Here is a 54,812-nt window from a genome sequence, read left to right as displayed (position 1 = left end):
GGCGGTTCGTGTGGGTCGTCGACGCCCCGCTGTTCGAGCCCACCGACGACGCCACCGCGTCGGGCGACGTCGCCGTCGGCGGGGGAGCGTGGACCGCGGTGCACCACGCGTTCACCTCGCCCAAGCCCGAGAGCCTCGACTCGCTCGAGGCCGACCCCGGCAGCGCGCTCGCGTACGCCTACGACATCGTCTGCAACGGCAACGAGATCGGCGGCGGGTCCATCCGTATCCACCGCGAGGACGTGCAGCGTCGCGTGTTCGCGATCATGGGGCTGGACGAGGCCGAGGCGCAGGAGAAGTTCGGCTTCCTGCTGGAGGCCTTCTCCTACGGCGCCCCGCCGCACGGCGGGATCGCGTTCGGCTGGGACCGGATCTGCGCGCTGCTGACGGCGTCGGACTCGATCCGCGACGTCATCGCCTTCCCGAAGGCGTCCTCGGGGTGGGACCCGATGACAGGAGCACCTGCGGCCATCTCGCCCGCCCAGCGCAAGGAAGCCGGTGTCGACGCCCGCAAGGCGGACGACACGCGCGCGTAACACCGGCCCCAAGCGTGTCCCAATCGTGACCGCGCCTGTCTCGATTCGTTGCAAGGTGACGTCTATCGTCGCTTGCGGCGCACCGAGACCCGGCTGTGCACGAAAGGGTGGGACGTGTCGATCTCGTCTGCAGGTCTGGAGAACCCGGCCGACTCGCTGGAGCCGGACCCGGCTGCCGACACCGCGCTCGAGAAGGCGGTGGCCGGACGCTCGCCGGTGCAGCAGGCGATGGAGCAGCTCCGTCGCGACAAGGTCGCCGTCGTCTGCGCCGTCGTCATCGTCGTGTTCCTGGTGCTGGCGCTCCTCGCGCCCGTGATCTGCTGGCTGTGGGGCGTCACCTGGAAGACCCCCGCCCCGAACGTCGTGCTCGACAGCACCGACTTCGACGGCCTGCCGATCATCGGCCCGCCGAAGGGTGACTTCACCTGGGCGCACCCGCTCGGCCTGTCGCCGAGCCTGGCGCGCGACAACCTGGCGCTGTGGCTCTACGGCGCGCGCACCTCGATCGGCGTCGCGCTGGTGGCCACGATCGCCAGCACGGTCATCGGCATCGTCGTCGGCCTCGTCGGCGGCTTCGCCCGCGGCTGGCTCGAGACGGTCGTCAACTGGGTGATCAACTTCTTCCTGTCGCTGCCGTTCATCCTGGTGGCGCTGATCCTCGCCCCGATCGTCATCGGCTACTACGGCTCGCAGCCCGGCAAGCTGACGGTGGCGCAGTTCGCCTCGCTGCTGTTCGTGCTGTCGGTGTTCGGCTGGATGCCGCTCGCCCGCCTGATCCGCGGCGAGGTGCTGTCGCTGCGCGAGCGCGAGTTCGTCCAGGCCGCCCGGGTCATCGGGGTCCCCACGCGCACGATCCTGCGACGCGAGCTGCTGCCGAACCTGGTGGCCCCGATCATCGTGTTCTTCTCCCTCAGCATGCCCACGTTCGTCTCGGCCGAGGCCGGCCTGGCGTACCTCGGCATCGGCGTGACCGGCTACCCCTCCTGGGGGCAGACCATCAACGACGCGATGAACGCCAACGCGTTCAACACCTACCCCCTGTACCTCTGGGCGCCGATCCTCGGCGTCCTGGCCCTCGTCGTCGCGTTGAACCTGCTCGGCGACGCCGTGCGTGACGCGTTCGACCCCAAGACTCGTCGCTGACATGCGTCAGGGCGACCGGCATCGACCCATGAAAGGTGGCATTGACTCGATGCGACTCAAGAAGACAGCAACCGCGCTGGCCGCAGCCTCCCTCCTCGCCGTGGCCGCGTGCGGCGGCGGTGGCGGGAGCGACGACCCCAGCGGCCGGGAGACCCTCGGCGAGGGCGGCAACGCCGGCTCGGGCCAGGACGCCGAGGCCTCGGCCCCCGCGGCCGACGTCGAGGGCGCGACCGCGGGCGGAACCGTCACGGTCAACGCCAACGTCGCCCCCGAGACGCTCGACCCGACGCGCTCGTACTACACCGACTCGACGGCGATCATGTCCGACCTGGTCACGCGCTCGTTGACCCAGTACAAGTACGACCCCGACACCAAGCAGATGACGCTGGTCCCCGACCTCGCCACCGACCTCGGTCAGGTCAGCGACGACGGAAAGACCTGGACGTTCACGCTGCGCGAGGGCCTGAAGTACGAGGACGGCACCGCGGTCAAGGCCGAGGACATCGCCTACGCGGTCAAGCGCTCGTTCGCGGTGGAGGAGCTGCCCGACGGCCCGACCTACAACCAGACGTTCTTCCTCGACGGCGACAAGTACAAGGGTCCCTTCAAGGACGGCGACGACTACGCGGGCGTCGAGACCGACGGCAACAAGGTCATCCTGAAGATGCGTCGCCCCTTCGGCGACATGCCGTACTACGCCTCCTTCCCGTCCTTCACTCCAATCCCCGAGGCCAAGGACACCAACCCCGACGCGTACGGCAACAAGCCGCTCGCCACCGGGCCGTACAAGTTCGAGACGTACAACAAGGGCCAGAGCCTGACCCTGGTCAAGAACGACCAGTGGGACCCGGCGACGGACACCACGCGTCACCAGTACGCCGACACGTACCAGTTCAACTTCAGCCAGGACCAGACCAAGATCGACAACGTCGTCCTGGACGACCAGGGCGTCGGCCAGAGCACGATCAACTACACGGAGATCTCGCCGTCGGTCTACGACCGCGCGCGTGAGTCCAAGCGCCTGGCGATCGGCACCCAGCCGTGCACGTTCATGTGGTACCTCGACAACACCAAGATCACCGACGTCAAGGTCCGCGAGGCGCTGGCCTGGGCCTACCCGTACCGCGCCGCGTGGCGCGCCGGTGGCTACATCGAGGGCGTCACCCGTGCGCCGTCCACGTCGATCCTTCCCCCGGGCACCGCGGGTCGCAAGAAGTTCGAGGCCATCGACGGCCAGGACGGTCAGACGACCGACCCGGCCAAGGCCAAGGCGCTGCTCAAGGAGGCCGGCGCCGAGGGCTTCGAGATCAAGTGGCCGTACCAGACCGACGCCCCTGAGTCGGTCAAGGCCAAGGACGTCGTCGCGCAGGCGCTGACCGAGGCCGGCTTCAAGGCCACCCCGGTCGCCACCACCACCGACACCAACCGCGCCGCGCAGTCCGACGCCTCGGCGGACCTCAACGTCCGCACGTCGGGCTGGTGCTCGGACTGGCCCTCGGGTGGCTCGTGGTTCCCCGCGATCCTCGCCGGCGGTCTGGTCGGCCAGGAGGGCATGCCCAACAAGGCCCAGTTCAAGCAGTCCGACGCCGACAAGCAGCAGGACAAGATCCTGGACACGCTGAGCGGCACCGAGGCCAACGACGCCTGGGGCGACTTCGACGAGTTCATCTCGAAGAAGTACCACCCGGTCGTCACCATCGGCTACGGCGGCGTGGCGATCGTCCACGGGTCCAAGGTGGGCGGCGTCGGCATCGACAACGTCCGCGGCATGCCGGTCCTGTCGGACCTGTACATCAAGAAGTGATCCACCGGCGCTAGCCGACTGCATCACCTGTTTCACCTGAGCTGCTGTGGGGGTGGGGTCTCCCCGCCCCCACAGCGACGCCCAGGACCCCCGTCACCCAGGAAGGCCACTCGTGTTCGGATATCTGCTCCGGCGGGTCATCTCCGGCGTCCTCGTCCTGCTCGCGGTCAGCTTCGTGCTGTTCACGATCTTCGCCAAGGGACCCGCGCAGCCGGCGCTCGCGTACTGCTCCAAGGGCGTCTGCACCGCCGAGCAGCTCGACATCATCGAGCGGAACCTCGGGCTCGACGACCCCCTGCTCGTGCAGTACGGCACCTACGTCAAGGGCGTCGTCGCGGGGCGTGACATCCAGTCCGGGTCGCAGACGCTCGAGTGCCACGCGCCCTGCCTGGGCTACTCGTTCAAGAAGTTCGAGATGGTCACGCCGTACCTGTGGTCGCGGTTCCCGGCCACGCTGTCGATCGCGCTGGGCGCGTCGGTCGTCTTCCTCACCGTCGGCGTCGCGGTGGGGGTGATCTCCGCACGCAACCGGGGCAAGCCCCTCGACCGCGGGCTGCAGGGGTTCACCATGCTCGCGACGGCCGTCCCGTACTACCTGGTGGCGCTGCTCGCCTTCCTGTTCCTGGTGAGCAGGTGGGGCCTGTTCCCCGAGACCAAGTACGTCGCGCCGTTCGCCGACAGCCTCGGCGGGTGGTTCAAGGGGATGCTGCTGGCCTGGCTGGTGCTCGGCCTGTTCTACACGACCGCCTACGTCCGCTACTCCCGCGGATCGATGGTCGAGGCCCTGAACGAGGACTACGTGCGCACGGCGCGAGCCAAGGGGCTGACCGACCGGCGGGTCGCGCTCAAGCACGCCCTGAGGGCCGCGCTCGTGCCCATCGTCACGATCTTCGGGCTCGACTTCGCGACGATCCTGGCCGGCACGATCTTCACCGAGCGGATCTTCAACATCCAGGGCATCGGGCTGGAGGCGCTGCAGTCCATCGGCCAGCAGGACCTGCCCGTCATCTCGGCGACCGTGCTGATCGCCGCGGCCTTCGTCGTCATCTCCAACATCGTCGTCGACGTCGCCTACGCGGCCCTCGACCCGAGAGTGCGGCTCTGAAACCATGACCGAGACCACGGACTCCCTGCGCACCCCTGCCTTCCTCGAGGTCGAGGACCTCACGGTGCGCTTCCCCACCCGCGACGGCGTCGTCCAGGCCGTGACCGGCCTGTCGTACTCCGTCGAGCTCGGCAAGACGCTGGGCATCGTCGGCGAGAGCGGCTCGGGCAAGAGCGTGTCGTCGCTGGCCGTGATGGGCCTGCACGACCTCGAGCGCACCGACATCACCGGCTCGATCAAGGTCGACGGCCAGGAGGTCGTCGGGCTCGCCGAGAGCCGCATGCGGCGCCTGCGCGGAAACGCGGTGTCGATGATCTTCCAGGACCCGCTGACGGCCCTGCACCCGTTCTTCACCATCGGCGACCAGATCGTCGAGGGGTACAAGGCGCACCACGACCACGTGTCCAAGAAGGCCGCCCGCGCGAAGGCCGTCGAGATGCTCGAGCGCGTCGGCATCCCGCAGCCGAATCGTCGCGTCGACGACTTCCCGCACCAGTTCTCCGGCGGCATGCGCCAGCGCGCGATGATCGCGATGTCGCTCGTGAACGACCCGCGGCTGATCATCGCCGACGAGCCCACCACCGCGCTCGACGTCACGGTGCAGGCCCAGATCCTGGACCTGCTGCAGGAGCTGCAGCGCGACTTCGGCTCGGCGATCGTCATCATCACGCACGACCTCGGCGTCGTGGCCGAGATGGCCGACGAGGTGCTCGTCATGTACGGCGGGCGCTGCGTCGAGCTCGGCGGGGGCAAGGAGGTGCTGACGCACCCCGAGATGCCCTACACCGCCGGCCTGCTGTCCAGCGTGCCCGACCTGGTGGGCGACCCGCGCGAGCGGCTGCACCCGATCCCCGGCACGCCGCCGAGCCTGCTCAGCCCGCCGCGGGGTTGCGCGTTCAACCCGCGCTGCGGCTACACCCACCTCGTGCCGGGCGACATGTGCACGCGCGAGCTGCCGCCGCTCGAGTCGGGCGGACGCGGCGGCGGCCACCTCAAGCGCTGCCACCTCGAGGACTCCGGAACCGTCCTGTTCGAGCAGGTGCCGGTCTACGCCGAGGGCGAGACCCACGTCGGCGAGCCGGACGGCCCCACGGCCGACGGCGCCGACGACTCCACCACCCCCACCCAGGCGAAGGAGGAGTCCGGTGAGTGAGCCGCTCCTGGAGGTCACCGACCTCGTCAAGCACTTCCCGGTCAAGTCGAGCGGCTTCGTGCGGCGCACGATCGGCCAGGTCCAGGCCATCGACGGCATCTCGTTCTCGATCGACAAGGGCGAGTCGCTCGGTCTCGTCGGCGAGTCGGGCTGCGGCAAGTCCACCACCGGGCGGGTGCTCACCAAGCTCTACGAGCCCACCAGCGGCACGATGAAGTTCGACGGCGTCGACCTCGCGCCGCTGTCGCAGAAGCAGATGCTCCCGCACCGCAAGGACATCCAGCTGATCTTCCAGGACCCCTACTCGTCGTTGAACCCGCGGCACACCGTCGGCTCGATCGTGGCGACGCCATTGCGCACCCACCAGGTCGTGCCCGAGGACAAGACGATGGACCGGGTCAAGGAGCTGCTGGAGGTGGTCGGCCTCAACCCCGAGCACTACAACCGGTACCCCTCGGACTTCTCCGGCGGCCAGCGTCAGCGCATCGGCATCGCCCGGGCCCTGGCCCTGCAGCCCAAGCTGATGATCGCCGACGAGCCCGTCTCGGCGCTCGACGTGTCGATCCAGGCGCAGGTCATCAACCTGCTGCAGGACCTGCAGCGCGAGTTCGGCATCGCGTTCCTGTTCATCGCCCACGACCTGGCGATCGTGCGGCACTTCTGCCCGCGGATCGCGGTGATGTACCTCGGCAAGATCGTCGAGATCGGCGACCGCGACACGATCTACGAGCGCCCGCACCACCCGTACACCCAGGCCCTGCTGTCGGCGGTGCCCGACGTCAAGCAGGCGCAGGTGGGCGGTCGCCGCGACCGGATCCGGCTCACCGGCGACGTCCCGAGCCCGATCAACCCGCCGTCGGGCTGCCGCTTCCGCACCCGCTGCTGGAAGGCCCAGGACATCTGCGCCACCGAGGAGCCCCCGCTCCTGCAGATCGGCCGCGGCCCCTCGGCCGGCACCGGCCACCAGGTCGCCTGCCACTTCGCCGAGCCCAACACCTCGATCGTCGCCCCCGTCTCCGCCTAGCCGCGATCCGTCGATCGGCGCGCATCGATCCGCCGGTGCGCGTCACGGCAACCGGCGGATCGATGCGCGGGGATCGGCGGACGGCGGGATGTCTAGGGTGGGACGGTGAGCGAGACCGGGTCGGCCGACGGGCTGTTCGACATCCCCGCGTCGCCGGTGGCGGCACCGGCGACCGGTGGCGGCAGCCTGTCCGACACCTCGTTCGCGTCGGCACCGCTCGCGGTGCGGATGCGTCCCCGGACGATCGACGAGCTCGTCGGGCAGCAGCACCTGCTGGCCGCGGGCTCGCCGCTGCGACGGATGGTCGCCGGCGACGCCCCCATGACGATCCTGCTCTGGGGCCCTCCGGGCACGGGCAAGACCACGATCGCCTCCCTGGTCAGCCACCAGACCAACCGGCGCTTCGTCGAGGTGTCAGCGGTGTCGGCGGGGGTCAAGGAGGTGCGCGAGACGATCGCGGGCGCGCGCCGCGCGCTGGCCCAGGGCGGCTCGGAGACGGTCCTGTTCGTCGACGAGGTGCACCGCTTCAGCAAGGCCCAGCAGGACGCGCTGCTGCCCGGCGTCGAGAACCGCTGGGTCTCGCTCGTGGCCGCGACCACCGAGAACCCGCACTTCAGCGTCATCTCGCCGCTGCTGTCCCGCTCGCTGCTCCTCACCCTGGAGTCGCTCACCGACGACGACGTCGGCGAGCTGCTCGACCGCGCGATCGCCGACGAGCGCGGCCTGGACGGCGCGGTCACGATCACCGACGACGCCCGCGACCACCTCGTCCGGCTGGCCGGGGGAGACGCGCGTCGCGTGCTGACGTACCTCGAAGCCGCCGCGGGCGCCGCCGCGTCGCGGGAGTCCACCGAGATCGACGTCGAGACCGCGTCGCTCGCCGTCGACCGCGCGGCCGTGCGCTACGACCGCCAGGGCGACCAGCACTACGACGTGACCAGCGCGCTGATCAAGTCCATCCGGGGCTCGGACGTCGACGCGGCCCTGCACTACCTGGCCCGCATGGTCGAGGCGGGGGAGGACCCCAAGTTCATCGCCCGCCGCCTGATGATCCTCGCCAGCGAGGACATCGGCATGGCCGACCCGACCGCCCTGCCCACCGCCGTCGCCGCCGCCCAGGCCGTCGCGATGATCGGGTTCCCCGAGGCGCAGCTGACGCTCGCGCAGGCCGTCGTCGCGCTCGCCCTGGCACCCAAGTCGAACGCGATCACGACGGCCATCGGCGCGGCGCTCGGCGACGTCCGGGCCGGCAAGATCGGCCCCGTGCCGCCGTCCCTGCGCGACGCCCACTACTCCGGCGCGAAGAAGCTCGGGCACGGCCACGACTACCGCTACGCCCACGACGACCCGCGTGGCGTGGCACCGCAGCAGCACGCCCCCGACGTCGTCGCCGACGCCCGCTACTACCAGCCGACGCGACGCGGCGCCGAGGCCGGCTACGCCGACCGGCTGGCCCGGATCCGCGAGGTGCTGGACGAGCGCTGACGTCGCCGCGGCGCCGCCAACCGTCGTGACCGGCACCTGCACCCGCGGGTAGGGTCGTGCCCATGCAGGGCCAGGAGGTGTGGACGGTCGTGGCCGCGGTGCTCGCCGTGGCCGCGCTCCTCGGTGCCGCCGTGCTCGCGCGTCGCATGTCGCGCATGGCCCACGAGCTGCAGCGGCTGCGCGAGGCCACGCCCGCGCCGGCTCGCGTGAAGCCCCCCGAGCCCGTGGTCGACCAGACGCCCGACGACGAGCCGCTGCACGTCGTCACCAGCCTGCCCGAGCGGCGTCCCGACGCCGCGCCGCAGCCCGTCGACCATCAGCCCGTCGACGACCTCCCGGTCGAGGACCAGGTGGTGGTCACCACCCGCGACGGGCGCACCGTGGTGCTTCCCACCCACGCCGAGGTCGTCGACGCCACGATGGGACGCCCCCTGGTGCGCACCGCCGTGGTCGGCGCCGGGGTCTGGCACGCGCTGCGCCCCGAGAGCCGCGACCGCATCCGCGGCATCGTCCGACGAGAGTTCCGCCGCCGCAAGCGCCTGCGCCAGGCGGCCGGACGTCGCGCCGCCCGCACCGCCCCCGTCGACCTCGCGACCTCGCAGGCCTGGCTGGGCTCGGGCACGCCCCGGACCGACGAGGCCGAGCGGTGAGGGCCCGGGTGGCCTGGTTCGTCGCCGGCACCACGGCCGGCATCTACACGACCGTCAAGGCCCGCAGGATCGCCTACCGGCTGACGCCCTCGGGCATCAGCGACCAGGCCGGTGCCCTCGGCGAGGGCCTCAAGGCCTTCGGGCACGAGGTCCGAGCCGGGATGGCCGAGCGCGAAGCGCAGATCGCGGACGAGCTCGGCCTGACAGCACCCGCCCTCGAACAGACCCCCCGGCAGGGCGAGACGCCCGCCGGAACCGAAGACAAGGACCGTCCCTGATGGACACCGCGGAGATCCGCCGTCGATTCCTCCAGCACTTCGAGGACGCCGGCCACCAGGTCGTGCCCTCGGCCTCGCTCATCGCCCACGACCCGACGCTGCTGTTCGTCGCCGCCGGGATGGTGCCGTTCAAGCCGTACTTCCTCGGCGACGAGCAGCCCCCGGGGCCGCGCGCGACGAGCGTGCAGAAGTGCGTCCGCACCCCCGACATCGAGGACGTCGGCCGCACCACGCGGCACGGCACGTTCTTCGAGATGTGCGGCAACTTCTCGTTCGGCGACTACTTCAAGCAGGGCGCCATCGAGCTCGCCTGGGACCTGGTCACCAAGCCGCTGGCCGACGGTGGCTGGGGCCTGGAGGAGAGCAGGCTGTACCCGAGCGTGTACGAGGACGACGCCGAGGCGGTCGAGCTCTGGCGCAAGGTCACCGGCCTGCCCGACGACCGCGTCATCCGCCTGGGCAAGTCCGAGAACTACTGGTCGATGGGCGTGCCGGGCCCCGGCGGCCCGTGCTCGGAGATCCTCTACGACCGCGGGCCGGCGTACGGCGCCGACGGCGACTTCGGCGCCGAGGACCGCTACCTGGAGCTGTGGAACCTGGTGTTCATGCAGGACGAGCTCAGCGCGGTGCGCAGCAAGTCCGACTTCGACATCTCCGGCTCGTTGCCGAAGAAGAACATCGACACCGGCATGGGCCTGGAGCGGGTCGCCTTCCTGCTCCAGGGCAAGGACAACATGTACGAGATCGACGTCATGTACCCCGTGATCGAGAAGGCCGAGGAGCTCACCGGCAAGCGCTACGGCGCCGACCCCGAGGACGACGTGCGCCTGCGCGTCGTGGCCGACCACGTCCGCAGCTCGCTGATGCTGATCGGCGACGGCGTCACCCCGGGCAACGAGGGCCGCGGCTACGTCCTGCGCCGGCTGCTGCGTCGCGCGGTGCGCTCGATGCGGCTGCTCGGCGTCGAGGACCCGACGCTGCCCGAGCTGCTGCCGGTGTCCAAGGACAAGATGGCCGAGACGTACACCTCCCTGGAGACCGACTTCGCGCGGATCGAGCGCGTCGCGTACGGCGAGGAGGAGGCGTTCCGCGACACCCTCGCCAAGGGCACCCAGATCTTCGACGTCGCGGTGGGCCGCGTCCGCGAGTCCGGGCGCACCTCGCTCGGCGGCGACGAGGCGTTCGAGCTGCACGACACGTTCGGCTTCCCGATCGACCTCACGCTCGAGATGGCCTCGGAGCAGGGGCTCGCCGTCGACGAGGCGGGCTTCCGGGCGCTGATGACCCAGCAGCGCGACCGCGCCCGCGAGGACGCCCGCGCCAAGAAGGGACAGCAGGCCGACGTCAAGGTCTACGGACGTGCGCTCGAGCAGCACGGCGACACCGACTGGCGCGCCTACACCGACCTGGTCACCGAGTCGGGCGTCCAGGAGCTCATCAGCGCCGGCGGCACCGCCGAGGAGGCGACGCCCGGCACCGTCGTCGAGGTGGTGCTCGACCGCAGCCCGTTCTACGCCGAGTCCGGCGGCCAGAGCGCCGACGCGGGCACCCTGACGTGGGACGGCGGCACCGCCGAGGTCCTCGACGTCCAGCGCCCCGTGGGCGGTCTCGTCGTGCACCAGGTGCGCGTGCTCGACGGCACCCTGCGCCCCGGCGCGACGCTCGAGGCGCGCGTCGACCAGCAGTACCGGCTCGGCGCGTGCCAGGCGCACACCGCGACGCACGTCATCGGGGCCGCCCTGCGCGAGAACCTCGGCCCGTCGGCGCAGCAGAGCGGCTCGTTCAACCGTCCGGGATTCCTGCGGCTCGACTTCGGCTGGAGCTCCGGCCTCGACGCCGAGCAGCTGGCCGCCCTGGAGCAGGAGGCCAACCACGTGCTGCGCCAGGACATCCCGGTCACCTCGCGGGTGATGCCCAAGGAGGAGGCGCTCGCGATGGGCGCCCAGGCGCTGTTCGGCGAGAAGTACCCCGAGATCGTGCGCGTCGTCGAGATCGACGGGGCGTGGTCGCGCGAGCTGTGCGGCGGCACCCACGTCGAGAGCACGGCCCAGATCGGCACCATGGTGCTCACGAGCGAGGGCTCGGTGAGCGCGGGCAACCGCCGCGTCGAGATGGTCACGGGCTACGAGGGATTCGGCTACCTGTCCCGCGAGCGCGACCTCGTCGCCCAGCTCGCCGACATGCTCAAGACCCAGCACGAGGACGTGCCGGCACGCGTCCGCGACCTGCTCGACCGCCTGCGGGTGGCCGAGAAGGAGGTCGAGCGGATCAAGGCCGCCCAGCTGCTCGCGTCCGGTGCCTCGCTCGTGGCGTCGGCCCACGACGTCGGCGGCGTGACGTTCCTCGGCCACCACGCCGAGGGCGTGGGCGGCGGCGACGTCCGCACGCTCGCGCTCGACCTGCGGGGACGCCTCGGCAACGAGCGTCCGGCGGTCGTGACGGTCGTGGGCACCCAGGACGGCAAGGCGGCGTGCGTCGTCGCCGTCAACGCGGCGGGCCAGGCGGCCGGCGTCTCAGCGGGCGATCTCGTCCGCACCGCGCTGGAGCCGCTCGGTGGTCGCGGCGGCGGCAAGGCCGACGTCGCGCAGGGCGGCGGTGCCGACAACGGCGCGGTGCCCCAGGCGCTCGCGGCCGTGGAGCAGGCGCTGGCGGCGCGGTCCTGACGTGCGGCCCGGGACCCGGATCGGCGTCGACGTCGGGGACGTCCGCATCGGGGTGGCGAGGAGCGACCCGAGTGGTCTCATCGCCACCCCGGTGGAGACCGTCGCCGCAGGCGACGGCGCCATCGCGCGCCTCGTCGTCATCGCCCACGAGCACGAGGCGAGCGAGGTGGTCGTCGGCCTGCCGCGGTCACTGTCGGGGAAGCTCGGGCCCGCGGCACGTAGAGTGCGGTCCTATGCCGAGCAGATCGCCCGCGCCGTGGCGCCCGTACCCGTGCGCCTCGTCGACGAGAGGCTCTCGACGGTGAGCGCCGAGAACCAGCTGCGATCGCAAGGACGCAAGGGGGCGCGGCGGCGAGCCGTCGTGGACCAGGTGGCGGCAGTAGTGATCCTGCAGCACGCCCTCGACACCGAGCGCGCCAGTGGGCGCGCACCCGGGGAGACACTGGACGTGATCGCGTGAGCGGCATCGGACTCGACCTGAACGACGAGGGCGACGGACGACGCGGCGGCGGTGGCCGTCGCGCCGCGCCCCGGAAGAGGAAGCCGTGGGGCTGCGCGTTCGTCGTGGTCGTGGTGGCGGCGCTGCTCGTCGGCGCGTACGTCGGCGTCTCCAAGGGCGCCGGCGCCGTCAGTGGGTGGATCAACGGCCCCGAGGACTACAGCGGGCAGGGCACCGGTGAGGTGCAGGTCGAGGTCAAGCAGGGCGACACCGCCGCGGCCATCGGCCGGACGCTCAAGTCCAAGGGCGTGGTCGCCAGCGTCGACGCCTTCATCGAGCTCGCCAACACCGACGAGCGCGCCCAGGCGATCCAGCCGGGCACCTACCAGCTGCGCGAGAAGATGTCGTCCAAGTGGGCGCTCGACGAGCTCTCCGACACCGCGAACCTGCTGCAGACCTCCGTCGCGATCCCCGAGGGCTTCCGCGTCGGGCAGATCGTCGAGCGGATCGCGGCGAACACCGACATCACCGAGGAGGCGCTGACCGCCGCCCTCGACGACCCCGACTCGATCGGCCTGCCCGCGGTGGCCCGCGACAACCCCGAGGGCTACCTGTTCCCGGCGACCTACGAGGTCAAGCCCGACACCACCGCCACCGAGCTGCTGTCGCAGATGGTGGCCAAGACCGTCGAGGTGGAGCAGTCGCTCGACATCGACGCCCGCGCCAAGGCGCTGGGCATCACCACCGAGCAGGCGCTCACGGTGGCGAGCATCATCGAGTACGAGGCCAAGCGCGACGAGGACCTCCCCAAGGTCGCCCGCGTCATCTACAACCGCCTCGACGAGGGTCAGGCGCTGCAGATGGACTCCACGATCACCTACGTCAGCCAGCGCAAGGGCGACGTGTGGACGACCGAGGCCGAGCGCAACGTCGACTCGAAGTACAACACCTACCGCAACACCGGCCTGCCTCCCGGACCGATCGGCTCGCCCGGCGAGCGCACCATCGAGGCCGCACTGAACCCGGCCGAGGGCGACTGGCTGTACTTCATGCCGCAGAACCTGGAGACCGGCGACACGGTGTTCACCGCGAGCTACGCCGAGCACCTGAAGAACGTGGAGAAGTTCCGCGCGTACTGCCGCAAGTCCGACCTGTGCTGAGCCCTCGCGCCGCTGACGTGCGGTGCGGGGTGCTCGGCCGCCCGGTGGCGCACTCGCTGTCGCCGGCCATGCACCGCGCCGCCTACGCGCGCCTCGGGCTCGACGGCTGGACGTACGACGCGCACGAGGTCGCCGAGGCCGACCTGGAGGCGTTCCTCGACGGGCTCGACGACTCGTGGCGCGGGCTGTCCCTCACCATGCCGCTCAAGCGCGCGGTGCTCGGGATGCTCGACGACGTGTCGCCGCTCGCGGCCGAGGTCGGGGCGGCCAACACCGTCGTGCTGACCGACGGTCGGCGCGTCGGCGACAACACCGACGTCCCGGGCGTCACGGCCGCCATGGCCGAGCGCGGTGTCGGCGGCGTGCGGACGGCGCGCCTGCTCGGCGGCGGGGCCACGGCGGCGTCCGTCCTCGCCGCCCTGGCGGCAGGCGGCCTGGAGCGCGCCGAGGTGGTGGTCCGCGACGTCACCCGAGCGGCCGAGGTCGTCGCGCTGGGCACGCGGCTCGGCGTCGACGTCGACGTGCTCGACCTCGCCCACGAGCACACCGGCGTCGTCGACCTGCTGGTCTCGACGGTGCCCGGCGCGTCCGTCGCCGACCGTGCGCCGACCCACGTGTCGCGCGCGGGCGCCGTCTTCGATGTCCTCTACGACCCCTGGCCCACCCCGGTCGCCTCCGCCGCCGAGGCCGCCGGCGTCCCCGTCGTCACCGGCCTCGACCTCCTCGCGCACCAGGCCGTCCTCCAGGTGGGCCTGATGACCGGGCGTGAGGTGTCCGCCGACGCCCTCCGCGTCGCCGCGCTCGAGGAGCTGGGGTCGCGCTGACGGTGGCGCTCGGTGGCCGCTGCTGCCCCGGCTTCTCGCGCGGGCGGATCGCCGGCTGCTTGCGGCTCGGGAAGGGCGCACCTAGGGGCGGCGCGGCCGGTGGTCGGCGGTCGGGTGCGGGCTGGTTGCAGCCCGGCGTCTCGGCTTGTGAGACGGATCGGTCGCACAGGCCCACGGACGTCGGCCCGCACCCGACCGACCATCGGACCGCGTGCCCGCCTTCGCTGCGCCTTTCCGCCGGCCGCCAGAAGCGGACGGTCCTCCGCGACCGCCGCCGAAGCAGCAGGGGCCCCTCAGCCCAGAGAACGCCGCATCGTCACGTGAGGGATCCCGTCCTCCAGGAACTCCTCGGACGCCGCGGCGTACCCGAATCGCGCGTACCAGTGCTGCAGGTGGGCCTGGGCGTCGAGGACGGTGGGGGATTCACCGGTGACGGCGTGCGCGGCCTCCATCAGGCGGGCGGCGAGGCCCGAGCCGCGGGCGGACGCGGCGACGCACACGCGGCCGATGCGCGAGCCGCCGTCGGGATCGGTGAGCACCCGCAGCGTCCCGACGACGTCGTCGCCGTCGGTGGCGACGACGTGGAGGGCGCCGGGCTCGAGGTCGCGCCCGTCGAGCTCGGGGTAGGGGCACTCCTGCTCGACGACGAAGACGTCGACGCGCAGCCGCAGCACCGCGTAGGCCGTGCGGGGTGGGAGGTCGTCCCACGCGAGGGTGTGGATGACGGTCATGGTGGCCGATCCTCGCACTAGGCTCGGCGGGTGTCCTGGGCCCACCTCGTCGTCGCGTTCGTCATGGCCGTGGTGGGAGGAGCCGGCGGCTGGCTCGCGCCGCGCGTGCTGGCGCGGCTGCCCGAGCCGCCACCGGACGACGAGGACGCCCCGCCGTCCGCCGGCGAGGTCGTCGACGAGTCGGTCGCCGGCGTCGAGCCCGTCGCGGACGACCCGGCCCCACCGGTGCCCGCGAAGGTGCCGTACGCCGAGCTGGCCGCCCGGCCCGGCCTCGGGGTGCGGCTCGGCGTCGTCGCCGCGGTCGCGTCCGGGACGATCGGGCTGGTGCTGGGGCCGGACCCGTCGCTGCCCGCCTGGGCGTACCTGAGCGTGCTCGGCGTGCTGCTGTCGTACGTCGACTGGACCACCCGGCTGCTGCCGTTCCGGCTCGTCGCGCCGTCGTACCCCGTGATGGCGCTGCTGCTGGCAGGGGCGGCGCTGGTGTCGGGGGAGTGGTCGGCGCTGCTGCGGGCGGGGCTGGCGTGGGTGGCGGTGTTCGCGGTGTTCCTGCTGATGTGGCTGGTCTACCGCCGCGGCATCGGCTACGGCGACGTCCGCCTGTCCGGCATCCTCGGCATGAGCCTCGGCTGGCTCGGGTGGCACGAGGTGGTCGTCGGCCTGTACGCCGCGTTCCTGGTGGGCGCCGTCGTGGGCGGGCTGCTGTCGGTGGCCAAGGTGGTCGACCGCAAGGGCTACGCCTTCGGCCCGTTCCTGCTGCTCGGCACCTGGATCGGCGTCGTCGCCACGCCGGCCATCGGCGGTGCCGTCGGCTGGTCCTGAGCCCGCACGCACGCCGTGACATGCTTGCGCCATGCTCCGATGGTTGACCGCAGGTGAGTCCCACGGCCCCGCGCTCGTGGCCGTGCTCGAAGGACTCCCGGCCGGCGTGCAGGTCTCCAGCAAGCAGGTGCAGGAGGCACTCGCGCGTCGTCGCCTCGGCTACGGCCGCGGCGCCCGGATGAAGTTCGAGGCCGACGAGCTCGAGGTGATCGGCGGCATCCGCCACGGCTCGACGCTCGGCAGCCCCGTCGCGATGCGCATCGGCAACAGCGAGTGGCCCAAGTGGGACCAGGTGATGTCGGCCGACCCCGTCGACCCCGAGGTCCTCGCGGCGCTCGCCCGCAACGCCCCGCTCACCCGTCCGCGGCCCGGCCACGCCGACCTCGCGGGCATGCAGAAGTACGGCTTCGAGGAGGCGCGCCCCGTCCTCGAGCGGGCCAGCGCCCGCGAGACCGCGGCACGCGTCGCGCTCGGCGCCGTCGCCACCGCGTTCCTCGACCAGGCGCTCGACGTCACGGTGCTGAGCCACGTCGTCGAGCTCGGCACCGTGCGTGCGCCGGCCGGCTCGGTGCCCGAGGCCGGCGACGTCGAGGCGCTCGACGCCGACCCCGTGCGCTGCCACGACCCCGCGACCAGCGCCGCGATGGTCGCCGAGATCGACCAGGCCCACAAGGACGGCGACACCCTCGGCGGCGTCGTCGAGGTCGTCGTCCGCGGCCTCCCGCCGGGCCTGGGCAGCCACGCCCACTGGGACCGCCGGCTCGACGCACGCCTGGCCGCCGCGCTGATGGGCATCCAGGCCATCAAGGGCGTCGAGGTCGGCGACGGCTTCGAGCTCGCCCGCACCCGCGGGTCGCTCGCCCACGACGAGATCGTCACCGACGACGGCCGGCTGCGCCGCACGTCCGGCCGCTCGGGCGGCACCGAGGGCGGGATGAGCACCGGCGAGGTGCTGCGCGTCCGCGCCGCGATGAAGCCCATCGCCACGGTGCCGCGGGCGCTCCGCACGGTCGACGTCGCCACCGGGGAGCAGACCAAGGCGCACCACCAGCGCTCCGACGTGTGCGCGGTGCCCGCCGCCGGCATCGTCGCCGAGGCGATGGTCGCGCTGGTCCTCGCCGACGTGGTGCTCGAGAAGTTCGGCGGCGACTCGGTGCCCGAGACCCGCCGCAACGTGACCGGGTACCTCGACTCGCTCGCCGTCCGCTGATGGCGCCCCGCGTCGTCCTCGTCGGGCCCCCGGGGTCCGGCAAGACCACCGTGGCCGCGCTGCTGGCGGCCCACTGGGGCGATCCGATGCGCGACACCGACGCCGACGTCGTCGCCGCCCAGGGCGCGGAGATCGCCGACATCTTCGTCGACCGCGGCGAGCCCGCGTTCCGCGAGCTGGAGTCCGCCGCCGTCGCGCTCGCCCTCGACGAGCACGAGGGCGTGCTCGCGCTGGGCGGGGGAGCGGTGCTCGACCCCACGACGCGCGAGCTGCTCGCAGCGCACACCGTCGTGCTGCTCGACGTCGGCGTGGCCGCGGCCGTCAGGCGCGTGGGCCTCGACTCGGCCCGCCCGCTGTTGCTCGGCAACGTACGCTCGCAGATGAGGACCCTGCTCGAGGCGCGGCGTCCGCACTACCTCGCCGTCGCCACGCACGTGGTCCCGACCGACGACCTCGCCCCCGAGGACGTCGCGACCCGGGTCGTCGCCCTGGTCGAGGCCACGGACACCGACAGACGGGTCACCTGATGAACGCCACGACGACCGACCCCGAGCGGGTCCGCGTCGCCTCCGCCGCGCCGTACGACGTCGTCGTCGGCCGCGGCGTGCTCGGAGAGCTGCCCGAGCTGATCGGCGAGGACGCGCGCCGCGTCGCCGTCGTCCACCCCTCGGCCCTGTCCGGCGCCGGGGCGCACCTGCGCGACCGGCTCGCCGCGCAGGGGTACGAGGCGCACGCGGTCGAGGTGCCCGACGGCGAGTCGGCCAAGACCGCCGAGGTCGCGTCCTTCGCCTGGGGCGTCCTGGGGGAGCAGGGGTTCACGCGCTCGGACGTCGTCGTCGGCGTCGGCGGCGGCTCCACGACCGACCTCGCCGGCTTCGTCGCGGCCACCTGGCTCCGCGGCGTCCGTCTGGTGACGGTGCCCACGACGGTGCTGGGCATGGTCGACGCCGCCGTGGGCGGCAAGACCGGGGTCAACACCGCGGCCGGCAAGAACCTGGTCGGGGCGTTCCACGAGCCCGCCGGCGTGCTGTGCGACCTCGACACCCTCGGCTCGCTGGCCGACAACGAGGTGCGCAGCGGGCTCGCCGAGGTGGTCAAGTGCGGCTTCATCGCCGACCCCGCGATCCTCGACCTCGTCGAGTCCGACCCCGAGGCGGCGGTCGACGTCCGCAGCGACGTCGTGCGCGAGCTCGTCGTCCGCGGCATCCGGGTCAAGGCCGAGGTGGTCGCCGGCGACCTGCGCGAGACGGGCGCCTCTGGCGGCGTCGGCCGCGAGGCGCTGAACTACGGCCACACCCTCGGCCACGCCGTCGAGCGCGTCGAGCACTACGGCTTCCGTCACGGCGCGGCCGTCGCGATCGGCATGTGCTTCGCCGCCCAGCTGGCCCGCCTCGCCGGACGCATCGACCACGACCTCGCCGACCGGCACCGCCGGATCCTCGACCTCCTCGGCCTCCCCACGAGCTACCGCCCCGGTCAGTGGAACGAGCTGCACGACGCCATGCGCGTCGACAAGAAGACCCGGGGTGACCAGCTGCGCTTCGTCGTCCTCGACGCCCTCGCCCAGCCCGCGATCCTCCCCGGCCCCGACCCGGCCCTCCTCACCGCCGCCTACGCCGAGATCTCCTCCTAGCCCTCACGCGGTGGCCCACCCACCACCACGGCCGCGGATGTCGTGGGTCAGCCACCGCCGACCCCCGCCGTGGTGGGTGAGGCACCGCCGGGGCGCGGCGACGCCCTCGCCTAGGCTGGCGGGATGCCTGACGTCCACGCCGCCCGACGCGCGCGACTCGCCGCGATCCTGACCGAGCGGGAGGTCGACGCGGCGCTGGTCACGACGCTCGTCAACGTCCGCTACCTGACGGGGTTCACCGGCTCCAACGCGGCGCTGCTGGTCGGCGCCGACGGCACGCCGCTGCTCGCGACCGACGGCCGGTACGCCGACCAGAGCCTGGCCGAGGCGCCCGACGTCGAGCGCGTGGTCGACCGCGCGACGCTCGCCCGGCTGGTCGAGTCGCTGCCCGCCGGCACCGGGTCGGTCGCGCTCGAGACCCACACCCTCAGCGTCGACGCGCACGCGTCGCTCGTCGACCTGCTCGAGGCGAGGGGAGCGACGCCGGCCCGCCTGGAGCAGGCGGTCGAGGAGCTGCGCGTCGTCAAGGACGACACCGAGGTGGATGCGCTGCGTCGCGCGTGCGCGATCTCCGTCGAGGCCCTCGCCGCGATCCACGCCGGGCCGCTGCTCGGGCGCACCGAGCGCGAGATCGCCCGCGACCTGGAGTGGCGGATGTACGGCCTCGGCGCCGAGGCGATCGCGTTCGACACCATCGTGGCCACCGGCCCGAACAGCGCGATCCCGCACCACCAGCCCACCGACCGCGAGGTCCGCTCGGGCGACCTGCTCAAGATCGACTTCGGCGCACGCGTCGACGGCTACCACGCCGACTGCACGCGCACCGTCGTCGTCGGGCGCGCGGCCGACTGGCAGCGCGAGGCCTACGACGCCGTCCGCGCCGCCCAGGCCACCGGGGTCGAGGCCATGGTCGCGGGGCGCCCGGTGGCCGAGTCCGACGCCGCCGCACGCGCCGTCCTGGACGACGCCGGCCTCTTGGAGGCGTTCACCACGGGCATCGGCCACGGGGTCGGCCTCGTCATCCACGAGGACCCGTTCATCGGGCCGAAGCACGACGGTAGACTCCTCGCTGGCACCACCGCCACCATGGAGCCCGGGGTCTACCTGACGGGACGTGGCGGGGTGCGGATCGAAGACACCCTCGTCGTGACGGCCGGACCACCGGACGTGCTGACCGCTGCGACCACCGACCTGCAGGAGCTTGGCTGATGGCCACGACGAACGACCTCAAGAACGGCATGGTGCTGAACCTCGACGGCCAGCTGTGGACCGTCCAGTGGTTCCAGCACCACAAGCCCGGCAAGGGCGGGGCCGTCGTGCGCACCAAGATCAAGAACGTCGCGTCCGGCAAGACGGTCGACCGCACGTTCAACGCCGACGTCAAGGTCGAGATCGCCAGCGTCGACAAGCGCGACATGCAGTTCCTGTACCACGACGGCGAGGCGTACGTCTTCATGGACAGCCAGACCTACGACCAGCTGCCGATCTCGGAGTCGGTCGTCGGCGACGCGTCGGGCTTCCTGCTCGACAACCAGGAGGCGATGGTCGCCGTCCACGAGGGCACCCCGCTGTACATCGAGCTCCCGGCCTCGGTCGAGCTGACGATCCAGTACACCGAGCCGGGCCTGCAGGGCGACCGCTCCAGCGGCGGCACCAAGCCCGCCACGCTCGAGACGGGCCGCGAGATCCAGGTGCCGCTGTTCATCGTCACCGGCGAGAAGGTCAAGGTCGACACCCGCGACGGCAGCTACCTCGGACGCGTCAGCTCCTGATGGCCGCTCGCACCAAGGCCCGCAAGCGCGCGCTCGACGTCCTGTTCGAGAGCGAGCTGCAGGGCGTCGGCGTCGGGGCGACCCTCGCCGAGCGGGTGGCCGCCGCCGACCCGCCCGTCAACCCGTACACGATCACCCTCGTCGAGGGGGTCCAGGAGCACGCCCAGCAGATCGACGAGCTGCTGCGCGAGCACGCCCACGGGTGGAGCCTGGAGCGCATGCCCGGGGTCGATCGCAACCTGCTGCGCCTCGGTGTGTTCGAGGTGCTCTGGGCCGACGACGTGCCCGATGCCGTCGCCGCCAGCGAGGCCGCGGCGCTCGCCCGCGACCTGTCCACCGACGAGTCCGCCGGCTTCGTCTCCGGGCTCCTGTCGCGGCTGATCGAGGTCAAGCCCACCCTGTCGCGATGAGGTAACGATCGCGTGTCCCGGGCGGGACATGCGACCATCGCGCACCTTTCTCGGTAAGTTGCCACCCGTGCCATGACCTACGGGGGCACACCAGCAGCGCATCTCCACCCGGCACGGCCCCCGGCTCTCACCCAAGAATGGGGAGTCCATGGGCTTCTTCCAGTTCGTCCAAGACCGTGCGCCGGTCCTTCTCGGTGACGCCTGGCAGCACTTCAGCCTCGTCGTCCAGTCTCTCGTGCTCGCCACCGTCCTCGGCCTCGCGATCGCGGTCCTCGTGTACCGCAGCCCGGTCGGGGCCGGCGTGGCCAACGCGTTCAGCGCGATCGGCCTGACCATCCCGTCCTACGCGCTCCTCGGCGTCATGGTCGGCCTGATCACCCTGGGCGTGACGCCCTCGGTGATCGCGCTCGTGTTCTACGGCTCGCTGCCGATCCTGCGCAACGCGATCGTGGGCCTGCGAGGTGTCGACCAGACGCTCATCGAGTCGGCCCGCGGCATGGGCATGAACCGGGTCACCACCCTGTTCCGCCTGGAGCTCCCGCTCGCGTGGCCCGTCATCATGACCGGCATCCGCGTCTCCGGCCAGATGCTGATGGGCATCGCCGCCATCGCGGCCTACGTCCTCGGCCCCGGCCTCGGCGGCTACATCTTCTCCGGCATCTCGCGCCTCGGCGGTGCGAACGCCACCAACTCGATCATCGCCGGGACGGTCGGGATCCTCATCCTCGCCGTCATCCTCGACGCCCTCCTCGGTGTCGTCTCCCGTCTCACCACCTCGAGGGGTATCCGTGTCTGAGTCCACCGTCACGCCGTCCACGCCCGCCACGACCTCGGCGACCCACGGCGAGCGCATCCTGCTCGAGGGCGTCACCAAGCGCTACGGCAGCGGCGGCACCGCCGCCGTCGACAACATCACCCTCGAGATCCCCGCAGGCGAGATCGTCATGCTGGTCGGACCCTCGGGGTGCGGCAAGACCACCACGATGAAGATGATCAATCGCCTGATCGAGCCCACCAGCGGCCGGATCCTGATCGGTGACGAGGACGTCACCCACAAGGACCCCGACGAGCTGCGGCGTCGCATCGGCTACGTCATCCAGGGCGCCGGCCTGTTCCCGCACTACACCGTCGGCGACAACATCGCCCTCGTGCCCAAGCTGCTGGGCTGGGACAAGGCGCGGATCAAGGCCCGGGTCGACGAGCTGCTCGACCTGGTCGGCCTCGAGCCCGACACCTACCGCGACCGCTACCCGCGCCAGCTCTCCGGTGGCCAGCAGCAGCGCATCGGCGTCGCCCGCGCGCTCGCCGCCGACCCGCCGGTGCTGCTCATGGACGAGCCCTTCGGCGCGGTCGACCCGATCACCCGCCAGCGGCTCCAGGACGAGCTGCTGCGCCTGCAGGAGGAGCTGAAGAAGACCATCGTCTTCGTCACCCACGACTTCGACGAGGCGGTCAAGCTCGGCGACCGGATCGCGATCCTGCAGGTCGGCTCCGAGATCGTCCAGTACGACACGCCCGAGGCGATCCTGGCCAACCCGGCCAACGACTTCGTGGAGGGCTTCGTCGGCCACGGCGCCGCGCTCAAGCAGCTGACGCTGACGCGCGTCCGCGACGTCGACCTGCACGAGGCGGCCGTCACCACGATCGGCGGCGACGAGAAGGCGGCCGCCGCCCGCGCCCGCGAGCTCGGTCGCGAGTGGGTCATCGTGCTCGACGACCAGGAGCGCCCGCAGCGCTGGGTGGACGTCCGCGACCTCGAGAGCAAGCCCGGGTTCCTGCGCGACGTGTCGCGCAACATGGACCTCGAGGTCGTCAACGTCGCCTCGACGCTGCAGGACGCGCTCGACGAGATGCTCACCTCCAGCCACGGCGTCGTCGTGGTGACCGGGCGCCGCAACAAGTACGAGGGCGTCGTCCGCGTCGAGACCATCATGGAGGCGATGCAGAACATCCAGAGCGCGGCCCACCGCGCCGAGACCGTGACGCCGCTCGCCGGGAACGCCTCGTGAGCACCACGACGACCCTGGACATGGAGGCGGGGGAGAAGCTCTCGACCCAGACCACGGTCTCGACCGACCGTCCCAGCCTCGTCCGCTGGGTCGTCCAGCCGGTCCTCTGCGTGCTCGCCGTGGTGCTGTCGCTGGTGTACGTCAACACCGCCGACATCACCGACACCGAGCGCAGGTCGCTCGCGATCGACATCATCCTGGCCCGGCTGCGCGAGCACATGTCGCTCAGCCTGGTGGCGACCCTGATCACCGTCGTCGTCGCCGTGCCGCTGGGCATCGCGCTCACCCGCGGCCCGCTCCGCCGGTTCGCGCGTCCGATCACCGTCGTCGCGGGCTTCGGCCAGGCGGCCCCGGCGATCGGCCTGATCGCCCTCGCAGCAGCCTCGCCACTCGGCCTGGGCTACTGGGGCGCGGTCGTGGCTCTCGTCGTCTACGGCGCGCTGCCGATCGTGGCCAACACCGTGGCCGGCCTGGACGGCGTCGACGAGCGGCTCATCGAGGCCTCACGGGGCATGGGCATGTCCGGCTTCGCGACCCTCGTCAAGGTGGAGCTGCCGCTCGCCCTCGCGGTGATCGTGGCCGGCATCCGCACGGCGCTGGTGCTGATCGTCGGCACGGCGACGCTGGCCGCCTTCACCGGCGCCGGCGGTCTCGGCGACTTCATCACCACCGGCATCAAGCTGCAGCAGAACGTCACCTTGGTCGTCGGTGCGATCCTGGTGGCATCCCTGGCCCTGTTCATCGACTGGCTGGCCCGTCTCGCCGAGATGGTCGCCGCGCCGAAGGGACTCTCATGAGGCTCACCACCCCCGCCAAGAAGCTCCTGGTCACGCTCGTCGGCCTGTCGGCGTGCGCGCTGCTGGCGTCGGGCTGCGGCCTGCGCTCGGCCAGCGGTGCGGTCCTGACCGCGCAGCCGGGATCGGTCAAGGCCTACCCCGAGCTCGAGGGCAAGCCGCTCACGGTCGCCGCGAAGGACTTCACCGAGCAGCTCGTGCTCGGCAACATGATGTCCACGGTGCTCTCGACCGCCGGGTTCGACGTCACCAACCTGACCAACACGCCCGGCAGCTTCGGCGTCCGTCAGGCGGTGCTCAAGGGCGACGTCGACATCTCGCCCGAGTACACCGGCACCGGCTGGATCAACTACCTCGGCAACGAGAAGCCGGTCAAGGGCGAGGAGGCGCAGTACCAGGCGGTGCTCGACGCCGACAAGAAGAACGGCCTGACCTGGCTGCCGCCCGCACCGATGAACAACACGTACGCCTTCGCCATCCGCGAGGCCAAGGCCGAGGAGCTGGGCATCACCAAGCTGTCCCAGCTCAAGGACCTGCCCAAGGAGGAGCTGACGTTCTGCGTGGAGTCCGAGTTCGCCAAGCGCAACGACGGGTTCCAGCCGATGCTCAAGGCCTACGGGCTCAGCGACTCGACCATCGCCGGCTCGACCAACCTCGACACCGGCGTCATCTACACCGCCACCGCCGACGGCAAGCCGTGCAACTTCGGTGAGGTGTTCACCACCGACGGCCGCATCCCCGGCCTGAAGCTGCGGGTGCTCGAGGACGACAAGCAGTTCTTCCCGCTGTACAACCTCACCGAGGTCGTGCGCACGGACGTGCTGGAGGAGTACCCCGAGATCGAGGAGATCTTCTCCGAGATCAACCCCAAGCTCACCAACGAGGTGATGCTCGACCTGAACGCCAAGGTCGACGTCGAGGGTCAGGACCCGGCCATCGTGGCCAAGGACTGGCTCGTCTCGGAGGGCTTCGTCAAGGAGTAGCGCGCGAAAGCGTCTCGGTACCAGACGGCACCCGTCCACCACCTGGTGGGCGGGTGCCGTCGTCGTCGCGGGTGGGATAGCGTGGGACCCGCACACAGACATCCTTTAACCACCGTCCCGTGAGGCGGAGAAGGAGGTCAGCCGGTGGCTCCCGAGCCTGCCCCTGACGCGCGCGCCGTCGCCGACGACGCCGACATCTCCCGGGCGTTGACCCGGATCACCCACGAGATCCTCGAGCGCAACCGCGGGTCCGACGACCTCGTGCTGCTGGGGATCCCCACCCGAGGCGTGCCGCTCGCGCACCGCATCGCCGCCCGCATGGCCGAGGTCGAGGGGCGCCCGATCGCCGCCGGCGCGCTCGACGTCACGATGTACCGCGACGACCTGCGCCTGCACCCCGCCCGCGCGCTCGAGCACACCGAGCTGCCCGGCGACGTCGACGGCAAGCGGGTCGTGCTGGTCGACGACGTGCTCTTCTCCGGACGGACGATCCGGGCCGCCTTGGACGCCCTGGGCGACCTCGGCCGCCCCAGCGTCGTCCAGCTGGCCGTCCTGGTCGACCGCGGCCACCGCGAGCTGCCGATCCGGGCCGACTTCGTGGGCAAGAACCTGCCCACCTCGTTGGCCGAGAAGGTCCAGGTGCGCGTGGCCGAGATCGACGGCGTCGACGAGGTCCGCATCACGGGGGGAGCGGCATGATCCGGCACCTGCTGTCCGCGGCCGACCTGACCCGCGACGACGCGCTGCTCGTCCTCGACACCGCCGAGGAGCTGCTGGGGGTCGCGAGCCGCCCGATCAAGAAGCTCCCCACGCTGCGCGGACGCACGGTCGTCAACCTGTTCTTCGAGGACTCGACGCGGACGCGCATCTCGTTCGAGGCCGCCGCCAAGCGGCTGTCGGCCGACGTCATCAACTTCTCGGCCAAGGGGTCGAGCGTGTCCAAGGGCGAGAGCCTGAAGGACACCGCGCTCACCCTGCAGGCGATGGGCGCCGACGCCGTCGTCATCCGGCACGGCAGCTCGGGCGCACCCCACCGGCTGGCCGACGCGGGCTGGATCGACAGCGCCATCGTCAACGCCGGCGACGGCACCCACGAGCACCCGACGCAGGCGCTGCTCGACGCGTTCACGATGCGCCGCCACCTGGGCGACCTCGCCGGCAAGCGCATCACCATCGTCGGCGACGTGCTGCACAGCCGCGTCGCCCGCTCCAACGCGCTGCTGCTTCACACGCTGGGCGCCGACGTCACGCTCGTCGCGCCGCCCACGCTGCTTCCGCGCGGCATCGAGCAGTGGCCGGTGCGCACGTCGTACGAGCTCGACACGGCGCTCGAGGGCGCCGACGCGGTGATGATGCTGCGCGTGCAGAACGAGCGGATGAACGCCGCCTACTTCCCGAGCGCGCGGGAGTACAGCCGCCGCTACGGCCTGGACGACCGGCGGACGCGGATGCTGCCCGACCACGCCATCGTCATGCACCCCGGCCCGATGAACCGCGGCATGGAGATCACCGCCACCGTGGCCGACTCCGCGAGGTCGGTGATCGTCGAGCAGGTCACCAACGGCGTCGCCGTGCGGATGGCCGTCCTGTACCTGCTGCTCGGCGGCGCGCCCGCCGGCGACACCCGAGGCAACGAGGAGACCCAGGCATGACCCGCTACCTGGTGCGCGGAGCGCGCCTGCTGGGCGAGGACGTCGTCGACGTCCTCGTCGCCGACGGCCTGGTGGCCGAGGTCGGCACCGACCTGGCGGCCGGACCCGACGACCACGTGGTCGAAGCAGCCGGCCTGGTGCTGCTGCCGGGCCTGGTCGACCTGCACACCCACCTGCGCGAGCCCGGGCGCGAGGACGCCGAGACCGTCCGCACCGGCACCCGCGCCGCCGCCGCCGGCGGCTTCACCTGCGTCCACGCGATGGCCAACACCGACCCGGTCGCCGACACCGCCGGCGTCGTCGAGCAGGTCTGGCGGCTCGGTCGCGAGCACGGCTGGTGCGACGTGCAGCCCGTCGGCGCCGTCACCATCGGCCTCGGCGGCGAGCGGCTGGCCGAGCTCGGCGCGATGGCCGAGTCGGCCGCAGGCGTCCGCGTCTTCTCCGACGACGGCAAGTGCGTGCACGACGCGGTGCTGATGCGCCGGGCGCTCGAGTACGTCAAGGCCTTCGACGGCGTCGTCGCGCAGCACGCGCAGGAGCCCCGCCTGACCGAGAACGCGCAGATGAACGAGGGCGAGCTGTCCGGCGTCCTCGGGCTCACCGGCTGGCCGGCCGTGGCCGAGGAGGCGATCGTCGCCCGCGACGCCCTGCTCGCCGCCCACGTCGGGTCGCGCCTGCACGTGTGCCACCTGTCCACGCGCGGCTCGGTCGAGATCGTCCGCTGGGCCAAGAGCAAGGGCTGGGACGTCACCGCCGAGGTGACGCCGCACCACCTGCTGCTCACCGACGAGCTGGTGCGCACCTACGACCCGATCTACAAGGTCAACCCGCCGCTGCGCACCGCCGACGACGTCGAGGCCGTCCGCGAGGGCCTGGCCGACGGCACGATCGACTGCGTCGCCACCGACCACGCCCCGCACCCCGGCGAGGACAAGGAGTGCGAGTGGTCGGCGGCCGCCTTCGGCATGCTCGGCCTCGAGACCGCCCTGTCGGTCGTGCAGCAGACGATGGTCGACACCGGACGCCTCACCTGGGCGCAGGTCGCCGACCGGATGTCGGCCGCACCGGCCCACATCGGACGCGTGAGCGGCCACGGCCGCCCGATCGCGGTCGGCGAGCCGGCCAACCTCGTGCTCGTCGACCCCGCCGCCAGCCGCACCGTCCGTCCCGACGAGACGGTGTCGCTGTCGCGCAACACCCCCTACGCCGGGCTCGAGCTGCCCGGCTCGGTGGTCGCCACGTTCCTGCGCGGCCGCCCCACGGTGCTCGACGGCACCCCGGTCGAGACGGAGGTCTCCGCATGAGCACCACCCCCGCGGTGCTCGTCCTCGAGGACGGGCGCACGTTCCACGGCGAGGCGTTCGGCGCCGTCGGCGAGACCGTCGGCGAGGCCGTCTTCTCCACCGGCATGACCGGCTACCAGGAGACGCTCACCGACCCGTCCTACCAGCGCCAGGTGGTCGTGATGACCGCCCCGCACGTCGGCAACACCGGCGTCAACGACGAGGACCCGGAGTCGCGACGCATCTGGGTCGCCGGGTACGTCGTGCGCGACCCGTCCCGCATCACCAGCAGCTGGCGCTCGCGCCGCAGCCTCGACGACGAGCTCGCCGCGCAGGGCGTGGTCGGCATCAGCGGCGTCGACACCCGCGCGCTCACCCGCCACCTGCGCGAGCGCGGGTCGATGCGGGTCGGCATCAGCTCGTCGTCCACCGACGTCGACGCGCTGCTGGCCACCGTCCGCTCGGCGCCGCAGATGGCCGGCGCCGACCTCGCGTCCGAGGTCACCGTCGACGAGGCGTACGTCGTGCCCGCGGTGGGGGAGAAGCGGTTCACCGTGGCCGCCGTCGACCTCGGCATCAAGGCCAACACCCCGCGGATGCTCGCCGAGCGCGGCATCGAGACGCACGTGCTACCCGCGACGTCGACGATCGCCGACGTCGAGGCCACCGGCGCCGACGGCGTCTTCTTCTCCAACGGCCCCGGCGACCCGGCGGCCACCACCGACGCCGTCGCGCTGCTGCAGGAGGTGCTGCGGCGCCGCCTGCCGTTCTTCGGCATCTGCTTCGGCAACCAGATGTTCGGCCGCGCGCTCGGCTTCGACACCTACAAGCTCAAGTACGGGCACCGCGGCATCAACCAGCCCGTGATGGACCTGACGACCGGCAAGGTCGAGGTCACCGCGCACAACCACGGCTTCGCCGTCGACGCGCCCACCGACGCGCCCGTCCGCACCGAGTTCGGCACCGCGCGCGTCACCCACGTGTGCCTGAACGACGACGTCGTCGAGGGCCTCGCGCTCGTCGACGCGCCCGCGTTCAGCGTGCAGTACCACCCCGAGGCGGCGGCCGGTCCGCACGACTCGGCCTACCTGTTCGACCGGTTCGTGCGCCTCCTCGAGGGCCGCAACGACTACGCCGACACCACCGCTGACACCGCGAAGGAGCGTGCCTGATGCCGCTGCGCACCGACATCTCCTCGGTCCTGGTCATCGGGTCCGGCCCGATCGTCATCGGCCAGGCCTGCGAGTTCGACTACTCCGGCACCCAGGCGTGCCGGGTGCTGCGCCAGGAGGGCCTGCGGGTCGTCCTGGTGAACTCCAACCCGGCCACGATCATGACCGACCCCGAGTTCGCCGACGCCACCTACGTCGAGCCGATCACCCCCGAGTTCGTCGAGAAGGTGATCGCCAAGGAGCGCCCCGACGCGCTGCTGGCCACGCTCGGCGGCCAGACCGCCCTGAACTGCGCGATGGACCTCGACGCCGCCGGCGTGCTGAAGAAGTACGACGTCGAGCTGATCGGCGCGTCCATCGAGGCGATCGACAAGGGCGAGAACCGCGAGTCGTTCAAGAAGGTCGTCGCCACGCTGCCCGACGAGCTCGGCGCCGAGACCGCCCGCTCGCTGATCTGCCACACGATGGACGACTGCCTGGCGGCCACCGAGGAACTCGGCTACCCCGTGGTGGTCCGGCCCTCGTTCACGATGGGCGGCGTCGGCTCGGGCCTGGCGTACGACGAGACGGACCTGCGCCGCATCGCCGGCGCCGGCCTGTCGGCCAGCCCCACCACCGAGGTGCTCCTCGAGGAGTCGATCCTCGGCTGGAAGGAGTACGAGCTGGAGGTGATGCGCGACAAGGCCGACAACGTCGTGATCGTCTGCTCGATCGAGAACCTCGACCCCATGGGCGTGCACACCGGCGACTCGATCACCGTCGCGCCCGCCATGACGCTCACCGACCGCGAGTACCAGCGGCTGCGCGACGTCGCGATCGGCGTCATCCGCGAGGTCGGCGTCGACACCGGCGGCTGCAACATCCAGTTCGCGATCGACCCGGTGACGGGCCGCCTGGTCGTCATCGAGATGAACCCCCGGGTGTCGCGGTCGTCGGCGCTCGCCTCGAAGGCCACCGGCTTCCCGATCGCCAAGATCGCGGCCAAGGTCGCCGTGGGCTACACGCTCGACGAGATCCCCAACGACATCACGCGCGAGACCCCGGCCAGCTTCGAGCCGACGCTCGACTACGTCGTCGTCAAGGCGCCGCGGTTCGCGTTCGAGAAGTTCCCCTCGGCCGACCCGCGCCTGACCACCCACATGAAGTCCGTCGGCGAGGCGATGGCCATCGGCCGCAGCTTCACCGAGGCGCTCGGCAAGGCGCTGCGCTCGCTGGAGCGCCCCGAGGCCGCGTTCAGCTGGGCCGAGCCGCCGCCGGAGAGCAAGCAGGCGCTGCTCGAGCGCGCCTCGGTGCCCCACGACGGACGGCTGCGCGTGGTGCTCGACGCGATCCGCGCCGGCGCCACCGTCGACGAGGTGCACGCCGCGACGGGCATCGACCCGTGGTTCGTCGACCAGCTGCTGCTCATGCACGAGGTGGCGCTCGAGGTGCGCGACGCCGACGAGCTGTCGCCGGCCGTGCTGCGCCGCGCCAAGCGTCACGGGCTGTCCGACCTGCAGGTCGGCGAGCTGCGCGACCTGCGCGAGGACGTCGTCCGCGGCGTCCGTCACGCCCTCGGCATCCGCCCGGTCTACAAGACCGTCGACACCTGCGCCGCCGAGTTCGCCGCAGCGACGCCGTACCACTACTCGTCCTACGACGAGGAGACCGAGGTCGCGCCCCGCACCAAGCCCGCGGTGCTGATCCTCGGCAGCGGGCCCAACCGCATCGGCCAGGGCATCGAGTTCGACTACTCGTGCGTCCACGCCTGCCTGGCGCTGTCCGAGGCCGGCTACGAGACGGTGATGGTCAACTGCAACCCCGAGACCGTCTCCACCGACTACGACACCTCCGACCGGCTGTACTTCGAGCCGCTGACGCTCGAGGACGTGCTCGAGGTCGTCGCCGCCGAGCAGGCCGCCGGGCCCGTCGCGGGCGTCGTGGTCCAGCTGGGCGGCCAGACGCCGCTCGGGCTGGCCGCCGCGCTGGCGGCCGAGGGCGTGCCCATCGTCGGCACCCAGCCCGAGGCGATCGACCTCGCCGAGGACCGCGGTCTGTTCGGGCGCGTGCTCGCCGACGCGGGCCTGCCCGCGCCCAAGCACGGCATGGCCACCTCCTTCGACGAGGCCAAGGCCATCGCCGACGAGATCGCCTACCCGGTGCTCGTGCGCCCGTCGTACGTGCTCGGCGGCCGCGGCATGGAGATCGTCTACGACGAGGAGTCGATGGCCGACTACATCGGTCGCTCCACGCAGATCTCGCCCGAGCACCCGGTGCTCGTCGACCGGTTCCTCGACGACGCGATCGAGATCGACGTCGACGCCCTCTTCGACGGCGAGGAGCTCTACCTCGGCGGCGTGATGGAGCACATCGAGGAGGCCGGCATCCACTCCGGCGACTCCTCGTGCGCGCTGCCTCCCATCACGCTGGGCCGTGAGGAGATCGGGCGGATCCGCGAGTCCACCGAGGCGATCGCCCGCGGCGTGGGCGTCCGCGGCCTGATCAACATCCAGTTCGCGCTGGCCTCCGACGTCCTCTACGTGATCGAGGCCAACCCGCGCGCGTCGCGCACCGTCCCGTTCGTCTCCAAGGCCACCGGGGTGCCGCTGGCCAAGGCGGCGGCGCGGGTCATGCTCGGCGAGTCCGTGCGGAGCCTGCGCCGCGAGGAGGTGCTGCCCACCGTCGGCGACGGCGGCGACCTGCCCGCCGACGGGCCCATCGCCGTCAAGGAGGCGGTGATGCCCTTCAACCGGTTCCGCACCGTCGAGGGCACCACCGTCGACACCGTGCTCGGCCCCGAGATGCGCTCCACCGGCGAGGTGATGGGCATCGACGCGCTGTTCGGCACCGCGTTCGCCAAGGCGCAGGCCGGCGCGCAGGACGGGCTGCCCACCTCGGGCAAGGTCTTCGTGTCGGTGGCCAACCGCGACAAGCGGCACATGATCTTCCCGGTCAAGCGCCTGGCCGACCTCGGCTTCGAGATCCTGGCCACCAGCGGCACCGCCGCGGTGCTGGCGCGCAACGGCGTCCGCTCCACGGTGATCCGCAAGCTCACCGAGGACGCCGCGTCCGGCGCCGAGCACCCGAGCACCATCGTCGACAAGATCTTCGACGGCGAGATCGGCCTGATCATCAACACCCCGCACGGCGTCAGCTCGGGCGGCAACCCGCGGCTCGACGGCTACGAGATCCGCAGCGCCGCCGTCCGCGAGAACGTCCCGTGCATCACGACGGTGCAGGGCCTCGCGGCGGCCGTCCAGGGCATCGAGGCGCTGCTGACCGGCGAGGTGGGCGTGCGCTCCCTGCAGGACTGGGCCGTCACCCTGCGCCGCTGAACCGACGAGAGGAGCCGCGCATGAGCGAGGCAGCAGCACCCGAGGCGCCGTGGTGGACCCGTGCCGTGGTCTACCAGATCTGGCCGCGCTCGTTCAGCGACTCCGACGGCGACGGCGTCGGCGACCTCCGCGGGGTCGTCGACCGGCTCGACCACCTGGCGCTGCTCGGCGTCGACGTGATCTGGCTGTCGCCGATCTACCGCTCGCCCCAGGACGACGCCGGGTACGACATCAGCGACTACCAGGACGTCGACCCCGTCTTCGGCACGCTGGACGACCTCGACCACCTGCTCGCCGAGGTGCACGCGCGCGGCATGCGGCTGGTGATGGACCTGGTGGTCAACCACACCTCCGACGAGCACGCCTGGTTCGCCGAGTCGCGCTCGTCCGTCGCCTCACCCAGGCGCGACTGGTACTGGTGGCGCGACCCACGGCCCGGCCACGTCGGGGGAGAGCCCGGCGCGGAGCCGACCAACTGGGGCTCGGCGTTCTCGGGGCCGGCCTGGACGTGGGACGAGGCCACCGGCCAGTACTACCTGCACCTGTTCAGCCGCAAGCAGCCAGACCTGAACTGGGAGAACCCCGAGGTCCGCGAGGCCGTGTACTCGATGATGCGGTGGTGGCTCGACCGCGGCGTCGACGGCTTCCGGATGGACGTCATCAACTTCATCTCCAAGACCCTGCCGCTCACGGACGCGCCCGTGCCCGACGGAGCCACCCTCGGCGACGCGTTCGACGCCGTGGCCAGCGGACCCCGCATCCACGAGCTCCTCGCGGAGATGCGCCGGGAGGTCTTCGACGGCCGCGACGGCGCGTTCCTCACCGTCGGCGAGATGCCCGGCGTCACCCCCGAGGACGCCGTGCTGTTCACCGACCCCGAGCGGCGCGAGGTCGACATGGTGTTCCAGTTCGAGCACGTCGGTCTCGACCACGGGCCCGGCGGCAAGTGGGACCCGGTGCCGCTGCCCCCCACCGCGCTGCGCGACTCGCTGTCGCGCTGGCAGCTCGCGCTGGCCGACCGCGGCTGGAACAGCCTGTACTGGGACAACCACGACCAGCCCCGCGCCGTGTCGCGGTTCGGCGACGACGGCGAGCACCGCGTCGTCTCGGCCAAGTCGCTCGCCACCCTGCTGCACCTGCACCGCGGCACCCCGTACGTCTACCAGGGCGAGGAGCTGGGCATGGCCAACGCGCCGCTGGCCGAGGCGTCCGAGCTGCGCGACATCGAGTCGATCAACCACCTGCGCGAGCAGGTCGCGGCCGGACGCGACGAGGCCGACGTGCTCGCGTCCATCCGTCCGATGGCCCGCGACAACGCCCGCACCCCCGTGCAGTGGGACGGCTCGCTGCACGCGGGCTTCACCGCCGGCGAGCCGTGGGCGCCGGTCAACCCCGACGCCGCGGTGGTCAACGCCGCCGCCGAGCACGACGACCCCGACTCGGTGTTCCACCACTACCGCCGGCTGGTCGCGCTCCGCCACGACGACCCGGTGGTCGCCCTGGGCGACTTCGCGCTCGTCGGCGCGGACGACCGGGTCTACGCGTTCACCCGCACGCTGGGCGACTCCCTGCTGCTGGTCGTCGTCAACCTCTCGGGCGACGAGGTGCCCGCGCCGCCCGGCGCCGGCCTGTGGCACGACGCCGAGCTGGTCATCGGCGTGCGTCCGGACGGCGCCGACCCGGTGGTCGGGCGGACCCTCGCCCCGTGGGAGTCACAGGTCTGGCGACGGGAGGTGGCGCGATGAGCGCGGTCTCGTTCGGCGCCCGGCTGCACGAGGTCGCGGCCCGTCTCGGCCCGCTGTGCGTGGGCATCGACCCGCACCCGTCCCTGCTCGAGCGGTGGGGCCTGGCGGACGACGTCCGCGGGCTCGAGTCGTTCGCCCTCGGCGCGGTCGACGCGCTGGCCGGCACCGTGGGCGTGCTCAAGCCGCAGTCGGCCTTCTTCGAGCGTCACGGGTCGGCCGGCGTGGCCGTCCTGGAGCGCACGATCGCGGCCGCGCGCGACGCGGGCGCGCTGGTGCTGCTCGACGTCAAGCGCGGTGACATCGGCTCGACGGCCCAGGCCTACGCCGACGCCTACCTCGACCCCGCGTCGCCGCTGTGCGCCGACGCCGTCACGGTCTCCCCGTTCCTGGGCTTCGGCTCGGTGCAGCCGTTCCTGGCGACCGCCGAGCGCCACGGGGGAGGCGTCCTCGTCCTGGCCCTCACCTCCAACCCCGAGGGCCCCGAGGTGCAGCACGCGCGCGTCGAGGACGGCCGCACGGTGGCGGGCGTCGTCGTCGACCACGTGCGCGCCGCCAACGCCGGCGCCGACCCGCTCGGCTCGGTCGGCCTGGTCGTGGGCGCGACGGTGGGCAGCACGGGGGAGGACCTGTCGGTGAACGGGCCGATCCTGGTGCCCGGGCTCGGCGCCCAGGGCGGCACCGCCGCCGACCTCGAGCGCATCTTCGACGGCGTCGACGCGCTCGTGGTGCCCACGACGTCGCGGGCGGTGCTCGAGGCCGGGCCGGACCCGGTCGCCCTCCGCGACGCGGCCGCGCGTGCCCTGGACTGACGGCGTGCGGCCCGTGCGAGGATGTCGCCCGCGTCCGCGGTCCCGCGGCGCCAGGACAGGAGCACCCGTGCGTCGTTCCCTCGGGGCGGTGGTCGCGACGACCGCGGCCGCAGCCGTGCTCACCGCGTGCGGCGGCGACAGCCCCTACTGCGCCACCATCCGCGACACCGAGGGCCAGCTGCGGGCCATCGGCAACGCCGCGACCGACGCCGACCTCGCGACGGCCGCCGGTGCCGCCCAGCGGATCGCCGACGTGGCGCCCGAGCCCGTGGACGCCGACTGGCGTGGCATCGCGTCCGCGCTCACGTCGTTCGCCGAGACGCTCAAGACCGTCGGCATCACCTACCAGGACCTGCTCGCCCAGCAGAACCTGCAGGACCTCACCGACGACGACCGCGCCAAGCTCACGACCTCGCTGGAACAGCTGCGCCAGGCCAACAGCAGCACGGTGACGACCCGGATCAACGACCAGGTACAGGACGAGTGCGACATCGTCATCCGCCCCTCCTGACCTGGGCTGTGACGGTCGACGCCGCCTTGCAGCGGTGCGCCGCACGCGGCTAGGTTCGTATCCCACGCGGCGCTCGGCGCGCCCGCACGACCCCACGAGGTGAACGACCGTTGGCTCTTCCGCCGCTGACGCCCGAGCAACGCCAGGCAGCGCTCGAGAAGGCAGCTGCGGCACGCCGCGAGCGGGCCGAGATCAAGAACCGGCTCAAGCACGCCGGAGGCTCGTTGTCCGACGTGCTCCGCGAGGGCAAGACCAACGACGTCGTCGCGAAGATGCGCGTGATCGACCTCCTGCAGGCCCTGCCCGGGCTGGGCAAGGTCCGCGCCGAGCAGGTCATGGAGCGTCTCGAGATCGCGCGCAGCCGCCGGGTCGGTGGTCTGGGCGCCAAGCAGGTCGAGAAGCTGGAGCGTGAGTTCGCTCCCCGTGGCTGACGCACAGCGCTCCCGCCTGGTGGTCCTCGCCGGCCCCACCGCGGTGGGCAAGGGCACCGTCGCGGCCTGGGTCCGCGAGCACCACCCCGAGGTCTGGATCTCGGTCTCGGCGACCACCCGTCCGCCGCGCCCCGGCGAGCAGGACGGCGTCCACTACCACTTCGTCAGCGAGGCGGCCTTCGACCAGATGGTGGCCGAGGACGACCTGCTCGAGTGGGCCGTCGTCCACGGGCGGCACCGGTACGGCACGCCGCGCGGCCCCGTCGACGCCGTGCTCGCGGCCGGCCGACCGGCCCTGCTCGAGATCGACCTCCAGGGCGCCCGCCAGGTGCGCGAGGCCATGCCGGAGGCGCTGTTCTGCTTCCTGGCACCGCCCAGCTGGGACGAGCTGACCCGCCGACTGGTCGGTCGGGGCACCGAGGACGACGAGGAGCGCGAGCGTCGCCTGGCGACCGCGAGGCTCGAGCTGGCGGCCGAGGCGGAGTTCGACGTGACGGTCGTGAACACGCAGGTCCCGGTCGCGGCCGCGCAGTTGCTAGACTTGTTCGGCTAGCCCCTTTTCTCAACAGACTTTGCGAGGTCACACGCGTGTCCGGTACCCGCCCCGCCCCCGAGGGCATCACCAACCCGCCGATCGACGACCTTCTGTCCAAGACCGACTCCAAGTACAAGCTGGTCCTCTACAGCGCCAAGCGCGCTCGTCAGATCAACGCGTACTACTCCCAGCTCGGAGAGGGCCTGCTCGAGTACGTGGGCCCGCTCCTCGACACGCACGTCCAGGAGAAGCCGCTGTCGATCGCACTGCGCGAGATCGACTCCGACCTCCTCACCTGTGAGGACGTCGACCCCGAGGACGCCACCCCGTCGGCCACCTGAGTCGCCGCAGCAGGAGCTGACTGTCTCGTGAGCACCGTCGTCCTGGGCGTCGGTGGCGGCATCGCGGCCTACAAGTCCGCCGAGCTGCTCCGCCTGTTCACCGAGTCGGGGCACGACGTCCGCGTCGTGCCCACGGCGGCGTCCCTGGAGTTCGTCGGCGCCGCCACCTGGGAGGCGCTGTCGGGCCAGAAGGTCGCGACCGGCGTGTTCAGCGACGTCCACGAGGTGCCCCACGTCCGGATCGGGCAGAGCGCCGACCTGGTCGTGGTGGCGCCCGCCACCGCCGACCTGCTGGCGCGTGCCGCCCACGGGCTGGCCGACGACCTGCTGACCAGCACCCTGCTCACCGCGCGGTGCCCGGTGGTGCTCGTCCCGGCGATGCACACCGAGATGTGGGAGCACGCCGCCACCCGCGCCAACGTGGCGCTGCTGCGCGAGCGCGGCGTCACGGTCGTCGAGCCCGACGTCGGCCGCCTCACCGGCGCCGACTCCGGCAAGGGTCGTCTGCCCGCCCCCGAGCGGGTGTTCGCGCTGGCGTCCGACCTGCTCGCCCGCGGCACGGTCGCGCCCGACCTGGTCGGCGTGCGGGTGCTGGTCAGCTGCGGCGGCACCCGCGAGCACCTCGACCCCGTCCGCTACCTGGGCAACCGGTCGTCCGGACGCCAGGGCGTCGCGCTGGCCGAGGCGGCCGTCGCCCGCGGCGCGTCGGTTCACCTGGTGGCAGCGCACGTGTCCGTGCCGCTGCCCGCCGGCGTCGACGTCACCCGCGTCGAGAGCACCCGCGACCTGCACGAGGCGATGCTGCGCCTGGCACCCGAGGCCGACGCCGTCGTGATGGCCGCCGCGCCGGCCGACTTCCGCCCGGCGTCGCAGGTGCCGACCAAGATCAAGAAGGAGCCGGGTGGCGCGCCCCCGGTCGTCGAGCTCGTGGAGAACCCCGACGTGCTCGCCGCCCTGGTGCAGGCCCGCGTCGACCGTCGCGCCTCCGAGCCCGACGCGGGTCCGGTCCTGGTGGGCTTCGCCGCCGAGACCGGCGACGCCAGGGGCAGCGTGCTCGAGCACGCGCGACGCAAGCTCGAGCGCAAGGGCTGCGACCTGCTCGTGCTCAACGACGTCGGCGAGGGCCGCGCGTTCGACCGCCCCGACAACGAGGCGACCATCCTCGCCCCCGACGGCTCGGCCACGCCGGTGCCGCACGGGTCCAAGCTGTCGGTCGCCCACGCCGTGTGGGACCAGGTGGCCCGACGGCTGGGACGCGTCGGGGACTGACGGCGCCTCACGCTAGGCTGGCCTGCGGCCGTCGCCGTCCTCGGCGCGTCCGCGTCCCGATCACCAGCTGCCTCAACCGTCACAGGAGCCACCCGTGGGCCGTCGTCTCTTCACCTCCGAGTCCGTCACCGAGGGACACCCCGACAAGATCGCCGACCAGATCAGCGACAGCATCCTCGACGAGCTGCTGCGCCAGGACCCGACCAGCCGCGTCGCGGTCGAGACCCTGCTGACGACCGGTCTCGTCGTCGTCGGCGGCGAGGTCACGACCCAGGGCTACGCCAACATCTCCGACATCGTGCGCGAGCGGATCCTGGCGATCGGCTACGACTCCTCCACCAAGGGCTTCGACGGCGCGTCGTGCGGCGTCAGCGTCGCGATCGGCGCCCAGTCGCCCGACATCGCGCAGGGCGTCGACACCGCGCACGAGAGCCGCACCGAGGGCGCCACCGACGCGCTCGACTCCCAGGGCGCCGGTGACCAGGGCCTGATGTTCGGCTTCGCGGTCGACGAGACCCCCGAGCTGATGCCGCTGCCCATCGTCATCGCGCAGCGCCTGGCCCAGCGCCTGTCGCAGGTGCGCAAGGACGGCACGCTGGCCTACCTGCGTCCGGACGGCAAGACCCAGGTCACCGTCGAGTACGGCGACGACGGCCGGCCCACGCGCATCGACACCATCGTCGTGTCGAGCCAGCACGCCACCGACATCGACCTCGACAACATGCTCACCCCCGACATCAAGAAGCACGTCGTGGACGAGGTGCTCCAGGGCTTCGACGTCGACCACAGCGACTACCGCCTGCTGGTCAACCCCACCGGCCGCTTCGAGATCGGCGGCCCCATGGGCGACGCCGGCCTCACCGGCCGCAAGATCATCGTCGACACCTACGGCGGCTACGCCCGTCACGGCGGCGGCGCGTTCTCCGGCAAGGACCCGAGCAAGGTCGACCGCTCGGCCGCCTACGCGATGCGCTGGGTCGCCAAGAACGTCGTCGCGTCCGGCCTGGCCACCAAGGCCGAGGTCCAGGTGGCCTACGCCATCGGCAAGGCGCAGCCCGTCGGCCTGTACGTCGACACGTTCGGCACCAACACGGTCCCGGTCGAGGACATCGAGCGCGCCGTCGACGAGGTCTTCGACCTGCGTCCCGCCGCGATCATCCGCGACCTCGACCTGCTGCGCCCGATCTACGCGCAGACCGCCGCGTACGGCCACTTCGGCCGCGAGCTCCCCGACTTCACCTGGGAGCGCACCGACCGCGCCGACGCGCTGCGCGCCGCTGCGGGTCTCTGACGCCTGCTCCACCCGGCCGGCACCGCACGTCGGTGCCGGCTGGTAGGTGTCGGTCATGAGCACGAGCGACGTCCCCGAGCAGCTCGCGCTGCTGCGCACCCGGGTGCGGCCCACCAAGGCCGCGGTGACGGGCACCGCCGCGCACCTGCCCGTCGCCCGCGTCGCCGTCGACGTGCCGCTCGCGCACCTCGACCGCCCGTTCGACTACCTCGTCCCCGAGGCGATGGACGAGGCGGCGCAGCCGGGGTGCCGGGTCACCGTCCGCTTCGCCGGACGCCAGGTCGCGGGGCTGGTGCTCGAGCGCGTCGACGCCTCGGCCCACGAGGGCCGTCTGGGCTCGCTCGCCCGCGCCGTCTCGCCCGAGGTGGTGCTGCGTCCCGACGTGGCGCGTCTGGTGCGGCAGGTGGCCGACCGCTACGCCGGCACGTTCAGCGACGTCGTCCGGCTCGCCGTCCCGCCCCGGCACGCCCGCGTCGAGGCGCGCGAGCCCAAGCCGTCCGCGGCCGGGCCGCTGCCCGAGGTGCCGGTGTCGTTCGCCGAGCCCGAGGGCCGGCGGTGGGCCGCGTCGCTCGCGGCGGGCGAGCCCGTCCGGGCGGTGTGGAGCGCGCCGCCCACGGCCGACGTCCCGCGCACGCTGGCGGCGTCGGTGCTGGCCGTCCTGCGCCAGGGCAGGGGAGCGGTGGTGGTCGTTCCCGACACCCACGACGTCGCGCGCCTCGACGCCGCGTTCACCGACGTGCTGGGCCCCGGGCACCACGTGGTCCTCACCGCCGACCTCGGCCCGTCGGCTCGCTACGCGGCCTTCCTGAAGCTGTCCCGCGGCCAGGTGCGGGCCGTCGTCGGCACGCGCGCCGCCGCGTTCGCGCCCGTCCACGACCTCGGCCTGGTGGCGATCTGGGACGACGGCGACGACCTCCACGCCGAGCCGCGGGCGCCCTACCCGCACGCCCGTGAGGTGCTGCTCACGCGCGCCGCCGACGCCGGGTGCGCGGCGCTGCTCGCCGCGCACGCGCGCACCTGCGAGGCCCAGCACCTCGTCGACACGGGGTGGGCCGGCTCGATCGAGCTCGACCCCGCGGCGCGCCGCACCGCGTGGGCCCGCGGCCAGGTGGGCGGCTCCGACGACCGCGCGATGGCCCGCGACGCCGCGGCGCAGGCCGCCCGGCTGCCCGTCGACGCGCTGCAGGTGGTGCGGGCGGGGCTCCGGCAGGGGCCGGTGCTCGTCCAGGTGCCGCGTGCCGGGTACCGCACGGCGCTCGCCTGCCAGCGCTGCCACGAGCCCGCGCGGTGCCAGCGGTGCCACGGCCCGCTCGCGCAGCCCGGCCACGACGCCGACCCGGTCTGCCGCTGGTGCGGCACCGTCGCCGAGCACTGGCGCTGCGCCGAGTGCGGCGGTGGGCAGCTGCGGGCACCGGTCGTCGGTCGCGGGCGCACCGCCGAGGAGCTCGGACGCGCGTTCCCGTCCGTCCCGGTGGTGGGCGCGTCCGGCGAGACGCGCGAGGCACGCGTCGACGGCACGCCGCGTCTGGTGGTCGCCACGCCGGGGGCCGAGCCGCACGCCGAGGGCGGGTACGCCGCGGCGCTGCTGATGGACACCTGGCTGCTCCTGGCCCGGGCCGACCTGCGCACCGCCGAGGAGTCCGTCCGCCGGTGGCTCAACGCCGCGGCCCTCGTCCGACCGGCGGGCGACGGCGGACGCGTCGTGCTCGTCGGCGACCCCGCCAACCCCGCCCTGCAGGCGGTGGTGCGGGCCGACCCGGTCGGCTTCGCCCGCCGCGAGCTGGCCGACCGCCGGCTGGCGCACTTCCCGCCCGCCGTCCGCCTCGCCAGCATCGAGGCCCCCGCCGACCAGCTCGAGCCCTTGCTGGAGCGCGAGTGGCCGCAGCCCTGCGAGCTGCTCGGCCCCGTCGCCCTTCCCGAGCAGCGCGGCGAGGACGCCGGCGCGCGTCTCGTCGTCCGGGTGCCCCGCCACCGTGGTGGCGCCCTCGTCGACGCCCTGCGCGAGCTGCAGGCCGCCCGCAGCCTCCGCAAGGAGCCCACCCTCCGCATCCGCCTCGACCCGGTCTCCCTCCCCTTCTGACCCCCCCCACGCCGCGATCCGGCGGTTCTGCTGGTGCCGTCCGTCGCTTCGGCCGGAGCGGTCCGGCAGATCCGCCGGTCTGACGGTGGCCTGCTCCCGCCGAACTGACGGACGACGCCAGTGCAACCGCCGGACGGCACCAGCAGAACCGCCGGATCGCGGGAGCTCTAGGGTGGGAGGAATGAGACTGGTCTTCGCGGGGACGCCCGACGTCGCGCTGCCGGCCCTGCGGCGGCTGGCCGCGAGCGCGCACGAGGTGGTCGCGGTCGTCACGCGCCCCGACGCCCGCACCGGGCGGGGACGTCGCGTGGAGGAGTCGCCCGTGGCGCTCGCCGCCCACGAGCTCGGCATCGACGTGCTCAAGCCCGCCCACCCGCGCGACCCCGAGTTCGTCCGACAGCTCACCGACCTGCGCCCCGACTGCTGCCCCGTCGTCGCCTACGGCGCCCTGGTGCCGCAGCACGTCCTCGACGTGCCTACGCACGGCTGGGTGAACCTGCACTTCTCGGTGCTGCCCGCCTGGCGCGGCGCCGCCCCGGTCCAGCGGGCCGTGATGGCCGGCGACGAGGTCACCGGAGCCACCGTCTTCCGGCTCGTGCAGGAGATGGACGCCGGCCCGGTGCTCGGCGTCGTCACCGAGCGCGTGCGCGAGCGCGACACGTCCGGCGACCTGCTCGAGCGCCTGGCCGACCACGGCTCGGGCCTGCTGCTCGACGCCCTCGACCACCTCGAGGCGGGCGACCTGGACGCGCGTGAGCAGCCCGTCGACGGCGTGAGCCTCGCGCCCAAGCTCACCGCCGACGACGCCCGCGTCGACTGGACGCACCCCGTGGTCGCCGTCGACCGGCGTGTGCGCGGCTGCACGGCCGCGCCCGGCGCGTGGACGACGTTCGGCGGCGACCGGATCGGCCTCGGCCCCGTCGTCCCCGACCCCGACGGCCCCCCGCTCGCACCCGGTGAGGTCGCCGCCGCGCGCAAGACCGTCCACGTGGGTTGCGCCGACGGCAGCGTCCGCCTCGGTGACGTGCGCCCGCCGGGCAAGAAGCACATGCCCGCCGCCGACTGGGCCCGCGGCCTGAGGCTCACCGGGGGCGAGCACCTTGGTTGACGCCGCCCGCGGCGTCGCGTTCGAGGTCCTGCGGGCCATCGACGACCAGGACGCCTACGTCAACCTGCTGCTGCCCCGCCTGCTCCGCGAGCACCGCCTCGACCCGCGCGACGCGGCCTTCGCCACCGAGCTCGCGCACGGCACCGTCCGTCGTCTCGGCACGTACGACGCGATCCTCGACCGCACCGCCAAGCAGGGTGTGGCCAGGCTCGACCCGCCCGTCCGCGACGTCCTGCGGCTCGGCGTGCACCAGCTGCTCTCGATGCGGGTGCCCAGCCACGCCGCGGTGTCGACGAGCGTGGACCTCGTGCGGCGCGTCGTCGGCCACCGTCCGGCCTCGTTCGTCAACGCCGTGCTGCGCAAGGTTTCGCAGGCCGACCTCGAGGAGTGGACGCGTCGCGTGGCACCGTCGCGGACGACGGACGTCGTCGGCCACCTGTCGGTCGTGCACTCGCACCCGCGCTGGGTGGTCGAGGCGCTCCGCGACGCGCTCGGCGACACCAGCCAGGCCCTCGACGCGACGGCGCTGCTGCTCGCCGCCGACAACGACGCCCCGGGCGTCACGCTCGTCGCCCGCCCCGGCCTGTCCACGGTCGAGGAGCTGGGCGACGACGACAGCACCCCCGGCCGCTGGTCGCCCTACGCCGTGCACCTGGGCGGCGGGGACCCCGGCCGCTCGGCCGCCGTCCGCGAGCACCGCGCGGGCGTCCAGGACGAGGGCTCGCAGCTCGTCGCCCTCGCGCTCGCCGCGGCCCCGCTCGACGGTGACGACGCCGCCTGGCTCGACCTGTGCGCCGGACCCGGCGGCAAGGCCGCACTGCTCGCCGCGGTGGCGGGCGAGCGCGGCGCGCACCTGGTGGCCAACGAGGTGCTGGAGCACCGTGCCGCGCTGGTGCGGCAGTCGCTCGAGCTCGTGCCGACGGCGGTCGTCGAGGTGGGTGACGGACGCGAGGACGTCTCCGGCGGTCCGTTCGACCGGGTCCTGGTCGACGCCCCCTGCACCGGTCTGGGCGCGCTGCGTCGCCGTCCCGAGGCCCGCTGGCGCCGCACGCCCGACGACGTCCCCGCGCTGGTGGCCCTGCAGACCGCGCTGCTCGACAGCGCGTGGCGCCAGGTCCGTCCCGGCGGCGTCGTCGCCTACGCCACCTGCTCGCCGCACCGCGACGAGACGGTCGGGGTGGTCGAGGCCTTCGTCGCCGGCCGCGACGACGTCGAGGTGCTCGACGCGACCGCGGCGGTGCCGCAGGTGGGCGATCTCACCGGCCCGTACGTCCAGCTGTGGCCGCACGTGCACGGCACCGACGCCATGTTCCTGGCCCTGCTGCGCCGTCGATAGGGTCGCGCCCATGGGCATCCAGATCTCCCCGAGCATCCTGTCGGCCGACTTCGCCAACCTCCAGTCCGAGGCCAGGCGGATCTCGTCCGCCGACTGGCTGCACGTCGACGTGATGGACAACCACTTCGTGCCCAACCTGACGCTCGGCCTCCCGGTGCTCGAGGCCCTGGCCAAGGTGGCCGTGCAGCCGATCGACGCGCACCTGATGATCGAGGACCCCGACGCGCACGCGCCCGCGTACGCCGAGGCCGGTGCCGGCAGCGTCACGTTCCACGTCGAGGCGGCTCGTGCACCGGTCCGGCTGGCCCGCGAGATCCGCAGCGCCGGCGCCCGCGCGAGCATGGCGCTGCGCCCCGCCACGCCGATCGAGCCCTACGCCGACCTGCTGCCCGAGCTCGACATGGTGCTCGTGATGACCGTCGAGCCCGGCTTCGGCGGCCAGTCCTTCCTCGACCTGACCCTGCCCAAGATCCGGCGCACGCGGGCCCTGCTCGACGCCGTCGGCGGCGACCTGTGGCTCCAGGTCGACGGCGGCATCTCGCCCCAGACCATCGAGCGCGCCGCCGAGGCGGGTGCCGACGTGTTCGTCGCCGGCTCGGCCGTCTTCGGCGCCGACGACCCCGACGCCGCCGTCGTCGGCCTGCGGGCGGCCGCGTCCGCGGTCTCCTCGCACGCCTGAGCCGCCGCGGCCGACGCGGATCTCTGGATCGTGGTCGCTCGAGCGACCACGATCCAGACATCAGCCACGATCCAGAGACTCTCGTCACCAGGTGGACGCCCGCGGGGCGCCGTCCGCCGCCCGCGCTAGGATCGAGGGAGAACAGACGAGCTCACGCTCGCGTGCTCCGGGGTCGGTGAAAGTCCGAGCCGGCGGTGACAGTCCGCGACCCGGGTCGCCCCTCACGGGGAGTCCCGGTTGACCTGGTGGAACTCCGGGACCGACGGTGAAAGTCCGGATGGGAGGTGCACGCGGTCGCGGACCCGCCGGCGACGTCCGGCGTGCACGCGACCCACGCCACCCCTGCCCTCGGAGTCCGCAGCCGGACGACGAGAGGGACCGCACGTGGCCAGCGACGCCGAGACCGACGCGATGCGTCGTGCGCTCGAGCTCGCGCGCGCCCACCGGTCCCGCACCTACCCCAACCCACGCGTCGGCTGCGTCCTCCTCGCGCCCGACGGCACCCTCGTCGCCGAGGGCGAGCACCGCGGCGCCGGCACCCCGCACGCCGAGGCGGTCGCGCTCGCCGCTGCCGGCGACGCGGCCCGTGGTACCACCGCCGTCGTCACCCTCGAGCCGTGCAACCACACCGGACGCACGCCCCCGTGCGCCGAGGCCCTGGTCGCCGCCGGCGTGGCCCGTGTGGTGGTCGCCCAGACCGACCCCAACCCGCAGGCCGCCGGGGGAGCCGATCGCCTGCGCGCCGCCGGCGTCGACGTCGAGACCGGCGTCCTGGCCGACGAGTCCTCCGACCTCAACCGCGCGTGGACGCACGCCGTCAGCACCGGACGTCCGTTCGTCACCTGGAAGCTGGCCGCCTCCCTCGACGGGCGCAGCGCCGCCGCCGACGGCTCCAGCCGCTGGATCACCGGCTCGGACGCCCGCCGCGACGTCCACCGTCTCCGCGCCGAGTGCGACGCGGTGCTGGTCGGCACCGGCACCGTCCTGGCCGACAATCCCCGGCTCACCGTCCGCGACGCCGACGACCGCCCCCTGCCCGCCGACGAGCAGCCGCTGCGCGTCGTCCTGGGGGAGTCCGACGTCCCCGCCGGTGCCGCCGTCCTCGACGACGCCGCCCCCTCGCTGCAGCTGCGCACCCGCGACCCCCACGAGGCGCTCGCGACGCTGGCCGCGCGCGAGGTCCGGCACGTGTGGCTCGAGGGAGGCCCGCACGTCGCCGGCGCGTTCGTCGCCGCCGGGCTCGTCGACGAGGTCGTCGCGTACGTCGCCCCCGCGCTGCTCGGCGCCGGCACCGCTGCGCTCGAGACCGACGCGTTCGCGACGATCGCCGACGCCGTCCGCCTCCGGACCACCGACGTCGCCCTGCTCGGCGACGACGTCCGCATCACCGCTCGCCCCCTGCGTGCGTCCCACCGTCCCACCCGAGGAGCAGACCACTGATGTTCACCGGCATCGTCGAGGAGCTCGGCACCGTCGCCGCCATCGAGGACCAGGGCGACGCCGTGCGCCTCACCGTCCACGGGCCGCTCGTGGTCTCCGACGCCCGGCACGGCGACTCGATCGCCGTCAACGGCTGCTGCCTGACCGTCAGCGAGCAGACCGACGAGACCTTCGCCGTCGACGTGATGCGCGAGTCCCTCGACCGGACCTCGATCGGTGCGCTCGCCGTGGGCGACAAGGTCAACCTCGAGCGCGCCATGCAGGCCGGCGGGCGGATGGGCGGCCACGTCGTGCAGGGCCACGTCGACGGCACCGGCACCATCGTGTCGCGCACGCCGAGCGAGCACTGGGAGGTCGTCCGCATCGCGCTCCCGGCCGAGCTCGCCCGCTACGTCGCCGAGAAGGGCTCGATCACCGTCGACGGCACCTCGCTCACCGTGGTCGAGGTGGTCGACGGCGACGAGCCCAGCTTCAGCGTCTCGCTCATCCCCACCACGCTCGAGGCCACGACGCTCGGCGCCCGCCGGCCCGGCGACGTCGTCAACCTCGAGGTCGACGTCCTGGCCAAGTACGTCGAGAGGCTGATGCGGTGAACCCGCTCGACTGGCTCCTGGAGGGGACGTTCGTCGTCGCCGGGGCCCCGATCCTGGTGCGCGAGGTCGTGGGCAACGCCTTCGGCCTCGGCAGCGCGTGGTTCGGCCTGCGCCGGTCGGTGCTCGCCTGGCCCGTGGGCGTGGTCGGCAACCTGCTGCTGCTGACGGTCTTCCTCGGCGGCATCCTCGACAAGCCGCAGGCCGAGGACCTCTGGGGCCAGGCCGGGCGGCAGGTCTTCTTCGTCGCGCTCAGCGTGTACGGCTGGGTGCGCTGGCGCCGGTCGAGCCGTGACGGCGAGGCCTCCGACGGTGGCGCGATCCGCCCCGGGTGGGCGAGCGGACGCGACCGGCTGCTCATGCTCGGCCTGGCCGTCCTCGGCATGGTCGTGCTGACGCCGACCCTGCGCGCCCTGGACTCCTACGGCCCGCTCAGCGACGCCTGGATCCTCACCGGCAGCATGCTCGCCACCTACGCCATGGCCCGCGGCTGGAGCGAGTTCTGGCTGGTCTGGATCGCGGTCGACGCCGTCGGGGTGCCGCTGCTCGTCCAGGCCGGGTATTACCCGTCGGCCGTGATGTACGGCGGCTACGGCCTGTTCTGCGCGGTCGGGTTCGTCACCTGGCTGCGCGTGTCCCGCACCACCGGCGGACCGTCCGCCCGACCCCGACCCCAGGAGGCCCTGCGATGAGCGGTCCCGACCAACGGATGCGGCTCGACACCATCGAGCGCGCCCTCGCCGACATCGCCGCCGGCAAGGCCGTCGTCGTCGTCGACGACGAGGACCGCGAGAACGAGGGCGACCTGATCTTCGCCGCGTCCAAGGCCACGCCCGAGCTGATGGGGCTCCTGGTGCGCTACAGCAGCGGGTACGTCTGCGCGCCCGTCACCGGGGCGCTGCTCGACCGGCTCGGCATCTCGCTGATGACGCCGCACAACCGCGAGAAGATGCGTACCGCCTACACGATCTCGGTGGACGCCCGCGACGGCATCACCACCGGGATCTCGGCCACCGACCGGGCCCGGACGGTGCGCGTCCTCGCCGACTCGGCCACCGAGCCGTTCGAGCTGGTGCAGCCCGGCCACGTCCTGCCGCTGCGCGCCAACGACGGCGGCGTGCTGGCCCGCGGCGGCCACACCGAGGCCGCGGTCGACCTCACCCGCCTGGCCGGCCTCACGCCCGCCGGCGTCATCGGCGAGCTCGTCGACGACCGTGGCGAGCTGATGCGCGGCCCGCAGCTACGGGCGTTCGCCGACGACCACGACCTCGCGCTCGTCTCGATCGAGGACCTCGCCACCTACCGCCGCCGGCACGAGTCGCAGGTCGAGCGGCTCGCCGAGGCGCAGCTGCCCACCGAGTTCGGGACGTTCACCTCCTACGGGTACCGCGACACCGTCAGCAGCGCCGAGCACGTGGCGCTCGTCCACGGCGACCTCGGCGAGGGCACCGACGTCCTCGTCCGGGTGCACTCCGAGTGCCTGACCGGCGACGTCCTGGGCTCGCAGCGCTGCGACTGCGGCCCGCAGCTGCAGGCGTCGATGTCGGCGATCACCGAGCACGGCTCCGGCGTCGTGGTCTACCTGCGCGGGCACGAGGGTCGCGGCATCGGCCTGGTGGGCAAGCTGCAGGCCTACGCGCTCCAGGACGGTGGGCGCGACACCGTCGACGCGAACCTCGACCTCGGCTTCGCGATCGACGCGCGCGACTACGCCGCCGGCGCCCAGGTGCTGCGCGACCTCGGCGTCTCCTCGGTGCGGCTGCTCACCAACAACCCCGACAAGGAGCGCGCGCTGGAGACGTACGGCGTCCACGTCGTCGAGCGCCTGCCGCTCGCGATCCGACCGACGCCCGACAACCTGCGCTACCTGCAGACCAAGGCGGCCCGGATGGGGCACGACCTGCCCGACCTCACCACGATCGAAGGAGCAGCCCGATGAGCCGGTCCGGAGCACCCGAGTCCACGAGCCTCGACGGCAGCGGCCTGCAGGTCGTCGTCCTCGCCTCGTCCTGGCACGAGGTGGTGATGGACGGCCTGGTCGCCGGCGCCGTCGCCGCGCTGACCGACGCGGGCGCGCAGCACGAGGTGGTCCGCGTGCCCGGGTCGTTCGAGCTGCCCGTCGTCGCGTCCGCGTACGCGAAGGCCGGGTACGACGCGGTGGTGGCGCTCGGCGTCGTCATCCGGGGCGGCACCCCGCACTTCGAGTACGTCTGCGACGCGACGACGACCGGCCTGGCCGACGTCGCCCTGCGCACGGGCGTGCCCGTCGGGTTCGGCCTGCTCACGTGCGACGACGAGGCGCAGGCGCTCGACCGCGCCGGGCTGCCCGACAGCCACGAGGACAAGGGACGCGAGGCCGCGGAGGCCGCCGTCGCCACCGCACTCGTGCTGGCCTCGGTGCCGAGTCGGACGCCGCACGGCGACCGGTAGGCTGGCGCCCCGTGAAGACGTTCGACCAGCTGTTCGCCGAGCTCTCGGAGAAGTCCGTCACCAGGCCCGAGGGATCGGGCACCGTGGCCGAGCTCGACGCCGGCGTGCACGCCATCGGCAAGAAGCTCGTCGAGGAGGCCGCCGAGTCGTGGATGGCCGCCGAGCACGAGGGGCCGGAGCGGGCCGCCGAGGAGATCAGCCAGCTGCTGTACCACGCGCAGGTGATGATGATCGCCTCCGGCATCGGCCTCGACGACGTCTACGCCCACCTGTGACCACCACCCCGACGACGAGGCCCTGACCGTGCTCAAGATCGCCGTGCCCAACAAGGGCGCCCTGGCCGAGGCTGCCGCGCAGATCCTCACCGAGGCCGGCTACCGGCAGCGCCGCAGCTCGCGCGACCTGGTGATGCTCGACGCCGACAACGGCGTCGAGTTCTTCTACCTGCGCCCCCGCGACATCGCCCTGTACGTGGGGGAGGGCACGCTCGACGTCGGCATCACCGGCCGCGACCTGCTGCTCGACTCCCACGCCAAGGCCGAGGAGGCCACGGCGCTGGGGTTCGGCGGCTCGTCGTTCCGGTTCGCGGCCCCCGTCGGGACGATGACCGACGCCCGCGACCTCGCCGGCGCCCGCATCGCCACGTCCTACACCGGCATCGTCGAGGACTACCTCGCCGAGCGCGGCATCGAGGCCTCGGTCGTGCGGCTCGACGGCGCGGTGGAGTCCGCGGTGCGCCTCGGCGTGGCCGACGCGATCGCCGACGTCGTCGAGACCGGCAGCACCCTGCGTCAGGCCGGGCTCGAGATCATCGGCGAGCCGATCCTGGAGTCCGAGGCCGTGCTCATCACGCGGCGCGGTGCCGGCGTCCCCGAGGGGTACGACGTGTTCCGCCGCCGCATCGAGGGCGTCCTGGTGGCCCGCAGCTACGTGCTGATGGACTACGACGTCGCGGCCGAGCACGTCGACGCCGCCATCGCCCTGACGCCCGGCTTCGAGTCGCCGACCGTCTCGCCGCTGCAGCGCGAGGGCTGGTTCGCCGTCCGCTCGATGGTGCCGCGCGAGCGCGTGCACCAGGTGATGGACGACCTGTACGACCTCGGCGCCCGCGCGACCCTGGTCACCGACATCGCGGCCTGCCGGCTCTGAGGCGGTGGCGCGCATGAGGTCCCGTCCCGTCGGCGCCCGGATGGTGTCGTACGTCGCCGGCGGCTGCCTGGTCGCGATCTTCCTCGCGATCGCGTTCTTCCTGCCCGAGGACATCCGCTCCACGGTCACGCCGAGCCAGACCGGGACGCTCGTCCTGGTGCTGCTCGCGGCGCTCGCGGTGCTCAACGGCATCGCGCGCAGCAGCGTCCACACCGAGGCTGACGGCATCCACGTCCGCAACGGCTACCGCACCCGCGTCGTCGGGTGGGACGAGGTCGAGGGCGTCTCGTACCGCACCGGCGCACCGTGGGCCACGCTCGCGCGCCGCGACGGCGACACCCACATGCTCATCGCGATCCAGGGCACCGACGGCGAGCGCGCGGCCCAGGCCGTCCGCGACCTCCGCGCCGAGATCGCCGCCCACCAGGCCTGACCCGGGAGCTGTCGGTGGCAGGTGATGCCAGGGCATCACCACGCACCGACAACTCGGGGCTCGCTACTGGATGCCGTGCTTGCGCAGGATGGCCTCGATGTCGTCCATGTCCTCGTCGGCCACGGCCGGCTTGCCCGCGGGCTTCCTCGCCGGGGTGCCGGCGGGGGCGTCGGAGCGCTGACGGCGCAGGCTGCGGCGCGGGGCGCCGTCGGCGCGCGGGGGACGACGCCACGAGCCCAGCATGATGAGCGCGGCGGCCACCAGCGCGACCGCGAGACCGACGTACGACGACGGGCGGAACACGAACCCTCCGGCCCAGTCGCCCACGGCGGCGCCCACCCGGACGAGCACGCGCATCAGCCCGACGAGCCACAGCGCCCAGGGCACGAGCGCCCAGCCGGCGCGGGCCACCGCGCTCCAGCGATCTCCCGCCCGCCACGACCGCCACGCGAAGAACGCGAGGATCGCCGACAGGAGGACGGCCCACGGGAGGGAGGAGTACGTGGCGTCGCTGTTCATGCGCCCAGTCTGCCGCACACCCGCTCACCGGGGCCCCGACGCGCGAGCCCTACCGTGGTGACGTGCCCTCGCTCGCCCAGCCCGCCTTCCCCGACGACGACGGCTCCGCCGACCCGGCTCTCTCCGCGGCGCTGGCCGCGCGGGCTCAGGACGGGACGGCGCCCGTGCTGGTCGCGCTCGGAGACGCCCGCGTCATCGTCCCGGTGGTGGCGCTGCTCGGCGACACCCCCGCACCCGGCCAGGGCGACAAGGACGCCGAGATGGCCGCCGTGCTGCTGACCGGCGCGGACGGACGGCGTGCGCTGCTCGCGTTCAGCAGCCTCGCGACCCTCCAGCGCTGGGACCCGAAGGCGCGTCCCGTCCCCGTCCCGGCCCGTCAGGCCTGCGCCGCCGCCCGTCAGGAGGGGGCCGCCGCCGTGGTCGTCGACGTCGCCGGCCCGCACATGGCCGTCGTCGAGGGAGACGACCTCGCCCACCTCGCCGACGGCTCCACCCTCGTCCCCACCGCCCACGGCCACGGCTGGGTCCGCCGCTGACCCGGTGACGGTTTCCCAGGTTCACCTGGGAATCCGACGCCACCCCGGAGAACTCTCCGTGGTCCCGTCGGGAAACCGGGGCAGTGGTGCGGGAGTGACGGCGGACGCGCGCGGGCTCGATCACCCGCGTCAGTCGGCGGGCTCGACGTCCCAGCGCAGGTTGCCCGCGTCGTCGACGACGCGGACGCCGATCCGGCCGGTGGAGCCGTCGGCGAGACGCATGGTGCAGCCGAAGCGGGTGCCGGGCTCGGGGTCGATCTCGTCCGGGCAGCGGACGGACGTCACCTGGGCGCCGTCGACCTGCGACTCGTAGTCGGCGGCGATCGCGCGCTCGGCCTTGCGGGCGTCGATCGTGGTGCCGCCGCACCCGGCCAGCACCAGCAGGGCCAGTACGCCCGCGAGCACGGTCGTCCGTCGCGTCGTCACGCGCCCTCCCGTCGTCGGGGCGGACGATACCCGTCGACGCGCCGTCAGACGGTCGGTGACAGCGTCGTGGGCTCGGCGGACGCGAGCCGCGGACGGACCTCGCGGAGCGAGGTGACGATCTCGACGACGCCGTCGCGGCGCCGGATGCGGGCGGTGAAGCCTGCCCGGCCCACCGTGCGCAGGAACGCGTCGTTGCCCGCCTGGGTGACGAAGGCCAGCTCGCGAGCCCCCTCGGCCCTGGCGTGCCGCGCCGCCTGCTTGAGCAGCGCGACGCCGAGCCCGCGCCGCTGCCAGCCGTCCTCGACGAGGACGCTGAGCTCCCAGCGGTCGTAGGCGCCCTGGTCGCGCGCCACGAGCAGGCCGTGCGCGACGACGCGGTCGCCGACCTCGACGACGAGCCCCACGCCCTCGTCGGGCGCGGCCAGCCGTCGGGCCAGACGCGTGGTGATCACCCGGTTCATGGGCGCGTGGTACCGGCGCAGCAACGTCTCGTCGCCGCAGCGGGCGTGCAGCGCGACGAGGGCCGCCGCGTCCGCGGCGGTGCTGGCGCGCAGGGTGACCAGCGCGGGGTCGACGGTCGCGGCCTCCGCCGGGGGAGCGGGCACCTCGTCGGCGGCGGCCGACGCCGGCCGCGTCACCAGGGCGGCGAGGGCGGCGGCGCGGGCCTGCTCGGCGGGCGTGAACGCGACGGCGCGGCGGACGACGACGTCGCCGGCGGGCCCCGCCACGGTGATCTGGTCGTGGCCCGCGTACTCGGCCAGGTCGGGCGGGTCGGTCTCGAGGAGGTCCTCCAGGACGCGCGCCAGGTCCGGCTCCCCGCCCGAGACGCGTCGCGCCGCCTCGAGCCAGCGGGTGGGGGCGTCCCGCAGCGACCGTGCGTCGCACCGGGTGACGCTCGTCGACGACGGATCGTCGCCGGCCACCGCACGGGCGACGTCGTCGTCGGCGGTGCCGTCGGGCCCGGACAGCACCAGCTCGTCGGTGACCCCGGCGTCACCGGGGAACACCTGCAGGCCCAGGATGTTGAGGTCGGCGGCCCCGCAGCGCGCGGCCAGGTCGGCCAGCGCGCCGGGGTGGTCGCCGAGGGTCGTCCGCACGCGCCACATCATGGGCCCAGCCTCTCGGGCGGGTGTTTCGCCGAGGTGAGCCCGCGGTGTCCCCGTCGTTGCGGTCGCACGGATGTGCGTCGGCGGCGCGTCGCCTGCTATCGTGGGGTCAGAAGTGGAGGTCCACCTCCCACCTGGTCGGCTCACGGTCGTCGGGTCAACGTCCTCCCGGTAGTTCCTCGGGGCACAGGACGACGTCGTGCCGCCGGGCTTCCGGCCGGTGACGACGGTGGTGGCTTTCGCTTCGGCGGAGGCCATTTTTTCGTTTCACCGCACGTGCACCACCGGCCCTCCGCCTGCGACGCCCCCACATTCTCGACCCCAGGAGGACCCATCAGCAACGAGCTGCGCGTCAACGACCGGATTCGCGTGAGCGAGGTCCGTCTCGTCGGACCCAACGGTGAGCAGGTCGGCATCGTCCGGATCGAAGACGCCCTGCGGCTGGCCACGGAGTCAGACCTCGACCTGGTCGAGGTGGCCCCGACCGCCCGTCCGCCCGTCTGCCGTCTCATGGACTACGGCAAGTTCAAGTACGAGGCGGCGCAGAAGGCCCGTGAGTCCCGGCGCAACCAGTCGAACACGGTCATCAAGGAGATGAAGCTCCGACCGAAGATCGACCAGCACGACTACGACACCAAGAAGGGTCACGTCGTGCGCTTCCTGCGCCAGGGCGACAAGGTCAAGATCACGATCATGTTCCGCGGTCGTGAGCAGCACCGTCCCGAGCTGGGCTTCCGGCTGCTGCAGCGGCTCGCCGCCGACGTCGAGGACCTCGGCTTCGTCGAGTCCACACCGCGCCAGGACGGCCGCAACATGACCATGGTCCTCGGCCCGCACAAGAAGAAGTCCGAGGCCCGCGCCGAGGTCAAGGCCGAGAAGGAGGTCGCCGCCGCCGAGCTCGAGGCAGAGCGCGAGGCCGACCGCGAGTACGAGAAGGCACAGCGCGACGCCCACGCCGCCGCGCCCGCCGAGAAGAAGCCCCGTCGACGTTCCGAGAACATCGACCCAGACATGGAGGCGTAAGAATGCCGAAGTTCAAGCCCAAGTCGGGCATGAAGAAGCGCGTCAAGCTCACCGGTACCGGCAAGATCATGCACGCCACCGGCAGCCGTCGCACCCACCTGCTGCAGAAGAAGTCGAGCGGCGCGTCCCGCCTCGACGGTGGCTGGACCGAGCTGTCCAAGGCCGACACCAAGCGCGTCAAGAAGCTTCTCGGCAAGTGAGCGTCGGGCCCACGGCCCACCCTCACCTGACCGAGCACCCCGCAACGATCAAGGAGTACTGAAGTGGCACGCGTCAAGCGGTCCGTCAACGCAACGAAGAAGCGCCGGGTCATCCTGGAGCGCGCATCTGGCTACCGTGGCCAGCGCTCGCGCCTCTACCGCAAGGCCAAGGAGCAGGTCACCCACTCGCTGGTCTACTCCTACCGCGACCGCCGGGCCAAGAAGGGCGACTTCCGTCGCCTGTGGATCCAGCGCATCAACGCCGCGGTCCGCCAGCACGGCCTGACCTACAACCGGTTCATCCAGGGCCTGCGCCTGGCCGAGATCGAGGTCGACCGCAAGATCCTCGCCGAGCTCGCCGTCAGCGACCCGGCCGCGTTCGCCGTCCTCGTCGAGGCTGCCAAGGCCGCGCTGCCGGCCGACGTCAACGCCCCCAAGGTCAGCGCTGCTTGATCCCGAGGACCTGACGCCCCGCTCCGGGCGCGTCAGGCGTGCTCGTCGACTCGCCGACACCGCCGTCCGCCGGCGGGTCGGCGAGTTCCTCGTCGAGGGCCCCCAGGCGGTGCGCGAGGCGCTCCGTCGCCCGGGCACCGTCGTGGAGGTCTTTGCGACCCCCGACGCCACCGCGACCCACACCGAGATGGTGCAGGACGCGGCCCTCGACGGCGTCGCGTGGACGCAGGTGGACGACGACGTCGTCCGCTCGCTGACCGACACGGTCAACCCGCAGGGGCTGGTCGCTCGCTGCGGCCTGGTGACCGTCGACCTCGACGTCGTGC

58 protein-coding genes and 1 riboswitch (1 of these 59 running past the window's edge) are annotated in these 54,812 nt (G+C 72.9%); of the genes, 54 read left to right on the top strand and 4 right to left on the bottom strand.

Translation table 11 applies throughout. The annotated features are described in order from the left end of the window. From ACI6PP_RS03665 to ACI6PP_RS03605, 13 genes are all read left to right on the top strand, one after another. Positions 1-536, top strand: a 536-nt coding sequence (locus ACI6PP_RS03665) for an amino acid--tRNA ligase-related protein (protein WP_421109185.1), incomplete at its 5' end; no start/stop codon positions are given. 114 nt (positions 537-650) lie between these two features. After that, positions 651-1,679: an ABC transporter permease gene (locus ACI6PP_RS03660; RefSeq protein WP_421109184.1), complete on the top strand. Its 1,029-nt coding sequence runs from the start codon at positions 651-653 to the stop codon at positions 1,677-1,679. A gap of 49 nt (positions 1,680-1,728) precedes the next feature. After that, positions 1,729-3,483 carry an ABC transporter substrate-binding protein gene (locus ACI6PP_RS03655; protein ID WP_421109182.1) on the top strand — a complete coding sequence of 585 codons (1,755 nt, stop codon included), beginning with the start codon at positions 1,729-1,731 and terminating at the stop codon, positions 3,481-3,483. 112 nt (positions 3,484-3,595) lie between these two features. Then, positions 3,596-4,588 (top strand): ABC transporter permease, encoded by a 993-nt coding sequence (locus tag ACI6PP_RS03650; RefSeq protein WP_421109181.1) that lies wholly within the window; start codon positions 3,596-3,598, stop codon positions 4,586-4,588. Positions 4,589-4,592: 4 nt separating this feature from the next. Then, positions 4,593-5,741, top strand: coding sequence for an ABC transporter ATP-binding protein (locus tag ACI6PP_RS03645; RefSeq protein ID WP_421109180.1), 1,149 nt, complete (start codon positions 4,593-4,595; stop codon positions 5,739-5,741). Then, a complete protein-coding gene (locus tag ACI6PP_RS03640) occupies positions 5,734-6,765 on the top strand; it encodes an ABC transporter ATP-binding protein (protein WP_421109178.1) in 1,032 nt (343 codons plus the stop codon). Before ACI6PP_RS03645 ends, ACI6PP_RS03640 begins: the two co-directional genes overlap by 8 nt. Before the next feature lie 105 nt (positions 6,766-6,870). Then, positions 6,871-8,250 (top strand): replication-associated recombination protein A, encoded by a 1,380-nt coding sequence (locus tag ACI6PP_RS03635; RefSeq protein ID WP_421109176.1) that lies wholly within the window; start codon positions 6,871-6,873, stop codon positions 8,248-8,250. A 62-nt stretch (positions 8,251-8,312) separates the two neighbouring features. Next, positions 8,313-8,900 carry a hypothetical protein gene (locus tag ACI6PP_RS03630; RefSeq protein WP_421109174.1) on the top strand — a complete coding sequence of 196 codons (588 nt, stop codon included), beginning with the start codon at positions 8,313-8,315 and terminating at the stop codon, positions 8,898-8,900. Next, positions 8,897-9,178: a DUF6167 family protein gene (locus ACI6PP_RS03625; protein ID WP_421109172.1), complete on the top strand. Its 282-nt coding sequence runs from the start codon at positions 8,897-8,899 to the stop codon at positions 9,176-9,178. The genes ACI6PP_RS03630 and ACI6PP_RS03625 overlap by 4 nt, the downstream gene beginning before the upstream one ends. Next, a complete protein-coding gene (alaS, locus tag ACI6PP_RS03620) occupies positions 9,178-11,841 on the top strand; it encodes an alanine--tRNA ligase (protein ID WP_421109170.1) in 2,664 nt (887 codons plus the stop codon). Before ACI6PP_RS03625 ends, alaS begins: the two co-directional genes overlap by 1 nt. Before the next feature lies 1 nt (position 11,842). Further along, entirely contained in the window at positions 11,843-12,301 is a 459-nt protein-coding gene (gene ruvX / locus ACI6PP_RS03615; protein WP_421109168.1) for a Holliday junction resolvase RuvX, read from the top strand. Then, complete coding sequence (gene mltG, locus ACI6PP_RS03610) at positions 12,298-13,440, top strand: endolytic transglycosylase MltG (protein WP_421109166.1); 1,143 nt, start codon at positions 12,298-12,300, stop codon at positions 13,438-13,440. The genes ruvX and mltG overlap by 4 nt, the downstream gene beginning before the upstream one ends. Before the next feature lie 17 nt (positions 13,441-13,457). Further along, a complete protein-coding gene (locus ACI6PP_RS03605) occupies positions 13,458-14,264 on the top strand; it encodes a shikimate dehydrogenase (RefSeq protein WP_421109198.1) in 807 nt (268 codons plus the stop codon). Between the two features lie 293 nt (positions 14,265-14,557). On the opposite strand, the gene ACI6PP_RS03600 is transcribed toward ACI6PP_RS03605, so the two are convergent. Continuing rightward, the gene (locus ACI6PP_RS03600; protein ID WP_421109164.1) at positions 14,558-14,995 is read right to left on the bottom strand and encodes a GNAT family N-acetyltransferase; all 438 of its coding nucleotides are present in this window, start codon (positions 14,993-14,995) and stop codon (positions 14,558-14,560) included. A gap of 30 nt (positions 14,996-15,025) precedes the next feature. Between ACI6PP_RS03600 and ACI6PP_RS03595 the strand changes: the two genes are divergently transcribed. The 36 genes from ACI6PP_RS03595 to ACI6PP_RS03420 all read left to right on the top strand — a co-directional run bounded on the left by ACI6PP_RS03595 (position 15,026) and on the right by ACI6PP_RS03420 (position 50,223). Then, positions 15,026-15,814, top strand: coding sequence for a prepilin peptidase (locus tag ACI6PP_RS03595; protein ID WP_421109162.1), 789 nt, complete (start codon positions 15,026-15,028; stop codon positions 15,812-15,814). Between the two features lie 31 nt (positions 15,815-15,845). Then, positions 15,846-17,024 carry a chorismate synthase gene (aroC, locus tag ACI6PP_RS03590; protein ID WP_421109161.1) on the top strand — a complete coding sequence of 393 codons (1,179 nt, stop codon included), beginning with the start codon at positions 15,846-15,848 and terminating at the stop codon, positions 17,022-17,024. Then, positions 17,024-17,551 (top strand): shikimate kinase, encoded by a 528-nt coding sequence (locus tag ACI6PP_RS03585; RefSeq protein ID WP_421109159.1) that lies wholly within the window; start codon positions 17,024-17,026, stop codon positions 17,549-17,551. The genes aroC and ACI6PP_RS03585 overlap by 1 nt, the downstream gene beginning before the upstream one ends. After that, the gene (aroB, locus tag ACI6PP_RS03580; RefSeq protein ID WP_421109158.1) at positions 17,551-18,657 is read left to right on the top strand and encodes a 3-dehydroquinate synthase; all 1,107 of its coding nucleotides are present in this window, start codon (positions 17,551-17,553) and stop codon (positions 18,655-18,657) included. Before ACI6PP_RS03585 ends, aroB begins: the two co-directional genes overlap by 1 nt. A gap of 123 nt (positions 18,658-18,780) precedes the next feature. Next, positions 18,781-19,866, top strand: a complete 1,086-nt coding sequence (locus ACI6PP_RS03575; protein ID WP_421109156.1) for a M24 family metallopeptidase — start codon at positions 18,781-18,783, stop codon at positions 19,864-19,866. Continuing rightward, entirely contained in the window at positions 19,863-20,429 is a 567-nt protein-coding gene (gene efp / locus ACI6PP_RS03570) for an elongation factor P (RefSeq protein WP_421109197.1), read from the top strand. The genes ACI6PP_RS03575 and efp overlap by 4 nt, the downstream gene beginning before the upstream one ends. After that, positions 20,429-20,839 carry a transcription antitermination factor NusB gene (gene nusB, locus ACI6PP_RS03565; protein WP_421109154.1) on the top strand — a complete coding sequence of 137 codons (411 nt, stop codon included), beginning with the start codon at positions 20,429-20,431 and terminating at the stop codon, positions 20,837-20,839. The genes efp and nusB overlap by 1 nt, the downstream gene beginning before the upstream one ends. A gap of 148 nt (positions 20,840-20,987) precedes the next feature. Next, positions 20,988-21,635, top strand: coding sequence for an ABC transporter permease (locus ACI6PP_RS03560; protein ID WP_421109152.1), 648 nt, complete (start codon positions 20,988-20,990; stop codon positions 21,633-21,635). Next, positions 21,628-22,848 (top strand): betaine/proline/choline family ABC transporter ATP-binding protein, encoded by a 1,221-nt coding sequence (locus ACI6PP_RS03555; RefSeq protein WP_421109151.1) that lies wholly within the window; start codon positions 21,628-21,630, stop codon positions 22,846-22,848. Before ACI6PP_RS03560 ends, ACI6PP_RS03555 begins: the two co-directional genes overlap by 8 nt. Next, a complete protein-coding gene (locus ACI6PP_RS03550) occupies positions 22,845-23,645 on the top strand; it encodes an ABC transporter permease (protein ID WP_421109149.1) in 801 nt (266 codons plus the stop codon). Before ACI6PP_RS03555 ends, ACI6PP_RS03550 begins: the two co-directional genes overlap by 4 nt. Continuing rightward, positions 23,642-24,625 carry a glycine betaine ABC transporter substrate-binding protein gene (locus ACI6PP_RS03545; protein ID WP_421109147.1) on the top strand — a complete coding sequence of 328 codons (984 nt, stop codon included), beginning with the start codon at positions 23,642-23,644 and terminating at the stop codon, positions 24,623-24,625. The genes ACI6PP_RS03550 and ACI6PP_RS03545 overlap by 4 nt, the downstream gene beginning before the upstream one ends. 144 nt (positions 24,626-24,769) lie before the next feature. Continuing rightward, a complete protein-coding gene (gene pyrR / locus ACI6PP_RS03540) occupies positions 24,770-25,324 on the top strand; it encodes a bifunctional pyr operon transcriptional regulator/uracil phosphoribosyltransferase PyrR (RefSeq protein WP_421109145.1) in 555 nt (184 codons plus the stop codon). Then, positions 25,321-26,277: an aspartate carbamoyltransferase catalytic subunit gene (locus ACI6PP_RS03535; RefSeq protein WP_476712920.1), complete on the top strand. Its 957-nt coding sequence runs from the start codon at positions 25,321-25,323 to the stop codon at positions 26,275-26,277. The genes pyrR and ACI6PP_RS03535 overlap by 4 nt, the downstream gene beginning before the upstream one ends. Continuing rightward, positions 26,274-27,581, top strand: a complete 1,308-nt coding sequence (locus ACI6PP_RS03530) for a dihydroorotase (protein ID WP_421109143.1) — start codon at positions 26,274-26,276, stop codon at positions 27,579-27,581. Before ACI6PP_RS03535 ends, ACI6PP_RS03530 begins: the two co-directional genes overlap by 4 nt. Continuing rightward, on the top strand, positions 27,578-28,732 hold the full coding sequence (gene carA, locus ACI6PP_RS03525; RefSeq protein WP_421109141.1) for a glutamine-hydrolyzing carbamoyl-phosphate synthase small subunit: 1,155 nt from the start codon (positions 27,578-27,580) through the stop codon (positions 28,730-28,732). Before ACI6PP_RS03530 ends, carA begins: the two co-directional genes overlap by 4 nt. Next, positions 28,732-32,046 (top strand): carbamoyl-phosphate synthase large subunit, encoded by a 3,315-nt coding sequence (gene carB / locus ACI6PP_RS03520; RefSeq protein ID WP_421109139.1) that lies wholly within the window; start codon positions 28,732-28,734, stop codon positions 32,044-32,046. The genes carA and carB overlap by 1 nt, the downstream gene beginning before the upstream one ends. Positions 32,047-32,066: 20 nt before the next feature. After that, a complete protein-coding gene (locus ACI6PP_RS03515) occupies positions 32,067-33,791 on the top strand; it encodes an alpha-glucosidase (RefSeq protein ID WP_421109138.1) in 1,725 nt (574 codons plus the stop codon). Further along, positions 33,788-34,600 carry an orotidine-5'-phosphate decarboxylase gene (pyrF, locus tag ACI6PP_RS03510; RefSeq protein WP_421109136.1) on the top strand — a complete coding sequence of 271 codons (813 nt, stop codon included), beginning with the start codon at positions 33,788-33,790 and terminating at the stop codon, positions 34,598-34,600. The genes ACI6PP_RS03515 and pyrF overlap by 4 nt, the downstream gene beginning before the upstream one ends. A gap of 67 nt (positions 34,601-34,667) precedes the next feature. Then, entirely contained in the window at positions 34,668-35,111 is a 444-nt protein-coding gene (locus ACI6PP_RS03505) for a hypothetical protein (protein ID WP_421109134.1), read from the top strand. 110 nt (positions 35,112-35,221) lie between these two features. Beyond that, positions 35,222-35,542 (top strand): integration host factor, actinobacterial type, encoded by a 321-nt coding sequence (mihF, locus tag ACI6PP_RS03500; RefSeq protein ID WP_421109132.1) that lies wholly within the window; start codon positions 35,222-35,224, stop codon positions 35,540-35,542. Further along, positions 35,535-36,095: a guanylate kinase gene (gene gmk / locus ACI6PP_RS03495; RefSeq protein ID WP_421109130.1), complete on the top strand. Its 561-nt coding sequence runs from the start codon at positions 35,535-35,537 to the stop codon at positions 36,093-36,095. Before mihF ends, gmk begins: the two co-directional genes overlap by 8 nt. Positions 36,096-36,130: 35 nt before the next feature. Then, complete coding sequence (gene rpoZ / locus ACI6PP_RS03490; RefSeq protein ID WP_421109128.1) at positions 36,131-36,418, top strand: DNA-directed RNA polymerase subunit omega; 288 nt, start codon at positions 36,131-36,133, stop codon at positions 36,416-36,418. Between the two features lie 27 nt (positions 36,419-36,445). After that, positions 36,446-37,687 (top strand): bifunctional phosphopantothenoylcysteine decarboxylase/phosphopantothenate--cysteine ligase CoaBC, encoded by a 1,242-nt coding sequence (gene coaBC, locus ACI6PP_RS03485; protein ID WP_421109127.1) that lies wholly within the window; start codon positions 36,446-36,448, stop codon positions 37,685-37,687. Positions 37,688-37,781: 94 nt separating this feature from the next. Beyond that, entirely contained in the window at positions 37,782-38,978 is a 1,197-nt protein-coding gene (gene metK / locus ACI6PP_RS03480) for a methionine adenosyltransferase (RefSeq protein ID WP_421109126.1), read from the top strand. A 55-nt stretch (positions 38,979-39,033) separates the two neighbouring features. Beyond that, on the top strand, positions 39,034-41,058 hold the full coding sequence (locus ACI6PP_RS03475; protein WP_421109124.1) for a primosomal protein N': 2,025 nt from the start codon (positions 39,034-39,036) through the stop codon (positions 41,056-41,058). 181 nt (positions 41,059-41,239) lie between these two features. Further along, a complete protein-coding gene (fmt, locus tag ACI6PP_RS03470) occupies positions 41,240-42,166 on the top strand; it encodes a methionyl-tRNA formyltransferase (RefSeq protein ID WP_421109122.1) in 927 nt (308 codons plus the stop codon). Next, a complete protein-coding gene (locus ACI6PP_RS03465; protein WP_421109120.1) occupies positions 42,159-43,502 on the top strand; it encodes an RsmB/NOP family class I SAM-dependent RNA methyltransferase in 1,344 nt (447 codons plus the stop codon). Before fmt ends, ACI6PP_RS03465 begins: the two co-directional genes overlap by 8 nt. A 10-nt stretch (positions 43,503-43,512) precedes the next feature. After that, positions 43,513-44,181, top strand: a complete 669-nt coding sequence (gene rpe, locus ACI6PP_RS03460) for a ribulose-phosphate 3-epimerase (RefSeq protein WP_421109118.1) — start codon at positions 43,513-43,515, stop codon at positions 44,179-44,181. 158 nt (positions 44,182-44,339) lie between these two features. Beyond that, a riboswitch (FMN riboswitch) is annotated at positions 44,340-44,474 on the top strand. A gap of 118 nt (positions 44,475-44,592) precedes the next feature. Then, entirely contained in the window at positions 44,593-45,621 is a 1,029-nt protein-coding gene (gene ribD / locus ACI6PP_RS03455) for a bifunctional diaminohydroxyphosphoribosylaminopyrimidine deaminase/5-amino-6-(5-phosphoribosylamino)uracil reductase RibD (RefSeq protein WP_421109194.1), read from the top strand. Continuing rightward, positions 45,621-46,214 (top strand): riboflavin synthase, encoded by a 594-nt coding sequence (locus tag ACI6PP_RS03450; RefSeq protein WP_421109116.1) that lies wholly within the window; start codon positions 45,621-45,623, stop codon positions 46,212-46,214. The genes ribD and ACI6PP_RS03450 overlap by 1 nt, the downstream gene beginning before the upstream one ends. After that, positions 46,211-46,903: a nicotinamide riboside transporter PnuC gene (gene pnuC / locus ACI6PP_RS03445; RefSeq protein ID WP_421109115.1), complete on the top strand. Its 693-nt coding sequence runs from the start codon at positions 46,211-46,213 to the stop codon at positions 46,901-46,903. Before ACI6PP_RS03450 ends, pnuC begins: the two co-directional genes overlap by 4 nt. Beyond that, on the top strand, positions 46,900-48,150 hold the full coding sequence (locus ACI6PP_RS03440) for a bifunctional 3,4-dihydroxy-2-butanone-4-phosphate synthase/GTP cyclohydrolase II (protein ID WP_421109114.1): 1,251 nt from the start codon (positions 46,900-46,902) through the stop codon (positions 48,148-48,150). Before pnuC ends, ACI6PP_RS03440 begins: the two co-directional genes overlap by 4 nt. Next, positions 48,147-48,641 (top strand): 6,7-dimethyl-8-ribityllumazine synthase, encoded by a 495-nt coding sequence (gene ribH / locus ACI6PP_RS03435; protein WP_421109112.1) that lies wholly within the window; start codon positions 48,147-48,149, stop codon positions 48,639-48,641. The genes ACI6PP_RS03440 and ribH overlap by 4 nt, the downstream gene beginning before the upstream one ends. A gap of 11 nt (positions 48,642-48,652) precedes the next feature. Next, on the top strand, positions 48,653-48,916 hold the full coding sequence (locus tag ACI6PP_RS03430) for a phosphoribosyl-ATP diphosphatase (protein WP_421109111.1): 264 nt from the start codon (positions 48,653-48,655) through the stop codon (positions 48,914-48,916). 28 nt (positions 48,917-48,944) lie between these two features. Beyond that, the gene (hisG, locus tag ACI6PP_RS03425; RefSeq protein WP_421109110.1) at positions 48,945-49,790 is read left to right on the top strand and encodes an ATP phosphoribosyltransferase; all 846 of its coding nucleotides are present in this window, start codon (positions 48,945-48,947) and stop codon (positions 49,788-49,790) included. Between the two features lie 13 nt (positions 49,791-49,803). Then, positions 49,804-50,223, top strand: coding sequence for a PH domain-containing protein (locus ACI6PP_RS03420; RefSeq protein ID WP_421109109.1), 420 nt, complete (start codon positions 49,804-49,806; stop codon positions 50,221-50,223). Positions 50,224-50,286: 63 nt separating this feature from the next. Here the strand turns inward: ACI6PP_RS03420 and ACI6PP_RS03415 are convergent, their stop codons facing one another. Further along, entirely contained in the window at positions 50,287-50,742 is a 456-nt protein-coding gene (locus tag ACI6PP_RS03415) for a hypothetical protein (protein ID WP_421109107.1), read from the bottom strand. Positions 50,743-50,804: 62 nt separating this feature from the next. Between ACI6PP_RS03415 and ACI6PP_RS03410 the strand changes: the two genes are divergently transcribed. Next, positions 50,805-51,278 carry an SseB family protein gene (locus tag ACI6PP_RS03410; protein WP_421109105.1) on the top strand — a complete coding sequence of 158 codons (474 nt, stop codon included), beginning with the start codon at positions 50,805-50,807 and terminating at the stop codon, positions 51,276-51,278. A 129-nt stretch (positions 51,279-51,407) separates the two neighbouring features. Here ACI6PP_RS03410 and ACI6PP_RS03405 read toward each other — a convergent pair whose 3' ends face one another. Then, a complete protein-coding gene (locus tag ACI6PP_RS03405) occupies positions 51,408-51,704 on the bottom strand; it encodes a DUF4333 domain-containing protein (RefSeq protein WP_421109103.1) in 297 nt (98 codons plus the stop codon). A 44-nt stretch (positions 51,705-51,748) separates the two neighbouring features. Beyond that, entirely contained in the window at positions 51,749-52,810 is a 1,062-nt protein-coding gene (locus ACI6PP_RS03400; RefSeq protein ID WP_421109193.1) for a GNAT family N-acetyltransferase, read from the bottom strand. 363 nt (positions 52,811-53,173) lie between these two features. Between ACI6PP_RS03400 and infC the strand changes: the two genes are divergently transcribed. The 4 genes from infC to ACI6PP_RS03380 form a co-directional block, all read left to right on the top strand. Beyond that, entirely contained in the window at positions 53,174-53,833 is a 660-nt protein-coding gene (infC, locus tag ACI6PP_RS03395) for a translation initiation factor IF-3 (RefSeq protein ID WP_421109192.1), read from the top strand. A gap of 2 nt (positions 53,834-53,835) precedes the next feature. Further along, on the top strand, positions 53,836-54,033 hold the full coding sequence (locus ACI6PP_RS03390; protein ID WP_421109102.1) for a large ribosomal subunit protein bL35: 198 nt from the start codon (positions 53,836-53,838) through the stop codon (positions 54,031-54,033). A 63-nt stretch (positions 54,034-54,096) separates the two neighbouring features. After that, the gene (gene rplT, locus ACI6PP_RS03385) at positions 54,097-54,486 is read left to right on the top strand and encodes a 50S ribosomal protein L20 (RefSeq protein ID WP_421109100.1); all 390 of its coding nucleotides are present in this window, start codon (positions 54,097-54,099) and stop codon (positions 54,484-54,486) included. Next, positions 54,479-54,812, top strand: partial view of a TrmH family RNA methyltransferase gene (locus tag ACI6PP_RS03380; protein WP_421109190.1) — the 5' portion only. It continues 482 nt past the right edge of the window; only the first 334 of its 816 coding nucleotides appear in the window; it begins with the start codon at positions 54,479-54,481; its stop codon lies beyond the right edge, outside the window. Before rplT ends, ACI6PP_RS03380 begins: the two co-directional genes overlap by 8 nt.

It is taken from the genome of Solicola agrisoli (assembly GCF_049059935.1).
Taxonomy (GTDB): Bacteria; Actinomycetota; Actinomycetes; order Propionibacteriales; family Nocardioidaceae; genus JAURVT01.
This window is presented reverse-complemented; position numbering and strand designations above follow the sequence as displayed.

Excerpts from the sequence above, each read along its gene's own strand:
- fmt (WP_421109122.1), top strand. The coding sequence starts at position 41,240 with ATGAGACTGGTCTTCGCGGGGACGCCCGACGTCGCGCTGCCGGCCCTG.
- ACI6PP_RS03415 (WP_421109107.1), bottom strand. The coding sequence starts at position 50,742 with ATGAACAGCGACGCCACGTACTCCTCCCTCCCGTGGGCCGTCCTCCTG.
- ACI6PP_RS03530 (WP_421109143.1), top strand. The coding sequence starts at position 26,274 with ATGACCCGCTACCTGGTGCGCGGAGCGCGCCTGCTGGGCGAGGACGTC.
- carB (WP_421109139.1), top strand. The coding sequence starts at position 28,732 with ATGCCGCTGCGCACCGACATCTCCTCGGTCCTGGTCATCGGGTCCGGC.
- ACI6PP_RS03450 (WP_421109116.1), top strand. The coding sequence starts at position 45,621 with ATGTTCACCGGCATCGTCGAGGAGCTCGGCACCGTCGCCGCCATCGAG.
- ACI6PP_RS03575 (WP_421109156.1), top strand. The coding sequence starts at position 18,781 with ATGCCTGACGTCCACGCCGCCCGACGCGCGCGACTCGCCGCGATCCTG.
- ACI6PP_RS03400 (WP_421109193.1), bottom strand. The coding sequence starts at position 52,810 with ATGTGGCGCGTGCGGACGACCCTCGGCGACCACCCCGGCGCGCTGGCC.
- alaS (WP_421109170.1), top strand. The coding sequence starts at position 9,178 with ATGGACACCGCGGAGATCCGCCGTCGATTCCTCCAGCACTTCGAGGAC.
- ACI6PP_RS03420 (WP_421109109.1), top strand. The coding sequence starts at position 49,804 with ATGAGGTCCCGTCCCGTCGGCGCCCGGATGGTGTCGTACGTCGCCGGC.
- ACI6PP_RS03390 (WP_421109102.1), top strand. The coding sequence starts at position 53,836 with ATGCCGAAGTTCAAGCCCAAGTCGGGCATGAAGAAGCGCGTCAAGCTC.
- pyrF (WP_421109136.1), top strand. The coding sequence starts at position 33,788 with ATGAGCGCGGTCTCGTTCGGCGCCCGGCTGCACGAGGTCGCGGCCCGT.
- ACI6PP_RS03535 (WP_476712920.1), top strand. The coding sequence starts at position 25,321 with ATGATCCGGCACCTGCTGTCCGCGGCCGACCTGACCCGCGACGACGCG.
- ACI6PP_RS03585 (WP_421109159.1), top strand. The coding sequence starts at position 17,024 with ATGGCGCCCCGCGTCGTCCTCGTCGGGCCCCCGGGGTCCGGCAAGACC.
- nusB (WP_421109154.1), top strand. The coding sequence starts at position 20,429 with ATGGCCGCTCGCACCAAGGCCCGCAAGCGCGCGCTCGACGTCCTGTTC.
- ACI6PP_RS03440 (WP_421109114.1), top strand. The coding sequence starts at position 46,900 with ATGAGCGGTCCCGACCAACGGATGCGGCTCGACACCATCGAGCGCGCC.
- ACI6PP_RS03475 (WP_421109124.1), top strand. The coding sequence starts at position 39,034 with ATGAGCACGAGCGACGTCCCCGAGCAGCTCGCGCTGCTGCGCACCCGG.
- ACI6PP_RS03560 (WP_421109152.1), top strand. The coding sequence starts at position 20,988 with ATGGGCTTCTTCCAGTTCGTCCAAGACCGTGCGCCGGTCCTTCTCGGT.
- aroC (WP_421109161.1), top strand. The coding sequence starts at position 15,846 with ATGCTCCGATGGTTGACCGCAGGTGAGTCCCACGGCCCCGCGCTCGTG.
- ribH (WP_421109112.1), top strand. The coding sequence starts at position 48,147 with ATGAGCCGGTCCGGAGCACCCGAGTCCACGAGCCTCGACGGCAGCGGC.
- ACI6PP_RS03515 (WP_421109138.1), top strand. The coding sequence starts at position 32,067 with ATGAGCGAGGCAGCAGCACCCGAGGCGCCGTGGTGGACCCGTGCCGTG.
- ACI6PP_RS03600 (WP_421109164.1), bottom strand. The coding sequence starts at position 14,995 with ATGACCGTCATCCACACCCTCGCGTGGGACGACCTCCCACCCCGCACG.
- ACI6PP_RS03545 (WP_421109147.1), top strand. The coding sequence starts at position 23,642 with ATGAGGCTCACCACCCCCGCCAAGAAGCTCCTGGTCACGCTCGTCGGC.
- ACI6PP_RS03645 (WP_421109180.1), top strand. The coding sequence starts at position 4,593 with ATGACCGAGACCACGGACTCCCTGCGCACCCCTGCCTTCCTCGAGGTC.
- ACI6PP_RS03655 (WP_421109182.1), top strand. The coding sequence starts at position 1,729 with ATGCGACTCAAGAAGACAGCAACCGCGCTGGCCGCAGCCTCCCTCCTC.
- carA (WP_421109141.1), top strand. The coding sequence starts at position 27,578 with ATGAGCACCACCCCCGCGGTGCTCGTCCTCGAGGACGGGCGCACGTTC.
- aroB (WP_421109158.1), top strand. The coding sequence starts at position 17,551 with ATGAACGCCACGACGACCGACCCCGAGCGGGTCCGCGTCGCCTCCGCC.
- rpe (WP_421109118.1), top strand. The coding sequence starts at position 43,513 with ATGGGCATCCAGATCTCCCCGAGCATCCTGTCGGCCGACTTCGCCAAC.
- ACI6PP_RS03630 (WP_421109174.1), top strand. The coding sequence starts at position 8,313 with ATGCAGGGCCAGGAGGTGTGGACGGTCGTGGCCGCGGTGCTCGCCGTG.
- ribD (WP_421109194.1), top strand. The coding sequence starts at position 44,593 with ATGCGTCGTGCGCTCGAGCTCGCGCGCGCCCACCGGTCCCGCACCTAC.